Genomic DNA, 54,992 nt, shown 5'->3' on the forward strand with positions numbered 1-54,992 from the left:
GTTTTGCTGTGTGCTTCCTCCGCTCCACCCGCCGTTTTCTCTGTCGTTTCCGCGGTTGCCGCTTACCCGCCACGCATTGTGGTCGTGCGCTAAGCCACACCGACTTTTTACCTCCGGCTTATGTTGATTTATTGCGTTCAGGCGTGGACCGCCGCGCGCGCCGGAGCCTGTAATTTTCACGACAGGTGAAATTGATATGCGATTCCCTTCTCTCTGGGCCAATGCCGGCCTGGCTACGCTGTTCGTCCTGCTCTGGAGCAGCGGCGCGATCTTCTCCCGTTGGGGGTTGGAGCACGCCTCCGCCTTCGCTTTTCTGTTCTTCCGCTGCGCCATCGCGCTGGCGGTGCTGTTGGCCATCGGCCTGTGGCGGCGCCAGTGCCTGCCCGCCGCCGGCACCCGTCGGCGCGTCGCGTTGATCGGCGTGCTGATGATCGGCAGCTATCAGATCTGCTATCTGCTGGCGTTGGAACAGGGCATTACGCCCGGCGTGCTGGCCACGTTGCTCGGCGTACAGCCGATCCTCACCCAGTTCATCACCGAGCGGCGCTGCGCCGGGCTGCGCGCATTCGGGCTGGCGCTGGCGATGGCCGGGCTGACGCTGGTGGTGTACCAAAGCCTGATGGTGGCTCATTTCTCGCCGAGCGGCATGCTGTTCGCCTTTATCGCATTGGGGAGCATGACCGCCGGCACCCTGCTGCAAAAGGGCATGACGCAGCCGCCGCTGGCGGTCTTGCCGCTGCAGTATGCCATCGGGCTGTTGATGTGTACGCTGGCGCTGCCGTTTGAGCCGCTGCGGGTCGACTGGCGGCCTGAGTTCGTGCTGCCGCTGCTGTGGATGGCGGTGGTGATCTCAGTGCTGGCGACCTTCTTGTTGTATCGCCTGATCCAGCGCGGCAATCTGGTGCAGGTCACCAGCCTGTTCTACCTGATCCCGGCGGTGACCGCCCTGCTGGATTACCTGCTGCTCGGCCACGCGCTGGCGGCGCTGAGCCTGCTGGGCATGGCGGGCATCGTGCTCGGCGTGATGCTGGTTTTCCGCCGCGTATAAAGCAAAAGCCCCCGCGCCGTTCCACCGGCGCGGGGGCAACAACAGCCGTTAACTCAGAACAACCAGGAACCGTACCCCCACAGCAGCACCGTCACCCCAAGCAGCAGCTCGAGCAACAGGATACCGATAGCGAAGGTCGAGCTGGAGAAGATGAACCCTTCCTTACTGTCAATATTCAGGAAGTGCGGGATCCCCAGATTCAGCAGATAGCCCGAATAGCACAGGCCGATAATGCCGACAAACAGACACAGCCAGACGACCGGATAGAGCGCCACAATCCCGCTGAGGAACATAGGGGTCGCCACGTAGCCGGCGAACACCATGCAGCGGTGCAGGCTTGGGCGCGATTCATAGCGCCGCGCCATCCAGTGAATGACTTTCCCCATGGCCGCTACGCCTGCCAGCATCAGCAGGTAGAACGCCACGGCGGTATAAAACGCGGTAAACATGTCGAGCCTGATGGCATGTCCCTCGCCGGAGAGCCAGCCCAACTGGGTGGTGCCGATAAAGGCGCAGACCACCGGGATGGCTGCCAAGAGCAACACGTGATGGGTGTATAGGTGCGAGACGCTTTCATTCTCGCTTTTTATCTGTTCGAACTCGGCGCTGGGATGCGCCAGAAGTCCCCAAACATGACTGACCATGAGACACCTCCTATCTCGCCGTAGGCCGCGATCGGCGAACGAATTTCACACCTCCGACGGACTGCTACCCGTGCGAGGATTGCGGCCACGGGGCTCTCTCCCCTGTACTAATTATAGTCTTTTGGCGAAAAAACGTGCGGAAAGCGAAAGGCGCGGCGCTTTGTCTTATACTCCCCCCATTAAACCCAGGCTGCGAGGAAGGTCATGTCATCCGCTATCACCACCCGCCAGGCGGGGATCGTCGACGTCGACGCCGGGCGCAACGTCACCGTAATCGAGCCCTGCAATCTGTACGGCTGCCGGCTCGGCGACGATGTCTTCGTCGGCCCGTTCGTGGAGATCCAGCGCCACGTCAGCATCGGCGCGCGCAGTAAAATTCAATCGCACAGCTTTATCTGCGAATACGTCACCCTCGGCGAAGCGTGCTTTATCGGCCACGGCGTCACCTTCGCCAACGATCTGTTCAAAGATGGCGCGCCCAACGCCGATCCGGCCAGCTGGGGGCGCACCTGCATCGGCGATCGAGTGTCCATCGGCTCCGGCGCCACGATCCTGGCGGTGAAGATCTGCAGCGACGCGGTGATCGGCGCCGGGGCGGTGGTGACCCGTGACATCACCCGCAAGGGGATTTATGCCGGCAACCCGGCGCGCCTGCTGCGGGAGCTGCCGTAATGACCCCGGCCATCCGCATCGCGGCCATTGAGGCGCTGCCCGATGATTATCTGACGCGCGGCGATTTCAGCTTCACCATCGCCTGTTACGCTCTGCCGCAGTTTGACAGCCCGGTCGACAGCTGGCCAACCCGCCCGGTGGCGCCGTTTCGCAAGCGGTATCCGCTGGCGCCGTTCGCCAACGAAGACAGCGTGACCTTCCTGGCGTATCGCCAGAATGACGCCGTTGGCCATATTACGCTGAGCAAAAACTGGAACGGTTACACCCTGATCGACGAGATCGCCGTCAGCGCTCACGCGCGTCGTCAGGGTATCGCCGGGGCGCTGCTGGACTGCGCCAAACAGTGGGCGCGGCAACAGGAAACCTCAGGTATGATGCTCGAAACGCAGAACAACAATCTGGCGGCCTGCCGCTGCTACCAGCATTACGGGTTTATTCTCGGCGGCATCGATCGTTTGCTGTACCGCGCCGAGCCGGAGATCGCCGATCACGAAATCGCGCTGTTCTGGTATTTGCCGTTCAATAGCGAAATCGGTTACTGATTTATCGAACGTCATTGAGGCTATGTTTACTTTTTAACCCCTACCATCGGATGAGAACTGTTATCACTTACTCTGATAAGCCAGCGACACCCAGGGAGGGCCGTATGAACCAGAACAAGGCTGTTTTACTGATGTTAGCTATCGCCATGAGCGGATGCGCCGAGCGCCCCGCCGCCGTCGTCCCCGCAACGCCGCCGACCGGCGTCACCGTTTCGCCGCCGGGCGTGCAGCCGGAGATGGACGCCAGCACCCGCAGCAAGCTGCGTGAGATCCTCGCGCTGCGCGCCGGTTGGCCCGCCGCGCAGCCGCATGGCCGCAGCGTCGATTTGATTTCGCGCGAATTCCTCGGCACGCCCTACCTCGCCAACCGCCTGATCGGTGCGCAGAACACGCCCGAGCGGCTGGTGATCGACTTCCGCGGGCTGGATTGCTTCACCTACATCGATTATGTGGAAGCGCTCAGCACCGCCCGCAGCGAGGCCGAGTTCGTTCAGCGTCTGGTGGACATTCGCTACGTCGACGGCAAAATCGCCTTCCCGCAGCGCAAACACTTCTTCACCGACTGGGCGCAGCGGCCGCACAAGGTGGCCGAAGACATCACCGCGCAGCTCAGCCCGCACGCCGTCACCCTCGTGAAAACCCTCAATCAAAAGGCGGACGGCGGCAGCTACCTGCCCGGTTTGCCCAACGTACAACGCAGCGTGACCTATATCCCCAGCGACAGCGTCGACGACAAGGTGCTGGCCCAACTGCGCACCGGCGATTACATCGGCATTTACACCAACCTCGCCGGGCTGGACGTGACCCATACCGGCATCTTCGTGATGACCGACAACGGCCCGGTGCTGCGCAACGCCTCATCGCGCAAGGCCAACATGCGGGTGGTCGATTCGCCCTTTATGGATTACGTGATGGCCACGCCGGGCATCGTGGTGCTGCGTTCACTCAGCCGATAATCCCCCATCGCATAACGGCTATAAGCTATAGCCGTTTATGCTGAGCGAGCGTTTGACTTCATCGGCGGTTCAGGCTTAGCTGTAAGAACAAAAAACAACTGATTTTATTGTTCTTTTCAGGGAGACTTCGATGACCTTACGCTGGCGTATCACCCCTCTGGCGGCGGCCTTCGCCGCCGTATTGGCGCTGCAGGGCTGCGATCAAAAAACCGACCAAAACCATATCAAAGTCGGCGTCATCAACGGCGCGGAACAGGACGTGGCGGAAATCGCCAGACAGGTGGCGAAAGAGAAATATGGGCTGGAGGTCGAGCTGGTCGGTTTCAGCGGCTCGCTGCTGCCGAACGACGCCACCGACAAGGGCGAACTGGACGCCAATGTGTTCCAGCACCGCCCGTTCCTCGAACAGCAAAACAAAGATCACGGCTATAAGCTGGTGGCGGTCGGCAATACCTTCGTCTTCCCGATGGCCGGCTACTCCAAAAAGATAAAATCGCTGAAAGAGCTGCCGGACGGCGCGGTGATCGCCATCCCACTCGATCCGACCAACCTGGGGCGCGCCCTGCTGCTGCTGGAAAAAACCGGGCTGATTAGCCTGAAGCCTGGCAAAGGGTTGCTGCCTACCGCCCTGGACATCAGCGCCAACCCGCATCGTTATCAGATCATGGAGCTAGAAGGCGCGCAGTTGCCGCACGTGCTGGACGATCCGAAAGTCACCGTCGCCGTCATCAGCACCACCTACATCAACCAGACCGGCCTGTCGCCGACCAAAGACGGCATCTTCATCGAGGATAAAGACTCGCCGTACACCAACATCATCGTCACCCGCGAAGACAACAAGGACGCGCCAAACGTGCAGAACTTCATCAAGGCCTATGAGTCGGACGAAGTGGCCAAGGCCGCCGAGAAAATCTTCAACGGCGGCGCGGTGAAAGGCTGGTAATCACAGGCAAAGAGCCCCTTCCCGCTCATCATCGGGTTTTCTTATCTCACCATAAGAAAACCCGATTTACCCCGGCGGCGAGCGGCGCGCATAATGGCGTTTATCCGCTGATTTCCAAGGTAAACAGGCATTATCATGACGCTCTCCGCTCCCGTACTTAGCCTCCTTGACGCCACACCGGACGATATGTCCGCCGTGCTGCGCATTTACACCCACCACGTGCTGTACGGCGCGGCCTCGTTTGAAGAACAGCCGCCGACGCTGACGGAAATGCAGTTGCGCCTGAGCAAAGTGCGGGAAGCCGGGCTGCCCTGGCTGGTGGCGAAAAGCGAAGGCCGTATTGTCGGCTACTGCTATGCCACGCCGTATCGCCCCCGGCCGGCCTATCGCTTTACCGTGGAAGACTCGGTATATATCGCCGAAGGGCAACAGGGCAAAGGCGTCGGAAAGGCGCTGCTGAGCGCGCTGATCGCCCGCTGCGAGCAAGGTCCCTGGCGCCAGATGCTGGCGATCGTCGGCGATTCCGCCGCCAACCGCGGCTCGCTGGCACTGCACCAGTCACTCGGCTTCACCAGCGCAGGGACGTTAAAAGCGGTAGGGTTCAAGCTGGGGGAATGGCGCGACACGCAGATTATGCAGCGCGCGCTGGGCGCGGGCGACAATCGGCATCCTTGAAGGCATGGCGACGCACGATAGGGAGTTAGCGTCTATAGTGAAGAGTGATTTCATTGAGTTAGCGCCAACCGCGCGCCACCTGTAACCGGTAAGGGAGAATCAAATGAAAATTATTCTGTGGATAGTCGCCATCATCTTTATCGTGGGTTTGTTGACGATTACCGGCGTTCTCAAACTGATCTTTTAATTCATCTCATACGTCCCGCCCCTTCCGGGGCGAGACTTTTCATCATGCCTTGAAACGCGCGCGTACCGCGCCCAGCGCCGACACCGCCGCCAGCACCACGCCGCCGGCCACCAGCCCGAACGCCACGTTCAGCAGGGCCGGAACCACACCCTGCAAAAGATGGCCAAACGTCGGCACCACGGTGGTGTACGAGGCCCAGTCTTCGAACAGGTGATGCACCGGCGGCAAACCGTGGGTCAGAATACCGCCGCCGACCATAAACATGGCGACAGTGCCGACGATCGACAGCGTTTTCATCAGATAAGGCGCGGCGCGCACGATGCCGCTGCCGATGGCGCGCGCCAACGCGCTGCCTTTGCGGCTCAGATACAGCCCCAGATCGTCCAGCCTGACGATGCCGGCGACAATGCCGTACACGCCGAGCGTCATCACGACGGCGATGCCGCACAAGACGATCACCTGCTGGCTGAAGGTGGCGCCGGCGACCGTGCCCAGCGTGATGGCGATAATCTCGGCGGAGAGCACGAAATCGGTGCGTATCGCCCCTTTCACCTTGCGCTTCTCATAGGCCGCGGCGTCCTCATTGGCGCCGGGCCCGTCCGATTTTTCCTCCTGCGCCGCCTTGCCGTGGCTCAGGCTGTGAAACACCTTTTCGAACCCTTCGTAACACAGGTAGGCGCCGCCCACCATCAGCAGCGGCGTAATCGCCCAGGGCGCGAAGGCGCTGATCAGCAGCGCCAGCGGCACCAGGATCGCCTTGTTGATCAGCGAGCCTTTGGCGACGCTCCACACCACCGGCAGTTCGCGATCGGCTTTAACGCCGGTGACCTGCTGCGCGTTAAGCGCCAAATCGTCCCCCAGCACCCCGGCGGTTTTTTTCGCCGCCATCTTGCTCATTAAAGAGACGTCGTCCAGCAACGAGGCGATGTCGTCGATGAGGGTAAGTAAACTACTTCCTGCCAAAATGATTCATCCTTTTCATATTCACGGGCCATTCTATGTTTAGCATAGCGGTAAAGCGTCATAAAAGGATATGGGAGGATCTCGGAAAATGCCGGGCGGGCGTTAAGCCCCCTCGCCCGCCAGCCCCTCATCGGATTCGGTAGCAGCCGCACGCGAGATATGTTGAAGGACAAAACGATGGGCCGCAAAGACGCACGATAAATGCGTACTGCCCTCAAGCAAGCCAAAGGCGGTTTGGGCGTTGCCATGCTGTTCGACGAAGCGCTGCAAGGATTGCGCGCTGAACAACTCGTCCTGCGCTGCCGCCAGCAGCAAGGTCGGCAATCGCAACGCCGCCAGTTGCTTGGCCGGGGCGCGAGGCGTCAACGCGTTAGCCATATTGACGCTGTATTGGCAGACAAAATCGGGGGCGGCGGCCAGCACCGCCGGGGGAAAATTCAGGCTGACCGCCCGGGCTTGCCCAAACCACCGCCCGCCGCTGAGCGCATTGGCGACAAACGGCCATTGACGCACCTGCGCAAAACGGGCCATCGCCGCCAGATCGCGGGCCATCCCGGAAAATGGCCCCAGCTCGGGCGCCAGCAGGATCAGGCTGTCCGCCTGCTGCTCGCCAGGATAGCGGGTCAAGTAGTTGAGCAACATCCCGGCGCCGCTGGAATGGCCCAGCAGGTGCCTGCGCGCCAACGGGAAACGGCGGCGCATTTCCGCCAGGATGACATCGACATCGCGCCAAATACGCTCAGGCCGCTCAACCGTCCCCCTCTCTCCCGCGGAATCGCCGTGCCCGCGGATGTCCACCAGGCACACCGCGAGCGTTGGCACGGCGGCCAACTGGCGCGCAAGAACGTCATACCCGGCGGCGCTGTTAACCCCGCCGCCGTGATAAACCACGATCACGTCTTCGCTCTCGGCAGTGTGCCGATACAGACGATAGCTCAATCCCTCAACGCGACCGGACAGCATGTCCGCATGCCCACCCGGCCACTCGCCGTAAGACTTCGCTTGCTCAACATAGCGGTCAAAATCAATCAAAGCGCACCTTTCCATGATGTTGTCGGTACTTCCTACGGCAAAATTCCCCGCCCTCACGATGATAAGCATATGAAATAACAGCAGGAACTACCATGTCTTTTACACGCTGAGCCCTTAGTATCAGGGCAGATCCCCCGCCGGCACATTGAGCTGCCAGGAGAGGCCGAAACGATCGTTGAGCCAACCGAAACGGGCGCTGAAGCCGTAGTCATCGAGCGGCATCAGCACCTTGCCGCCCTCCGCCAGCCGGTGGAACGCCCGCTCCAACGCTTCTTCGTTAGGCAGATTGATGAACAGCGACACCGCCGGGGTAAAGCTGAAGTCATGGCTGATCGGGCTATCGGTAAACACCAGGTTCTGTCGATCGAAATCGATGGCAGCATGCTTGATCAACCGCCGGCCGTCCGGCGTCGGGTCGTAATGCTGCACCTGCATGAGCCGAAAACGCTCGAACACCTGGCTGTAGAGATCGATCGCCTGCTGCGCCTCTCCCTGGAACATGACAAAGGTCGAAACCTGACTCATAACATCCCCTCCGGCAAACGTTGTGGTATTAATGGAGGATAGCGGATTACCGTTGAAGCGGCGGAAAGGAGCAACCATGAGCATCATTCATCGCCTGGCGCAGCCGGACGATCTCAACGGCCTGTTAGCCTTGTATCGCGAGCTGCGCCCGCAGGACGCGCCGCTGCGCGCCGACGACGCGCGCCGCACCCTGCAACGCCTGCTGGACGATCCGGCGATCCGCCTGGTGGTGGCGGCGGACGAGGAACAGCCGATCGCCACCTGCATGCTGGCGCTGATCCCGGGGCTGGCGCATCAGGCGCAACCGTTCGGCGTCATCGAACACGTGGTGACGGCGGAGCCCTACCGCGGCCACGGCGTAGCGCTCGCCATGATCGAATACGCGCTGCAGCTGGCCTGGCGTAAAGGCTGTTACAAGGTGATGCTGCTGTCGGGGCAGCAACGCACCGGCGCGCACCAGCTTTATCTCAAAGCGGGTTTCGACGGCGATCGCGAGCGGGGATTTGTCATCAGACGGCCCGAAGGCCGATAGCGGCCTGCAGCAAACGGGCAGGCCGCCAGGCGGGTTATTCGCTGTCGTTTTTCGCCAGACGGGCGTCTTTTTGGCGGCGATAGTCACGGGCGGCGGCCGGGATCGGCGTCACCTTGCCGGTTTCAATCCAGCTGCGCAGCCGGTTGGCGTCGGCGAAGTGGGTGTATTTGCCGAAGGCGTCCAGCACCACCAGCGACACCGAGCGGTTACCGATCACGGTGCGCATCGCCAGGCAGTGGCCCGCCTGGTTGGTGAAGCCGGTCTTGGTCAGCTGAATGTTCCACTTCGGGTTGTACACCAGATGGTTGGTGTTGCGGAACGGCAGTGTGTAGTTCGGATCCTTGAAGCTGGCCATGCGCTCGGTGGTGGTGCTGAGCTGGCCGATCAACGGGTATTGCTTGGTGGCGATCAGCAGCTTGGTCAGATCGCGCGCCGTCGATACGTTATGAATAGAGAGCCCGGTCGGTTCCACGTAATGGGTGTTGGTCATGCCAAGCGCCCTGGCCTTGGCGTTCATCGCTTTGATGAAGGCGTTGTAGCCCCCCGGATAGTGGTGCGCCAGGCTAGCGGCCGCGCGGTTTTCCGACGACATCAGCGCCAGCAGCAGCATATCCTTGCGGCTGATTTCGCTGTTCAGCCGCACCCGCGAATACACCCCTTTCATCTCCGGCGTCTGGCGGATGTCCACCGCCAGCATCTCATCGAGCGGCAGGTGCGCGTCCAACGTGACCATGGCGGTCATCAGCTTGGTGATCGAGGCGATCGGCACCACTTCATCCGGGTTGCGCGCATACATCACCTTATGGGTTTGCATATCGACGACCATCGCGCTGCCGGAGGCCAGCTCAGGCTGGGTGGCGTGCACGGCGGCGGCGTTGTCGCTGGCCAGCGCGCGCGGCGCAAAGCCTGCGCCCGCCTGCAAAGCGAGCAGGGTCAGAACCAAAACACGTATTTTCACAGGCATTACTCTGAAATGGGGGCTTGAACTCAGCGAATTATATGTGAGGGTTCAGCGCTTGGCACTGGGATTGTATGGCGGATTTGTGACAAATTCTGTCGGCCGAAAAACGACGCAGCCCGCGGGCGCTCTGGGATGAACGCCCGCGTAGAAAAAGTTACAGCGCCGGCTGCCAGGCCGACTGCGGCAGCAGGTACAGCCCCGGCGTTTGCCGCGCTCCCGCGCCGACGATATGGCCGATGCCGGCCGCCATCACCGCCAGCGTGACGTCGAAGGCGTTGAGGCTGTCGCCGTAGCCGGCGGTCAGGTTGAACATCGACCCGTTGGCCAGCAAATAGACCGTCTTTTCATTCAGTTGGTAAGCATTCACATAAGGCATCGGCTCGTGGTGCGGCACGCCCTTGAGGAAGCCGACGTCGATCTCTTCCGCCACGTGGCCGACGTTGAGGATAAACACGCCGTCCTGCGCCTGTTGCAGATGCTGCGCCGAAAGCACGTTTTTCGCGCCGGTCGCGGTGGCGATCACGTCCGCCTGCGCGACCCCGCTCGCCAGATCCACCACCTGCCAGCCGTCATAACGCGCCTGCAGCGCGCGCGCCGGATCGATTTCCGCCACCATCACCTGGCCGCCGTAGGCTCTGGCCGCGGCCGCCGTCCCCTGCCCGACCAGGCCGTAACCGATCACCAGCACGCGCTTTTCATGCAGCGTCAAGTGGGTGGTCTGGAAGAAAGTGTGCCAGGCGGTCAGCCCAACCATATGCCGATTGTGCAGCCCCTCTTTCACCGGCAGATCGTCCCAGTTGAAGATCGGGTAGCGCGGCGCCACGCCGTTCAACCGGTTGATGCCCGAGCCGGTGGCCTCCAGCCCGGCGACGATCTGCGGGCCGTTCGGCGATTGGTGCAAACGGGTGGTCAAATCCGCTCCCATTTCGCACAAATGAGTCGGCCGCCAGGCCAGCGCGCGGTCGAAGGATTCCGACCATTCGCCGGCGCTCATGTCACGCCAGGCATAGGCCTGCGCGCCTCGCCGCTCCAGCCAGCTCACCACATCGTCCTGCACCGTAGTGGGATTGCAGGTGGTCAGGAAGATCGCCGCGCCCTTGTCCAGCAGGCCGGCCACCAGCGGCGCCATTTTCAGATCCAGGTGCATGTTGCACGCCAGCCGCACCCCGTGCAGGTCCGGCAACGCCGCCACCGCGGCTCGGGTGCGCGGCATATGACGCGTCGCCCAGCTCAATTCGCTCTCAAAATCCTGATACATCCGTTGCTCCTCTGGTGTGCCCCGCCGCCAGGCGTGGCAAAAAATTATCCCGCGCGGCCAAGCCGGCGGATCGCCTGCGGCGACAGGCCAAAGACGCGGATAAACGCCCGCCTCATGCGCTCCGGATCGCTGAATCCCACCGAACGGGCGATCGCCTCCAGCGGCTCGGCGCTCTCTTCAATACGTACCCTGGCCGCCTCCACCCGCAGCTGTTCGATCACCTTGGCCGGCGTCTGCCCGGTTTCGGCGCGGAACAGCCGGCCGAACTGACGCTCGCTCAGGCAGGCGGCGTCGGCCAGATCCGCCACCGACAGCGGCAGGTGCAAATGTTCGCGCGCGTACGACAGCGCGGCGCGCATGCGATCCGACGACGGGTTCAACGCCAGCAACAGCGAATACTGCGACTGCCCGCCGGGACGACGGTGATAGACCACCAACTGCCGCGCCACGGCCGCCGCCAGGGCGGCGCCCAGATCGTCCTCGATCAGCGCCAACGCCAGATCGATGCCGGCGCTGATGCCGGCCGACGTCCAGATATCGCCATCGCGAATGAAAATGCGGTTGCTGTCGACGCGAATGCGCGGATAACTCTGCTGCAGCCGCGCCGCATGATACCAGTGGGTGGTGGCGCGTTTGCCGTCCAGCAGTCCGCAGGCCGCCAGAATAAACGCCCCGGTGCACACGCTGGCGATACGCCGCGCTCGTCGGCTTTGGTTGGCCAGGAACGCCGCCAGCGCCGGTGACTGCGCCGCCATCACGTTGCCGCTGCCGCCGGCCACCACCAACGTATCGAAACGCTCGTCGCCGCACGGTTGCGTGGCGATTTCCACCCCGGCCGAGCTGGCGACCATGCCGCCCTGCGGCGAGATCGCCACGCAGCGGTAGGCCGGCGGATCGGTAAACTGACTGACGTTATCGAACGCCGCCAGCGGGCCGGCAAAGTCCAGCAGGTTGAAACCGGGAAAAACCACAAAACCGATCGTTTTCATGATGGCGCTTTTTGAGGGTTATCTATCATATCAGCCAAACACAGGGCGGCTATTATGGCCCAGGTCTAACGATAAAAATGAGGCGAATGTCATGTCTGAACCACTCGTGATTGTATTTCCCATCTATCAAGGCGTCACCCAACTCGACTTCACTGGCCCCTTGCAGTTCCTGCGTCGCATGCCGGGCGCGGAAATCATCGTCGCCTCGGTAGACGGCGCGGATGTCGAGTCGGAAGGCTTGCACTTCACCCAGTTGCGCCCGCTGCCGGAGATCCCGCGCTGCGACGTGCTGTGCGTGCCGGGCGGCAGCGGCTGCGCCCAGGCGCTGCAGGATAAAGCGTTCATGCAGCAAATCCGGCGGCTGGGGGCCGATGCCCGTTACCTGACCTCGGTATGCACCGGTTCGCTGATCCTGGCCGCCGCCGGTCTGCTGGCGGGCAAACGCGCCGCCTGCCACTGGTCGATGCGCGACAGCCTGAAGCTGTTCGGCGCCATACCCAGCGCTGCTCGCGTAGAACGCGACGGCAATGTGATCAGCGGCGGCGGCGTCACCGCCGGCATCGACTTTGCGCTGGCGCTGATCGCCGAACTGCACGGCGAAGACACCGCCCAAATGATCCAGCTTTATCTGGAATACGCCCCGGCGCCGCCGTTCGAGGGCGGCACGCCGGAACTGGCCCCGCCGCACATTTACGCCAGGGTACAGACGCAGATGGCGGAAAGCCTGGCGCGGCGCAGAGCGTTGGTGGCCCAAATCGCCCAAGGCTAGCGATCGGGCGTATACTTGCCCTTATGCGTCAGCCACATAAGGAGCAAGGAATGACCGATTTGGCCCACTACATTACGGACTACGGTTACTGGGCGTTGTTTATCGGCTGCCTGGCGGAAGGGGAAACCATCACGCTGCTGGGCGGCATCGCCGCCCATGAAGGCTTGCTGCACTGGCCGTGGGTGATCGCGGTGGTGGCGCTGGGCGGCATGATGGGAGACCAGTTGCTGTACTTCGCCGGCCGCCGGTTCGAAGGCCGCGTCATCTCGCGGCTCAAGGGGCAGGAAAAGCGCATCGCGCGCGCCAGAAGGCTGATCGCCCGCCACCCGATGCTGTTCGTTATCGGGGTGCGTTTCATGTACGGTTTCCGCATCATCGGCCCGGTGCTGATCGGCGCCAGCCGCCTGCCGCCGTCGCGCTTCGTGCCGCTCAATATCCTCGGCGCCATTCTCTGGGCGACGATCTTCGTCATGCTCGGCTATTTTGGCGGCCAGGCGATCGAACGCTTCGTTACCGGCTTCGACAAAAAGCTCTCCGGCCTGCTGTTTGTCGCGCTGGCGATCGCCGCCATCCTGCTGGTGCGTTTCTGGTGGCGTAAACGCCACCCGGAGTAAGCGAACGCAGCGGGCGTCAGCTTTCCTGCGGCGCCGCGCGCATCAGCTCGACCAGCTCGCGCGCCGCCTTGTCCAGCGGGCGGTTCTTCAGCCAGATCAAATGCATCGGCAAGCGCAGCTCGTTCTTGGTGTTTTTGAATTTCAGCCGCACCAGCCTCCCCTGCGCCAGCAGCGGCTCGGCCAGCGACAGCGGGAAGTTGCCCCAGCCCAGGCCCGCCTCCACCATGTTCAGCGCCATCGGCAGGCTGTCGGTGCGCCAATACGCCTCCGCCACCTGCGGGCGCAGATCGCCGATCGGCAGATCGCGGCTGGCCACCATGATCTGCCGCACGTTGACCAGATCCTCGAGAAACAGCTCGCCCGCCGCGCCGTCCAGCGCCGGGTGCTGCGGCGACAGCATCGCCACCAGCGACTCCGCGCCGACGAAGTGGAACTGTTCTGCGCTGTTGATGTTCAGCCCGCCAAACGCCAGACAAACGCCGACGCGCTCCTGATGCAGCATATGCAGCACGTCGTCCTGCGGCGCGCTGAGCACTTCGATGTTCAGCAGCGGATAACGCTGCGACAGCGTTTTCACCGCCGCCAGCAGGCCGGCGCCGTTGATATCCGACGCCACGCCGATCGAGAGCCGGCTCTCCAGCCCCTGAGACAGTTCGATGGCGTGCACCTGCAGTTGCTTGAGCTGCCCGGCGATCAGGCGGGCGTGCGGCGCCAGAGCCAGCGCCAGCGCGGTCGGCGTCGGTTCGCGGTGAGAACGGTCGAACAAGGCAAAACCGAGCTCCGCCTCCATGTTGGCGATAGCCATGCTGACGGCGGACGGCACGCGCCGCAGCGCGCGGGCGGCCGCGGAAAACGAGCCGCGATCGAGCACCGCCAAAAACAGTTCGATATTGTCGCTGGAGAAATTCATTGTTTAACTTGTCAATAAAACTGACAGCTCCTGACTTTTTCTATCAATGTGATTGACGTTATCTTAGCCGCCGTCGCCACAGAGGCAACTAAAAACAGATCGGGAGAAAACGATGCAAGGCGTCAAACGCAAACTGGTGTATGTCACCGCTTATGAAATCATCGGCATGGCGATCTCGGCGCTGGGGCTGGCGCTGCTGTCAGGCCATGCGCCAAGCAGTACCGGGCCGCTGGCGGTGGTGATCACCACCATTGCGGTCAGCTGGAACTTTATTTACAACTATTTATTCGAGTGGTGGGAAAGCCGCCAGGCGTCGCGCACCCGCACGCTCAAACGCCGCATTTTGCACGCCGTCGGCTTTCAGCTGACGCTGGTGGTGTATCTGATCCCGCTGATCGCCTGGTGGATGGGCATCACGCTGTGGCAGGCGCTGCTGCTGGATATGGCGTTGATCGTCATCATTCCTTGCTACACCTTCCTGTTTAACTGGGCGTTCGACAAGCTGTTCGGCCTGCCCGCATCGGCCCTGCCGGCCGGTGAATCGGCCTAAGACTCGCTACGCACCCACCGACCCGCTGCTGATCCCATTTTCTGCGCGGGTCGCCATTTCCTTCCCCCTTAATTCTCACCGCGAAATATAAGAACAACACCCTGTAATTTGCACGGTAATTATTATTTTGTGATTTTAATCACTTTTTATTCTTCGATATTTCCGTCTTGATAAAACATCACATCTTTTTGAATAATATATCCTTTTATATTTGGATTAAAAAATAAACACAATTGTTCACGTTTTATGCGCAGTATTTTTTGCCACCATTACGGAGAAAAGGTAGCATGCTTCGCCGTTATTTTAATGATGGCTGTATACACAATAAACAGCGGAATGATGCCACGACCTCATTCTCATGACGATTGGTCATAGCAATCGTTTGCTCTCGTTAAGAGCAGGGTTAACATAGACAGGTAAACAGGACGGATAATGCACTCACAAAAAAAGTCGGCGGATGACAAACACGCCGCCAGAAGACGCTGGCTAGACTCTCATGAATCCGGTTATCACAAAAGCATGGGCAACCGGCAAATCCAAATGATCGCCATCGGCGGCTCCATCGGTACCGGCTTGTTCCTCGGTACCGGCGGCCGTCTCGAGTTGGCCGGGCCGGCGCTGGCGCTGGTCTACCTGGTGTGCGGGATCTTCTCTTTCTTCATCCTCCGCGCGCTGGGCGAACTGGTGCTGCATCGCCCTTCCAGCGGCAGCTTCGTTTCTTACGCCCGCGAATTCCTCGGTGAGAAAGCCTCTTACGTCGCCGGCTGGATGTATTTCCTCAACTGGGCGATGACCGGCATCGTCGACATCACTGCCGTGGCGCTGTACATGCACTACTGGGGCACCTTCGCCGACGTGCCGCAGTGGCTGTTTGCCCTCGGCGCGCTCGGCATCGTCGCCACCATGAACATGATCGGCGTGAAGTGGTTCGCCGAAATGGAGTTCTGGTTCGCGCTGATCAAGGTCGTCGCCATCGCGCTGTTCCTGATTGTCGGCGTCGTCTTCCTCGGCACCGGCACCCCGGTCGCCGGCCACACCACCGGCATGCACCTGATCACCGAAAACGGCGGCATGTTCCCGCACGGCCTGCTGCCGGCGCTGGTGCTGGTGCAAGGGGTGATCTTCGCCTTCGCCGGCATCGAGCTTATCGGCACCGCCGCCGGCGAGTGTAAAGATCCGGCTAAAATGATGCCCAAAGCGATCAACAGCGTGATCTGGCGCATCGGTCTGTTCTACGTCGGCTCCGTGGTGCTGCTGGTGCTGCTGCTGCCGTGGAACGCCTATCAGGCCGGCCAAAGCCCGTTTGTCACCTTCTTCAGCAAGCTGGGCGTGCCTTACATCGGCACCATCATGAACATCGTGGTGTTGACCGCCGCGCTGTCCAGCCTCAACTCCGGCCTCTATTCCACCGGCCGCATCCTGCGTTCGCTGGCGATGGGCGGCTCCGCGCCGAAGCTGATGGCTAAAATGAGCAGCCAGCAGGTGCCTTACGCCGGCATCCTGGTTACCTGCGGCATCTACGTGATCGGCGTGGTGCTCAACTACCTGGTGCCGTCGCGGGTATTCGAGATCGTGCTGAACATCGCCTCACTGGGCATCATCGCCTCCTGGGCGTTTATCATCGTTTGCCAGATGCGCCTGCGCAAAGCCGTGCGCGAAGGCCGTGCGCAGCCGGTATCGTTCAGAATGCCGGGCGCGCCGTTCACCTCCTGGCTGACGCTGGCGTTCCTGCTGATCGTGGTGGTGATGATGGCGTTCGACTACCCGAACGGCACCTGGACCATCGCCACCATTCCGGTGCTGGCGGTGCTGCTGACGCTGGGCTGGTTCGGCCTGCGCAAGCGCGCGCAGGAAGTGAAGCTGGAGCAGCAGGCTCACGAAGAGCAGAACCCGCGCTGAATCGACAAACCGCCCTCCGGGGCGGTTTTTTTATCCGCTATAACCGGCCGTAAAAGGTCATTCTGGCGCTTTCCGACAGCATGACATCCGGCTGCGCATTGTAGGCCAGCACCACCAGCATGCGCGTGGTGTCGCCTTCGGTCGGCGTCACCCGGTGCATGGCGTTGCGCCCGCGAAACAGCACCAGATCCCCCTCCTCGATCGCCAACTGTTTGACCGCCCGCTCACCGTCCAGCACCTGCGTGACCCCGGCATAGTTCATCTCGCCGCGATCGGCGTCGCGCAGGTTCTCAACGTATTCGAAACGGCCGCCCGCCTGCGGTTTCTGGATCAGCAGCGTGATGGCAAACGAGGAGTTGTCAAAATGCCAGCCCAGCTCCTGACCGGCGTGGGCGTAATGCAGGTTGATCGACGACAGCCGATCGGCGTAGGGATACAGCTGCGCCTCATCCAACACCGCGCAGAGAAACTCGCGAAACGCCGGGGCGTCGTACAGCGCGCGCAGCGGCGACTGCAGCGGAATATCCTCGTCGGTAATGCAGCCCTTGGACGACGACACCAGCCGGTTGCGCGCGTGATCGGCCGGCAGCGCGTCGTCCTGCGGGCGCAGATACACGTTGTGTTGGCTGGTGGCATAAAACGCCGCATGGTGCTGTTCGGCGCCCTCCAACCTTACCGTTGCCAGCGCGGCGGCGCGCAGAAATCCCGGCAGCACCAGCGCACCGGCACGCGCCAGCGTTTGCTGGCAACGGGCGCGGAACGCGGCGTCGTCGATGGGATGGGCGGACAGATCGATAATATCGGCAAGTGACGGCATGACGTTCCCCTCGTGTGCGAAAGCCGGATGCCTCTCACTGTAGCGAATGCCGCATTGCCGCCATAACAAAAATACGTTATGGATAAGCTAACGAATTCTTAGCGATAAGCCCTTCTCATGCACTCACCGTCCCGTGCGCGCTTGCCCAAGCTGAGCGCCATTCTGGCGTTCGAAACCGCCGCTCGCACCGGCAGCCTGGCTCGCGCGGCGGATGCGCTGGCGCTGACCGCCGCCGCCGTCAGCCAGCAGATCCGCCAGCTCGAACAACATCTGGGCATCACGCTGTTCATTCGCGCCAAAAGCGGCGTCACGCTGACCGAGCAGGGCGCGGACTACCTGGCCTACGTGCAGGAGGCGTTTGAAACGCTGCGCGTGGCGCAGCAGCACGTGGAACGCCAGCGCGGCAAGCAGACGCTAACGGTGTTCACCCTGCCGGCATTGGCCTCCAAATGGCTGAACCCGGCGCTGGGCGACTGGCTGGCGCAGTGCCCCGACGGCGATCTGCGGCTGCACGCGACCCATGCGGCGGTCGATTTCGCCCATTCGGCGGCGGATTTCGCCCTGTGCTTCGGCGATCAGGATTACCCGCTGCTGGAAAAGGCGCGGCTGTTTCAGGATCGGGTGCAGCCGGTATGCAGCCCGGCGCTGCGCGATCGCGGCGACTGGACGCAGCTGCCGCTGATCCACGTCGACTGGGGCAAGGAGAGCCAGTTTTTGCCGGGCTGGCACGAGTGGTTCACCGCCGCCGATCGGTCGCCGCCGCCGCGGCGCGGGCTGACCTATAACCTGACCTCGCTGGCCATCGACGCCGCCGTGCAAGGGCACGGGGTGCTGCTCGGCCAGCGGCGGCTGATCGCCCGTGAACTGGCGGAGGGCCAACTGGTCACGCTGGCCGAACCGGCGCTGCCGCTCAGCAAACCCTACTACGTGGTTTACCCGCCGCGCACGCTGGAAAAACCCGGCGCAGCGGCGTTTCTCCGTTGGCTGCAGGCGCTGGCTCAGCGCGCGGTATAACCGCCGTCGATGCTGTAAAACGCGCCGGTGGTGAAACTGCTGTCGTCCGAAAGCAGGAAAGCCACCGTTTTCGCCACCTCTTCCCGCGTCGCCATCCTCCCCATCGGGTGCGAAGCGGCCATCTGCGCCCGCTCCGACGCCGGCAGTTCCCCCATCGCCGGCGTATCCACATAGCCCGGCCCGACGGCATTGACGCGCACGCCGCGCGTGGCGAATTCCAGCGCCGCCGAGCGCGTCAGGCCCAGCACGCCATGCTTGGCGGCGGTATAAGGTGCGATCCCGGCAATGCCCACCACGCCGTTGGCGGAAGAGAGGTTCACCACCGCCCCGCCGCCGCCGGCGACGATCGCCGGCAGGCCATACTTCATACCGAAAAACGTGCCGCTCAGGCAAGTGGCGATCACCTCATGCCAATCGTCGACCGCGTACCGATCGATATCCACCTCGTGCGGGCCGGTGATCCCGGCGTTGTTGACCAGCAGATGCAGCGCGCCGCAGCGCCGCACGGTCTCTTCAATACCCTGCTGTACCGACTGCGCATCGCGCACGTCCATCCGCAACGTCATCACCCGCCGGCCGTCGGGATCGAGCCGTGCGGCGGCGGCGGTGAGAGGCGCTGCGTGGCGGCCGGTCATCACCACCGTGGCTCCGCGCCGAAACAGCTCGGCGGCGATCGCTTCGCCAATGCCGGTGGACGCGCCGGTCACCAGCGCCACCCGATGTTTGAAATCTTGCATAGCCGTTCTCCTGCAACGTTGAACTCAGGGGAACAGGCTAGCGCCGGCAAGTGACAGTTTGCGGCAGCAGTGATGCCCAATACGGCGAGAAATAAAAGGAGTAATGCTTATCAATATTTTATCTATACGATGGAAGTAAATTGTATAACCATTTTATTTTCATCATTAAATGTATAAGGCGCACCCACTCTGACGCCAAAACTCATTATAACTTTTTATATATTAGTTAGATTAAACCCCTATTTCCCCGCTGTCACAAAACTGTCATAGATAAATGCATCTTAACTTTTCGGAGCATTTATCATGGCAAAGACTCGCATTATCGCTACCATCGGCCCCGCCTCTCGCCACATCAACACGTTGGCAGCGCTGGAAAAAGCCGGCATGTCCGTCGCCCGATTGAACGGTTCGCACAACACGCTCGACTGGCATGCGGAAACCATCGCCCTGCTGCGTAAAACGTTGCCGGATACGCCGGTGCTGTTGGACATTCCCGGTAGAAAAATCCGCACATTGCAACTGAAACACGAACCCTCATTCACTAAAGGGCAAACGCTGATCCTCACGACCGATACCTCGCATAACGGGGAGGAAAAAGTCCCGGTGGGGTACGGCCGGTTGCATGAACGGCTGACGGTGGGCGATAAGGTTTTCGCCGATGATGGCACCCTCTCGTTCCAGGTCGTTAACATCGTCGATCGGGACATCCACCTGCAGGCCGACATGGACGGCCAACTGAAAAGCCGCAAAGGCATCAATGTGCCTGGCATCGATCTCGGGCAGGCGCTGATAACGGAGAAAGATCGCGACATGATCGCCTTCGCCAAAGCACATCAAGTGGACTACATCGGCATAAGCTTCGTCGAAAGCGCGGCACACATCAACGCGATCAGAACGCTGATCGGAGGCGATACGCCCCGCATCGTGGCGAAAGTGGAAAACAGCGGCGGCATAGAGCATCTGGAGGAAGTCATCGCCGCCGCCGACGTTATCATGATCGATCGCGGCGATCTGGCGGTAGAAACCTCGATCGACCGCGTTTCTCTCTACCAAAAACAGATCCTCCTAGCCGCCTCCCATGCGGGCAAACCCACCATTGTAGCGACGGAATTGCTGCACAGCATGATAGAGAACCCGCTGCCAACCAAAGCGGAGGTCAGCGACATCACCAACGCGGTGCTGGATGGCGCCGCGGCGGTGATGCTCTCCGGTGAAACCGCCGTAGGCCGCTATCCTCTGGAGGCCGTTGCCCGTATCGCCAGCGTAGCCCATCAGGCGGAACAGCATTTAGCGCATGCGCCCCACTCATCCCCCCCTGCGCAGGTTGACGATATTCGACAGGCTGTCGGCGCCCTTATCCGCGCCTTGCCGATCTCCCGGGTGGTGGTGTTTTCTCGCACAGGTTACAGCGTGCGCATCGCCGCCATGGCCAACATCGGCATCCCGATCGTCGCATTCGGCAACGATGCGGCGACGGTGCGCAGCTGGAATATGCTGCCAGGCATCACCGGCCTGACATTGCCTCGGATCGATCTGACACAGCCGGAAACCGAACGTTTGGCTCTGAATGTCCTGTCAGACAATGGATTGATAAATCGGCACGATGTTTTGCTGCTGGTCAGCGCCCAGCAAGACAATCAGCATATCAGCGGGAATATCTTGCGCACGCTCAGCGCCGATGCCTACCTGCAATCTGACGCGGCGCGGGAACCTCACCGGAAAGAAGAGGTGGCCTGATGGATAATCATACGTTGTTCTATCTGGTGATTGCGCTATTTGCCGTGATCCAATCGGTTTTCGGCATGGGCATCTTGGTGTTCGGTACACCGACGCTATTAATGCTGGGCGTTGATTTCTCCTCCGTACTTGGGCTGCTGCTGCCGTCGTCGGTGCTGATCTCTCTGACGCAGACGCTTGGCGCCCGCCGCATTGCTTTTCCCGCTCGCGAAAAGGTCAATATGCTGATTTGCGCCATTTTCGTCATTCTGGCGCTGAGCCTGGTCTTGCATTCGACGGTGAAAGTGAATGTCGATCTGCTGGTGGGCGCCATCCTGCTGTTTTCCGCCTTGATGCGCTTTCGTCTGTCACTGCAAGAAACATTGAAACGTTATCTCGGCAAACATCAGCGCGCTTATGTCGCAGTCATGGGTCTGATACATGGCGTCACCAACATGGGTGGCGCCTTGCTGGCACTCTACGCTGCCGCCAGCCATCGCGAGAAACTGGAGATAAGAACCACCGTCTCCCGTTACTACCTGATGTTCGGTTTAATTCAATTGGCCACGCTGGCCAGCATTAAATGGCAAGCCCTGAGCCTCGACGGTTTCACCGCGGCACCGCTGGCTCTACTGGTGTATCTGGTCGTCGGCAATCTGCTGTTCAAGAGAGCCAGCGCTCCCGTTTATGAAAAAATGGTGACCGGCTTTATTGCCTTCTATGGCGTGGTCGTTCTCACTAAAGGCTATTTATAGGCTCCCCATGACGACGACTCTCTTTTCTCTGATCCCGGTGATATTTTTAATCGCCATGGGATTCACACTACGGCACAAGAACCTGATCGATCGGGCTTTCTGGCTGCCCTGCGAAAAGCTGAATTACTTTTATCTCTTCCCGGCGCTGATGTTTATCCAGGTCGGCAAAGCCGACCTCAGCCAGTTTCCGGTGCGGCCGATTGCCCTGTCTGTACTGGGCGCTGTCCTGATTGGCGCCTTGTCGTTGTACCTCTGGCGAATCTGGCTAAAACAGCCCGGGCCGGTTTTTTCTTCGGTCATACAGGGCGCTCTGCGCCCCAATACCTACATCGGGGTTGCCGCAGCGGCGGCGACTTTCGGCCACACCGGCCTGACGGTGACCTCCATCAGCATCGCCGTCGCCATCCCGCTGTTGAACGTGGCCTCGATTGTCATACTGATGCATTACGGTCAGGGTACCCGCCCCGGCGGCAAACAGATCGCCAAAGCGTTGGGGAAAAACCCAGTGATCCTTTCGGTCTTGGCCGGTCTGGCCTTCAACGCCAGCGGCTGGTCGCTTGGCGCGGCGCTGGAGAACATTCTCACCATTCTCGGCGGCGCCTCTCTACCATTGGGGTTGCTGGCGGTCGGCGCAGGGCTGGATATACAGGCGGCGCGTACGGCGCAGGGCCCCGTACTACAATCGTCCTTCGTCAAGTTACTGCTGGTACCGCTGTTGACGCTGGGAATCGGCATCACCCTGGGCATCTCCGGCCCGGTGCTGGCGACTATCGTCCTGTTTAACGCCTTACCCTGTACACCTTCCGCCTACATCATGGCGAGACTGCTGGGCGGCGATCATCGCTTGTCGGCCGGTATCATCACGATCCAAACGTTGCTGGCGGCGGTCACCATTCCTGTTATTTTGCTGCTGACCCAGTTTTCAGCTCATCCAGCTTAAGATGGGCCTCATACTTCCGCCACAACGCGTCGAACCAGCCGTCGTCTCCATGACGATCGTTGATGCGCTCGACCGCTTCCGCACACTGTCGGCGGGCCAAGGCCAACAGGCCGGCCTCGCCCGCCGATAAAACAGCCAATAAGCGCGCCATTTCCACCAGATAGTGACGGGCAAAGGAGATATCGTAATCGGTAATGTTCTTGCTGTTGTCAATCAAGTCGCACAGTTTGATGGTCTGCGCTTCCGCACAGGCCTGCGCGCTGTGCCGCAGATTGGCATTTTTACGGTGCAGACGCTCACCGCCGTAGCTGCGAGGCTGCACGTCGGTCAACATTTCCACATAACGCTCGACCGTCGGACCGAATTCTCGCCGGATATCCGCCAGGGTCACCGCCGTATCTTCTACCGTATCATGCAGCCAGGCAGCGGCGACCATTTCTGGCGTCGGCTTAGCCCGCTGCAGCAAATCCACCACCGCTGCAGGATGCACGATATACGGCTCCCCGGTGAACTTGCGTCGCTGATTGCAGGCATGATGAGCGTCATTGGCAAATCGCTGCGCTTTCAAGGTTAAATCCATACTTTCTCCTTATCCATATCGATTCAGTGTAACGGCAGCCATGCTGACATCTGAGTCGATTTGGTTATGAGTTATGCCGACAACGCAGCACGTAATGCGCTCACAAACGCCGCAAAGCCCGCTATTTTATGCCTACTTTTTCTCATGCGAGACACCCTGTGGATACCCAACGCTACCTGCAGCATATCGGCTTTGCCGGCGCCGCCCGCCCTGATCTCCCCACGTTGCAACAGCTGCACCATCGCCACATGCTGAGTATGACCCTTTAATTTAAAAAATCGATAAACATCGCCCAGGAGCGCATGATTTATCAGACGGTTAGAATCGAAAGAATTTGGAGTTAGTGAAATTTGCCGAACTTTTTCGATTATCTTCGTCCCATGGATGCCCCATGAAAACACCAGCTACCAACTACCACCAGCGGATAGCGCTTATCAGGCTCGAAAGCCCGAACAAAAAGAATACCGTCCATATCAAGAGGAATTTCCAATCGGCTAATTTTTCGCCCATCTGTCGTAACTCCCGTATTAGTTTGCTAAAATCAATCACAGGTTCTCCCTTGCCTTTCCCAAGGTGCAGAAACAAGAAAGCCCCGAACTGTTGGTCGCAGTCGGGGCTTTCGCTTTTTGGATGTAAAAAAACCAGCTCACGGCTGGCGGTCATTTTGTTGTAGGTTACTCCGGCTTATCCGGCCACTCTGGATTATCAACATCAACCCGGCTCAGCAGCACGCTGTAACGCTCCCAGGCTTCTAGGGTGGCCTTTTCTTCGTCCGTGGCCATGTCGAGTTTTACAGCCAGCTCCAGCGGTTTCATCGTTGCATAAGCACTATTCAGTAATCGCTTTTGTTCCATGGTATTGAGCTGTTTGCTGTCGGGCGGTACCAGCTCACCATTGATAACCTTCCAGTAAGATTTGCCTATCAAATCGGCCGGTGCATCTTCCCTGGATAATTCGTATACCGTAAACCCTTGCGGGAACAACAACGCCCCTTGGTCACTGGCGCATACTACATCACCGTTGTCATCGGCAAGAACGTACACATTTTTTCCTGTGCGCTCATTATCCCAGGAGATAGAGTACCAATCGGTGCCGCTTTCATTTTTTAGGTAATTGATACCCTCAATCCCCAGGAGGTGGTCAAGAATCTCACCCTCTGTTGGCATATATGCCGTAAATTTCCCCAATAATTTCATATCATCACCCCGCATTAACCCAGTTGCCGCCAATATTGACCATCACATACGCATACACCACCCGGTTGATGCGGTCGTCTCCTACTGTTTCGGCGGCAATACTCACCGCCCCTTGCGGAATGAGATTTTCATATTGGTCGCTCCAGCCCTCCGCACCGCTCCAGAATGCCACGCGTGGACCAACTTGCACTCCTCGGATAAAATTGTTCATCTGCGCCATGATTGCATCCCACAGCCAACCGCCCCCTGGCGTCCAGCGCGTCCCCCAGATGTTGCCGTCAGTGGCCATCTTGGCATTGCCAACTTGCACATGGTCGTTTGCATACAGGATTTCAGCATTTACCGTTCCATTTACCCCCAGCGTGGCCTTGTTGTCCGATGTGTGGTCTATGCTGATAAGCCAGGTACCGCCTTCAGCATCAACATCCAACTCCAATACCGTCTGTCTGTCGGCGCTGCCCCATTTTCTCCAGGCCAGTGCGTCATGCGCCGTTCCCTCTACTGATCATGACTTTTACAGCACCGCTCGAGAAATGACTCAATGGAATGAAGAGAATCGCGAAGCGCTTTCTCGATCTCCCGAAGCAGATTTAGATCTTCCTGAATTACAGTGGTCAGACCTTCCGGGCGAGATATTTTCACTGTCTCCACGTAAGTGATTTTTTGGGAGATGTTGCTAAGTGCGTCGCGCAAACCGCCTGCAATTGTACGCAAATGCGTCCTCGTGGAACCAAGCGTTCCTCCTGAGCTAATTTCGCGCGCAGCTTTCGCCATATATTCTAACCATTCCCCTGCCTGAAAATCGTTCAGGCTGGCTACATTGATGCTGGTTTTATCACTCATAGCGTCTCCAGGTAGCAAAAAGCCCACGCATATGCATGGGCCTGGATAAATCTCTATATGGTTTATATTATCATCACTGAGGATGTAGTCGATCCAAACTCATAAACACCTCGTCCAAACAATTTGATGCTGCATTGCTTTCTATATTGAACCTTGCCTTGCGACAGAAAGCTGCAAAATGCATTATTCCATTAAACTTTCGATTCAATTTTAACATTTGACTGATAATTTCTTGAAGCTCGATAGCCGAAGGGGCACATTGTTCAACTAACGTTATCATTTCGACATCAGTGCATTCATGTATTATGCTGCCCTTTTGCATTTCAATCGAAATGCCAACCATGTCCCATGGTAACTTAATTGATACGGTTTCGTGAAACGCACTGCAGGCCAAAAATTTCATTCTGACAGTTGCATCAGTCCTCTTTTGGTATTGAATAACCCTTTCCAGCATATTAATCCGCCTAAGATAAACGACCCGGGCAAAGGTTACAATCTGAAAAATAATTGAAAAAACAATCAACAAAGGAATTATGTTATTCATGCGACCTCATCTCCATTTGATGTCTGTAAGGCTTCCATTCGCATGTTTTGCGATTGCTGCTGAGCAATGGCCCTCTTTAACTCAAACTCAAGTGCGTCACTTACTCGCTCGTTGTCTAGCACTTTCATCTTTGATGCAAAACGCAGTAGCAAGAAAATGATTGGTGTGGCACATATCAGCAAATACCCTGTTGCTGCCACTATCGGACTTTCGTAGTAGAAAGCCAGATTCGCATTGAAGAATGCCTTGGCAACCTCACCCCATGCTGTTTTCATGTGTTTTCATCCATATCACCTCTAACCTCATATCCATTTGGAGAGTTTATTTACGGGAGATTCTGCACTACAAGGTAAATAAGAAACAAATTATTTAATGACAACCGTCGCCAGTAGATCACTACCGCTGTAAATCACCACCAGCGGCTGAAATCCCCCCCACACATACTATCTTCGAGGTCGCCTGCCCCTGCCTCATCATCTCCCGGCGAACGTCCGGGTGATTGAAGTCGGTAGCCACCATGCCGTTCTCATCGATAGTGAATTTCCCGGTGTTCTCATTAAGAAGGCGAATGAGCCGTTTTTCTGGGTCTTCAAACATTGGCACCTCCAAAATGCAAAAGCCCCGGCGGTTAGCCAGGGCTTGCTCACTAATCAGACCGCCTATGCCTGTTGAAGGTGATTTTTATCACCTTTACCGAATAGCCGTCGCTATCCTCATTCTCAGCTTCAACATTACGGATTAGCGGGCTATCTTCTTCAATGTGAGTGGCAATGTCCCGTAGCCACTCAGCAAACTGCCGTTTATCTTCCATACCACCCTCTGACTGCATTTTGTAGTCAGAGGACTATATCAACGCGAGGGTTAAATAAGCGAAGTCACTTTGTGACATGCATCGCGAAACTTAAAAAGAAAAAGCCCGCACAGTGGCGGGCTAAGTCTTGTGCGTTGCTGGCACTCTTATCACAATACAGCAGTTTTTTCGGGCCGAGGTAGCATTATTTTATAGCCAGAGCTAAAGGGGTATCGAAAACCGAGAAGCTGCAAGCGCCATCGGTAACGCCCAATCGTCCCGCAAGTTGTGCCATCGCCTTTTGCATCCATAAAACATCGCGCCGAAGCTGTCTAAAGCTTTTAGCGTCAACGCAATTGCGTCCATCGATATTTTTTACTGTGGCAGGCTGGCCCGGCTCATAATTGACCAGCCACCGACCGTGCGCAGGAATGGTGACGGTAATTTGATGCTCGCCGATGCGAGTGCTGTAGAGCTGCGCTTCCATGCGGTTGAATTCCGCAATGTAGGCCTCCTTGAATGCAGCGGCCTTTCTACCGGTAAAGCCCATGACGAGGAAGATGAAACCGTCTTTGGTGATTTCGTACATGGGTAATTTTCTACCGGTACTGTCGGTGTATTCACTCGCCGCAAAATTGCGGTCAGTGAATTCAGGCGAGCAATCGAGGCTACGCAGCTTTTTTAGCACATCGTCGTGGCGCTTATTGAAATATTCGGCGATAGCCTGCGAAGTGGTTACAGCCTTGCCGTTTTGGATGAATACATTCGGATTGGTGGTGCGCGTTAATGCTGAAATGGTCATAGGATTACCTCTGTTTGAAGAAATAATCACCACCGTCCGGTGCAAATCGATGGGTGGTGAGACGTACAGGGTTTGCACTACCGGAACAGAGAACCGGCCAGCCTTTCGGCTGCCCTGCACGCCCCACCATTGTTTGGGTGTGGCTGTGCTTTACGCATAAAAAAACCGCTTGGCGCGGTTATGCGCTCTGTTATCCGGGGTGCAAATCCCGACAGCCAATGAGTGGCTGCACGGTGAATATAGCCCCGGATAACTGCTGAGTCAAATTTTCAAACAACACTTTTTCAAGCACTTTTAAAGGTGCTAATATCAATCCAACCTAAAAGGAGGGCATATGACCTATCAAATTCTAACCACCACCGCAGCTAGCATTACCGACCTGAAAAAAAACCCGATGGGAACAGTGGCTGACGGTGAGGGAGAAGCCGTCGCAATCCTGAACCGTAACGAACCCGCTTTCTACTGCGTCCCACCAGCGTTATACGCCTACTATCAAGAGCTGGCCGAAGATGCCGCATTGAATCACATTGCTGACGAACGCCTGAAAGATGCTGAGTTCGTGGATGTGAATATCAATGACCTATAAACTCAAGTTTGATAGCCGAGCACTCAAAGAATGGCGGAAACTCGGTGATCCAATACGTGAACAGCTTAAGAAAAAGTTAGCCGAGCGCCTGGATAATCCACACGTGCCTGCAGCTAGACTATCCGGTCGCACCAATCGCTACAAAATCAAACTCCGATCATCAGGCTACCGCCTTGTGTATGAGGTCAACGACAACGAAATCACCCTACTCGTGATCGCCATTGGCAAGCGGGATGGCGATAAAGTCTATGAGCTCGCTGACAAACGCTAGCCGATCAGCTTGCGCATGACCGCAACACACTTCACCGTGGTCATGCGCAATGATTTTTAGTCTCGCCAGATTTTCATAGTTTTCGCATCGATTTTAAGCGGCCTAAATCGCCCTCTGCGCCACTCTATTTTTAACGCCACTCACGGCATGGGTTTTCTGTTTTATCTCTTCTGTGTTCGTCTGGTACACGATTTGAACGTATGCATCCATATCCAACGGCACACCAAGCACGCACAAGACGCCATCAATGAAACTTTCCGCGATTTGGAGCTGTCGGCGAATTTCTCGCTCATTGCACTTCAGGTTGCGAGCTATGGCCGATTTCGATTGTCCGTAAACGTACGGGGCATGGATGCCGGAATGCAGCACTGAGCAGATAGAGATGCTCAACCGGAAATTGGCGACAACTGCCCCACTAGTGCCCCAAGCATCTGACGAAAAGCATGAAAAACACTTTAAATCAATAGGTTAATACGAATCATGCGCCACATGCTGAGCGTACCGTTCGAGAACCTGAGCATTATTTATCATCAGGGCATTCAGTTGGCGCCCGAAGCGCTGTTCAGCAAGGTGGTGGAGCGTAACCGCGGCGGTTTCTGTTATGAGCTGAACACGCTGTTCGCCCTGCTGCTGCGGGAGATCGGTTTCAAGGTGAGCTTCATCTCCGGCGAGATCCGCGCGCGCGACGGCCATTTCGGCCCGCCCTACGACCATCTGGCGCTGCGGGTGGATCTGGCGGAGCAGGCCTGGCTGGTGGACGTCGGTTTCGGCGATTCCTTCCTGACGCCGCTGAAGATCGTCGCCGCCGAGCCGCAACCGCAGGCCAGCGGCACCTTCCACCTGGAGCAGGAAGGCGAGTATTACCTGCTGGAGCGCCGCAACGGCGACCAACGCTCGCATGCCAAAACGCTGTATCGCTTTACCGTTCAGCCGCGCGAGTTACACGAGTTCGACGAGATGTGCCGGTTCCACAGCACCTCGCCGCAGTCGCATTTCACCCAACGCCTGGTGTGTTCACGGCCGACGGAACACGGCCGGGTGACCCTCAGCGACATGAAGCTGATCGTGACCGAAGATCACCAGCGCCACGAAACGACGCTGCATTCGGAAGAGGAACGCCGCGCCGCGCTGTGGCAGCATTTCGCCATCGATTTGGATCGTTGACGGCGCCGGCGGCGTAATACTGGTCAGTTAGCGTTTTTCTGAACGTATTTGTGCAGTTTTCGGTCGATAAAGATGAGATGCGCCATGAGGCTCATACGCTTCGACCGAGCCAGGGGCCGAAGGCGCGGCCCCTCCAATTGCCGTTCATTGTAGTAACAGAGAAATTCTGGGCATTTACGGCAATTCATCCTGCACGCCACGTACAGAGACTGGATAAAAAAATGCCAGTCAGGCTTAAGTGACCAGCATTACGCACAACGGTATCCTTTTATTACGATTCTGTTACATCGATTGCATAACCGCGCTTGGCTGATTGCCAGCACCGCGGCGGCAGGCATCATAGGGTCATGATTCGGCAACAGAGTGCGAAAATGATCCGTGTGATACTGGTGGATGACCATGTGGTGGTGCGCTCCGGCTTTGCGCAATTGCTCAGCCTCGAAGACGATCTCAACGTGGTGGGGCAATACAGCAGCGCGGCGGCAGCCTGGCCGGCATTGCTGCGCGACGACGTCAGCGTCGCGGTGATGGACATCGCCATGCCGGATGAAAACGGCCTGAGCCTGTTGAAACGCCTGCGGGCGCAGAAGCCGCAGTTCCGCGCGATCATCCTCAGTATCTATGACTCCCCGACCTTCGTGCAGAGCGCGCTGGATGCCGGCGCCAGCGGCTATCTGACCAAACGCTGCGGGCCGGAAGAACTGGTGCAGGCGGTGCGCTCCGTCGATATGGGCGGCCATTACCTGTGCGCCGACGCGCTGCGGGCGCTGCGCGGCGGCGTGCAGCCGGCCACGGCGCTGGAAGCGTTGACCCCGCGCGAGCGCGAGATCTTCGATCTGCTGGTCAAAGGCGACAGCGTAAAGGAGATCGCGTTCAAGCTCGATCTCAGCCATAAAACGGTGCACGTGCATCGCGCCAACGTCCTGGGCAAGCTGCAGTGCAACAGCACCATCGAGCTGGTGCATTTCGCCCTCGACCATCAGCTGCTGGCGGGGCATTGATGTCACCCCGCTTCCGGCCCTGGGTTATCTCGCTGTTTATCCTGTTGGCCTGGGGCAGCGGCTGGCTGATGCTGTGGACGCTCGGTTTCTACCTGACCCACAACGGCAATCAGGCGGCGCTGTTTCTGCCTCACGGCGTCTATCTCGCGCTGCTGATCCTGCTGGCGCGCCGCTATTGGCCCGCCCTGATGATACCGCCGGTACTGCTGCTGTTCTGGCTGCACGGCGAACGCCTGCTGAGCGGCTACAGCCTGCTGGCCGCGCCGTTCATCACCCTGCTCCCGGCCGCGCTCGCGCAGCGGTTCTGGCGCCGTTTTCCGCTCTACTGGCAGCGGCTGACGCTGCTGCTGGCCGCCGTGACCGCCGCCTCGTTGCTCAATACCGCCCTGCTTGCGCCTTTCGCGCACAGCCCGGCGATGCTGCTCGGCCTGGCGTCGTTTACCGGCGGCGTCTTGCTGACCCCGTTCGTCTACCTGATCTTTGAATTTCTGCGCCAGCAGCACCGTTACCACCTGCTGGGGCTGGACACCACCAACCCGCCGCTGCGCGCCTCCTTAATCATCTGGTGCAGCCTGTTTTTCGTTATCGGCATCGGCACCCAGATGGTGCTGTCGCCGGAAATCGAACGCCTGCTGCTGATCGTGGTGTTTCTGCCGAACGTGGTGATGGCGTGGAAGTTCGGTTGGCAGGGCGGCGTGCTGTCCGGCCTGCTCGGCAGCATGATGATCACCCTCGCCCGGCAGGTCGGCGTGGGGTTCGGCAATCTGGTCGAGCTGGAAATCTTTCTGGCGACGCAGGCGCTGCTCGGCATCGGTCTGGGCATCGCCATCAGCCGCCAACAACATCTGGCGCAAAACCTGCACCATTATCGCCGACGGCTGGAAGAAGAACTGGCGGCGCGGCGGGCGCTGACCGAAAAACTGATCCACACCGAAGAAGACACGCGGAAAAACCTGGCGCGCGAGTTGCACGATGAAATCGGCCAGAACATCACCGCGATTCAAATTCAGTCGCAGCTGGTCAAGCGGGCGCGCGATCCGGCGCAAACCCAAGCCGCCGCGAACCAGATAGCCGATCTCGCCCGGCGCATTCATCACTCCACGCGCCAGCTGCTGCGCCAGCTTCGCCCGCCCGCACTGGACGAGCTGGCGTTCAAAGACGCGCTTCACCACCTGCTGAATGAATTCGCCTTCAGCGAACGAGGCATCCGTTGCCGTTTCGACTACCGACTCATCGACACGCCCGCCGGCGAGACGGTGCGCTTCACCCTCTACCGGCTGCTGCAAGAGCTGCTCAACAACGTGTGCAAACACGCCGAAGCCAGCGAAGTCGCCATCGTCTTGCATCAACAGGGTGAGCTTTTGCACCTCGAGGTGCGGGACAACGGCATCGGCATCCGTGCGGACAAGGTGCCCGGCTTCGGCATTCAGGGGATGCGCGAACGGGTCAGCGCGCTCGGCGGCGAACTGACGCTGGAAACGCAGCGCGGCACCCGAGTAATTGTTAACCTGCCCACAAATTTGCAACAAACCGCCGACTAACTAGGAAAAAGTCTTAGCCACTCCGGACTTTCTCTCATCCCCTTTCCCTTTCACCTTCTTATAGTCAGCACCAGGGAGGCGGCTATGCAAGCACGCTCGGCATCTGAAATCGATCATCGTTACCGCGCGCTGCGCCCGCGACTGCTGCTGTATATGGTCATCGGGTACGCCGCCTTTTACCTGACGCGCAAAAGCGTGAATTACGTGCTGCCGGCGCTGCAAACGGATTTGGGGCTGGATAAAGGGGACATCGGCCTGCTCGGCTCGCTGTTTTATCTGAGCTACGGCCTGTCGAAATTCGCCGCCGGGTTGTGGCACGACGGCCATGGGCAGCGCGGGTTTATGGGGATCGGCCTGTTCGCCACCGGAGTGCTGAACGTGGCGTTCGCCTTCGGCGAATCGCTGACGCTGCTGCTGGCGGTCTGGGCGCTGAACGGCTTCTTTCAGGGCTGGGGCTGGCCGCCCTGCGCGCGGCTGCTGACCCACTGGTATTCGCGCAACGAGCGCGGCTTCTGGTGGGGCTGCTGGAATATGTCGATCAACCTCGGCGGCGCGATCGTGCCGCTGATCAGCGCCTTCGCCGCCCAGCGCTGGGGCTGGCAGGCGGCGATGTTGATCCCGGGGGCCGTCAGCATGGTGCTGGGCCTCTGGCTGACGCGGCGGCTGACAGGCACGCCGCAGGAAGAAGGCCTGCCGTCGGTCGGCCGGTGGCGCCACGATCCGCTGGAGCTGCGCCAGGAACAGCAAAGCCCGCCGATGGGGCTGTGGCGGATGCTGCGCACCACGATGCTGAAGAACCCGATGATCTGGTTGCTCGGCGTCTCTTACGTGCTGGTCTACCTGATCCGCATCGCGTTGAACGACTGGGGCAACCTGTGGCTGACGGAAAGTCACGGCGTCAACCTGCTCAGCGCCAACGCGACGGTGATGCTGTTCGAGATAGGCGGCCTGCTCGGCGCGCTGTTCGCCGGCTGGGGCTCGGATGTGCTGTTCGGCGGGCAGCGCGCACCGATGATTTTGCTGTTCACGCTTGGGCTGATGGTGTCCGTCGCCGCGCTGTGGCTGGCGCCGGTGCATCACTACGCGCTGCTGGCGGGCTGTTTCTTTGCGGTGGGCTTCTTTGTCTTCGGCCCACAGATGCTGATTGGCCTCGCCGCCGTGGAATGCGGGCACAAAGGCGCCGCGGGCTCCATCACCGGCTTTCTCGGCCTGTTCGCCTATCTGGGGGCGGCGCTGGCGGGCTGGCCGCTGTCGCGGGTCATCGAAGGCTATGGCTGGTCAGGCATGTTCAGTTTGCTGTCGATCGCCGCCGTTCTTATGGGTTTATTGCTGATGCCGCTGCTGATGGCGAGCGTTACCACCTCTACCGAGAGAAGGATAAAACAATGAAAAAAACGTGGGTCACTACCCTGATAGCGTCCGGCATCGCGCTGGCGACGCTGAGCGGCGCCGCGCACGCCAAGGGCCGCCTGGTGGTTTACTGCAGCGCCACCAATGAAATGTGCGAAGCGGAAACCAAAGCCTTCGGCGAGAAATATGACGTGAAAACCTCGTTCATCCGCAACGGTTCCGGCAGCACGCTGGCAAAAGTGGACGCCGAGAAAAAGAACCCGCAGGCAGACGTCTGGTATGGCGGCACGCTCGATCCGCAATCCCAGGCCGGTGAAATGGGGCTGCTGCAGCCGTACAAATCGCCGAACCTCGAACAGGTGATGACGCAATTCCGCGATCCGGCCAAGCTGAAAGGCAACTACTCCTCGGCGGTCTACGTCGGCATTCTCGGCTTTGGCGTCAATACCCAGAGCCTGAAAGAGAAAAACCTGCCGGTGCCCAAGTGCTGGAAAGACCTGACCAAGCCGGAATACAAGGGCGAGATTCAAATCGCCGATCCGCAAAGTTCCGGCACCGCCTACACCGCGCTGGCGACCTTCGCCCAGCTGTGGGGAGACGATCAGGCGTTCGATTACCTCAAGCAGCTGAACGCCAACGTTTCGCAGTACACCAAGTCCGGCATTGCCCCGGCGCGCAACGCCGCCCGCGGTGAAACGGCGATCGGCATCGGTTTCCTGCATGACTACTCGCTCGAAAAGGAACAGGGCGCGCCGCTTGAGCTGATCTCGCCGTGTGAAGGCACCGGCTACGAAATCGGCGGCGTCAGCATCCTCAAAGGCGCGCGCAACCTCGACAACGCCAAGCTGTTCGTGGATTGGGTGTTGTCGAAAGAGGCGCAGGAGCTGGCGTGGAAGAAAGGCAAGTCCTATCAGATCCTGACCAATACCACCGCCGACACCTCGCCGAACTCGCTGAAGCTCGACGACCTGAAGCTGATCAACTACGACATGGACAAGTACGGCTCGACCGAGGTCCGCAAGGCGCTGATCAACAAATGGGTCAGCGAAGTCAAGATGGGTAAATAAGCCCACATTCTGCGCCTGTTGCCGGGTAAGCCTCACGCCTTACCCGGCCTGAACATCCGGGAAACTTATGTCACATACACATGCACTCCATCTCGTGAAAAAACGAGATGCGATATTCCTTTGGGTTTTGCTTGGCTGGCTGGCGTTCGCCCTGCTGCCGAGCTGGAGCCTGGATTACGGCCTGCTGGAGTCCACCGGCGATGAAATCCTCGCGGCCTACGGCTGGTCACACCGCAATATCAGCTGGCTTTGGTGCCTGTTGCCGAGTCTGCTGCTGCTTCGCCCCTACGCCGCGGCGGGCGGTGAACGGCGGCGGCGGCACGCGTTCGACGCCGGCTGGGCGCTGCTGTGCATGGCCTTTATCGTCGTCAGCGCCACGGTGGCGGGACGCGGCTTAGGCTACGCCACCCTGGTGCAATTGATCGCGCTGGGCGCCATCATGACGCTGGCGCTGACCCGCCTCGAATGGCTGGGCGGCGACCGTTTCGTTATCGGCGCGCTGGTCACCATCGTGGCGCTGATCGGCGTCTTCATCGTCTGGCCGAGCATCGCGATTTTCATTCCGATGTTTACCGACCAGACGGGCGCGTTCGCGCCGCTGGCCTTTATGAACGTGCTGTCGCAGGCGCATATCGTTCAGGTGATCCTCAACTCCATCGCCCTGTCGATCGCGGTCGGCGCCGGCTGCACCTTCTTCGGCCTGGTGCTGGCGATTTACACCACCCGCATCGCCAAACGCAGCGCCATTATCGGCCGCATCTTCTCCATCCTGCCCATCGTCACGCCGCCGTTCGTCGTCGGCCTGGGCGTCACGCTGATGATGGGGCGCTCCGGCTACGTCACCGAGTGGATGGTGACCTGGTTCGGCCTGACCAACACCAACTGGCTGTATGGTTTTACCGGCATCTGGCTGGCGCAGGTGCTGGCGTTCACGCCGATGGCGTTCATGATCCTCGACGGCGCGATCAAGACCATTCATCCTTCGCTGGAAGAGGCCTCCTACACCCTGCGCGCCAGCCGTTGGCAAACCTTTAACGGCGTGTTCGTGCCGCTGCTGAAACCGGCGCTGGCCAACGCGTTTCTGATCGTGGTGGTGCAATCGCTGGCCGACTTCAGCAACCCGCTGGTGCTCGGCGGCAACTTCGACGTGCTGGCGACGCAAATCTATTTCTACATCACCGGCTCGCAGCTCGACTATCAGGCCGCCAGCACCCTCGGCGCCTTCCTGCTGCTGTTCTCGCTGCTGGTGTTCTGCATCCAGTACCTGTGGATCGGCAAGCGTTCCTACGTCACCGTGTCCGGCAAATCCTACCGCGGCGACGTGCAGCCGCTGCCGGTCACGCTGGTGTGGAGCGTGATCGCGCTGCTGGCGGTGTGGATCGCCTTTAACGCCCTGCTCTACGGCAGCATTTTCTACGGCAGCTTCACCGTCAACTGGGGGGTGGATTACACGCTGACGCTGGATAACTTCATCAAGCTGTTCGGCCAGGGCATGAGCGACGGCGCGTGGCCTTCGCTGCTCGACACGCTGCTGTACGCCGGGATCGCCGCGCCGATCACCGCCGCGTTCGGTCTGCTGATCGCCTGGATCGTGGTGCGCCAGCAGTTCAAGGGCAAAAAGACCATCGAGTTCACCACCATGCTGTGCTTTGCGGTGCCGGGCACCGTGGCGGGCGTCTCTTACATTCTCGCCTTCAACAGCGCGCCGGTGTACCTCACCGGGACAGCCGCCATCGTGATTATCTCGATGGTGATGCGCAACGTGCCGGTGGGCATTCGCGCCGGGATCGCCGGGCTGGGCCAGATAGACAAATCGCTGGACGAAGCCTCGCTCAGCCTGCGCGCCGGCTCGCTGCGCACCATCACGCACATTCTGCTGCCGCTGCTGCGCCCGGCGATCCTGTCGGCACTGATCTACAGCTTCGTGCGCGCCATCACCACCGTCAGCGCCATCGTCTTCCTGGTCACTCCCGATACCCGCGTGGCCACCGCCTACATCCTCAACCGCGTGGAAGACGGCGAATACGGCGTGGCGATCGCCTACGGTTCAATTCTGATCGTGGTGATGCTGGCGATTATTTTCCTCTTTGACTGGCTGATCGGTGAGGCACGCATCTCCCGTTCAAAAGCCAAAAACCAGGCGTAATGGAGCCCATGATGAGCCAGAAAAATTTCGTTGAACTGCGTAATGTCTCCAAACGGTTCGGCAGCAACACGGTAATCGATAACATCACGCTCACCATCCCACGGGGGCAAATGGTGACGCTGCTCGGCCCTTCCGGCTGCGGCAAGACCACCATTTTGCGCCTGGTCGCCGGGCTGGAGAAACCGAGCGACGGGCAGATATTCATTGATGGTGAAGACGTCACCCATCGTTCTATCCAGCAGCGTGATATCTGCATGGTATTCCAGTCTTATGCCCTGTTCCCGCACATGTCGCTGGGGGAGAACGTCGGCTATGGCCTGAAGATGCTCGGCATTCCGCGCGCCGAAGTGAAAGCGCGCGTGCAGGAAGCGCTGGCGATGGTGGATCTGGCGGGGTTCGACGATCGCTATGTCGATCAGATCTCCGGCGGCCAACAGCAGCGCGTGGCGCTGGCGCGCGCGCTGATCCTCAAGCCGAAAGTGCTGCTGTTCGACGAGCCGTTGAGCAATCTCGACGCCAACCTGCGCCGCAGCATGCGCGAAAAGATCCGCGAGCTGCAAAAGCAGTTTGATATCACGTCGCTGTACGTCACCCACGATCAGAGCGAGGCCTTTGCGGTCTCAGACACCGTGCTGGTGATGAACAAAGGGCATATCATGCAGATGGGTTCGCCGCAGGATCTCTATCGGCAGCCCGCTTCGCGCTTTATGGCGAGCTTTATGGGGGACGCCAACCTGTTCCCGGCCAGTTTCAGCGCGGAACATGTCGATATCAGCGGCTATCGCCTGCCGCGCCCCGCGCACTTTGTCGCCCAGGGCGCCGGCACGGTGGGCGTGCGCCCGGAGGCGATCACGCTGAGCGAGCATGGCGATGAAAGCCAGCGCTGCGTGATCGAACATGTCGCCTACATGGGGCCGCAGTATGAGGTGACGGTGGCATGGCACGGACAGCAGATTTTGCTGCAGGTTAACGCCACCCGCCTGCAGCCGAACGTCGGCGAGCAGTATTATCTGGAAATTCATCCCTACGGCATGTTTATGCTGGCGGATGCGGCATAATAAGCATCACTCTTAAGCGTTAGAATAACGGCCATCCCGAACGGGATGGCCGAAAATAATCGCCAAAAACACCGTATTTATCTATTTTTACAATTCCACCCAAGTCCTTGTTCAGCCGAAAAATAAACATAACCACACCCACTAAAAAATAACCACCCAGTTCACTCAGGGTGATATTTTTATTTAAATAGGGTAAGCTTAATCCCGCAATCGAAATTATTTAACGGCCAACTCAAGGAGAAATTCATGAGCAACAATGCAAACGCACAGGCGCAGCTGGATAATTTACGCAACGTCGCTTCCCAGCTGAAGGAAATGCGCCACTATGCGCAGGCGAATACCGAGACGCTCTCCGCACACTGGCTGGCCTTCGATCAGGGGGAATGCAAAAATAAGGCATTCGCCGAAGCCATTAACGACCTGTTGAATAAACAGGGCGCCTGTCTGGAAGGACTGGAAAAAACCATTCAGGATATCGAGATAGAATTGAACCGTCTCGACAAAGCCGCCTGATAATACCATTTTAAATAAACCCGCCGCGCGCGGGTTTATTTTTAGCTGCGGCAGATGACGCGCGCAATATCCCCAGACGTCGTCAGCGCGCGTATTTCGCTGAACAGTTCGGTGGCTTCGTCATATTCTTTACGCAAATAACCCAGCCACTGTTTGATGCGCGCCACGTGATACAGACCGGTGTCGCCCTGCTTTTCCAGATGGACATATTTTTGCAGCAGCTCAACCACCTGCGGCCAGGGCATGCGCGGCTCGTTATACTTCACCACCCGGCTCAGGTTCGGCACGTTGAGCGCGCCGCGCCCCAGCATGACGGCGTCGCAGCCGGTCGCCTGCAGGCAATCCTGCGCGCTCTGGTGATCCCAGATCTCGCCGTTGGCGATCACCGGGATGCTCAGCCGCTGACGGATCTCGCCGATCGCCGCCCAATTGATGCGATCCGCCTTGTAGCCGTCCTCTTTGGTGCGGCCGTGCACCGTCAGCTCGCTGGCGCCGGCCTGCTGCACCGCATCGGCGATTTCAAAGCTGCGGCTGGAGGAATCCCAGCCCAGACGCACCTTCACCGTGACCGGCAGATGGGCCGGCACCGCCGCGCGCATCGCCTTGGCGCCCTGGTAGATCAATTCCGGATCTTTGAGCAGCGTCGCCCCGCCGCCGCTGCCGTTCACCAGCTTGGACGGGCAGCCGCAGTTGAGATCAACGCCGTAAGAGCCCAGCTCCACCGCACGCGCGGCGTTCTCCGCCAGCCATTGCGGGTACTGCCCCAGCAGCTGTACCCGCACCAGCGTGCCCGATGGCGTGCGGCTGGCGTGACGCAGCTCCGGGCACAGCCGGTAGAACGACTTGGCCGGCAGCAGTTGATCGACCACGCGCAAAAATTCGGTGATGCACAGATCGTAGTCGTTCACTTCGGTGAGCAACTCACGCACCAAAGAGTCGAGAACGCCCTCCATCGGAGCCAATAATACGCGCATGACCAATCCCAGCTAAAAAAAGACCCGCAATGATACGGGTGAATGCCCGCGCCAGACAAGCCTCTGCGGGCATTAAAAATGCCGTCAGCCCAGCCGGCGGATCGGTTGGCCGGCGAGGAACGCCGCAATGTCCTCGACCGCCTCGGTGAAGTAGGCGCGGTAATTGTCGTCCGCCACATAACCCACATGCGGCGTCGCCAGCACGTTGGGCAGCTGGCGAAACACGTCGTCGGCCGGCAGCGGCTCCGTCTCGAACACGTCCAGCCCGGCGCCGGCGATCTTCCGCTGTTGCAGGATGTCCACCAACGCCGCCCGATCGACGATGCCCGCGCGCGAGGTGTTGATCAGGTAAGCGGTGGGCTTCATCGCCGCCAATTCATCACGCCCCACCAACCCGCGGCTGCGGTCGCTCAGCACCAGGTGAATGGAGACAAAATCGCTCTGCTCAAACAGCGCCCGTTTGGATGACGCCAGCTCAGCGCCCTCCTGCGCCGCCCGTTCCGCCGTCAGGTTCTGGCTCCAGGCCAGCACCCGCATGCCGAACGCCTGCGCCACCCGGGCCATCTGGCCGCCGATCTTGCCTAACCCCAGCAGCCCCAGCGTTTTCCCCTGCAGCGTGACGCCTAAGCCCAGCTGCCACGGGCCATTGTTTTGCAGCCCGACGCTTTCCGGTACGATATGCTTCGCCAGCCCGAGCAGCAGCGCCCAGGTCAACTCCATCGGCGCCGCCGACCCGCTGCGGGTGCCGCACACGACTACGCCACGCTCGGCGGCGGCGGCCAAATCGATAGCGGCGTTGCGCATGCCGGAGGTGATCAGCAGCTTCAGCTTCGGCAGCCGCGCCAGCAGCGAGGCGGTCATCGGCGTGCGCTCGCGCATGATGACCAAAATGTCGCACTCCTGCAGATGCACCGCCAGTTCCGCTTCATCGGTAAAGTGCGCGCTGATGGCGGACACCTCCACCCGATCGGCCAGCGCCGACCAGTCCGCCATCTTGAGCGCCACCTGCTGGTAATCATCGAGAATTGCGCACTTCAATTTCATCTCCGTCTCCTGGAATGTAGGGGTAGCCACCGTCCAGCCTAGTACGAAAATGGCGTTCCGCCAGGCAAAAAAAAGCCGCCCGTATCGGCGGCTTACTCTTTGAGCAATCAGGCTTATTCAGCCGGTTTGCGATTGCGCGGGCGGCGCGAAGACGGCGCGCCGGAACGGCGCTGGCCGTCACCCTGCGGGCGAGCGTTGCCGTTACCGTTGCCACGGTTTTCACGCTGGCCGCCGTTGGCGTTACCGCTGCGCTGGCCGCCGCCGTTACCGGAACGCTGGCCACCGCCGTTGCCGCGCGGCGCGCCGCGTCCGCCGCCCTGGCGGCCGTTGATGATCGGCTCGGCCTTGATGGTCGGATCCGGCTCGTAGCCCGGCAGCGCAATGCGCGGAATTTCACGCTTCAGCAGACGCTCGATGTCGCGCAGCAGCTTGTGTTCATCCACGCACACCAGCGAGATAGCTTCACCGGTGCGTTCCGCGCGGCCGGTACGGCCGATACGGTGCACATAGTCTTCCGGCACGTTAGGCAACTCATAGTTCACCACGTGCGGCAGCTGGTCGATATCCAGACCGCGCGCCGCGATATCGGTCGCCACCAGCACGCGGATGCGGCCATCTTTGAAATCGGCCAACGCACGGGTACGGGCGCCCTGGCTCTTGTTGCCGTGGATCGCCGCAGCGGTGATGCCGTCTTTGTTCAACTGTTCCGCCAGGTGGTTGGCGCCGTGCTTGGTGCGGGTAAACACCAGCACCTGTTTCCAGTCGCCTTCGCCGATCATCTGCGACAGCAGTTCCCGCTTACGCTTCTTGTCGACGAAGTGCACGCTCTGCTCGATCTGCTCGGACGCAGTGTTGCGGCGCGCCACTTCCACCGAGGCCGGGTTGTGCAGCAGCTTGTTGGCCAGCGCCTTGATGTCGTCGGAGAAGGTCGCGGAGAACAGCAGGTTCTGGCGCTTGGCCGGCAGCTTGGCCAGCACGCGGCGGATGTCGTGGATAAAGCCCATGTCCAGCATGCGGTCCGCTTCGTCCAACACCAGAATTTCGATTTTGGACAGGTCAACCGCGTTCTGATGTTCCAGATCCAGCAGACGGCCCGGCGTCGCCACCAGGATATCGACGCCGCCGCGCAGCTTCATCATCTGCGGGTTGATGCTCACGCCGCCAAACACCACCAGCGAACGCAGGCGCAGGTGTTTGCTGTAGGCTTCGACGTTTTCGCCGATCTGCGCCGCCAGCTCACGGGTTGGCGTCAGGATCAGCGCGCGCACCGGGCGACGGCCTTTGACCGGATGGTCATGCTTGCTCAGCAGCTGCAACAGCGGCAGGGTAAAACCGGCGGTTTTACCGGTGCCGGTCTGGGCGCTGGCCATCAGGTCACGACCTTCCAGCACGACAGGGATAGCCTGACGCTGGATTGGCGTCGGTTCGCGATAGCCCTGTTCTTCAACAGCGCGCACAATTTCAGCACTTAAGCCGAGGGTTTCAAATGACATAAAGAGAAAAACTCCAGATCCCCCCTAACCTAACGGTGTTCGGTGCAGTTTCCTGGGAGGATGATCAGACGGGGCATTAAGCATGACCACGAGGGATTGGCACAAACTGCAGTGCACCAGGCGCCGATTGTAACAGAAGTCGCGCAATAAAAAGCACTTTTACGCACCTAGAGCACAATCTGCCGTAAATTCAGCATTGTCTGAAGCCGATCACATAACTCATTGTGGTTAGCGGTTGCGTTTTAGACAATCTGGCATAAAGTTAATCATATGATTGATTAACTTCGAGCGTGACCCATGCCAGCTTCCGTCCCTCATCAGGCCGCCGGCCGGGCGCGCGGCGAGCAAACGCGCAGGCAGCTGCTCGCCGCGGCGACCGAACTGTTCGGTGAATTCGGCCTGCAGGGCGCCACCACGCGCGATATCGCCCAGCGCGCCGGCCAGAACATCGCCGCCATTACCTACTACTTCAGCTCCAAAGAGGGGCTGTATCTGGCCGTGGCGCAATCGCTCGCCGATTTCATCCAGCAGGCGTTCGCCCCGTTGGCCGAAGAGGTCGATCGCTTTGGGCAAGAAGCGCCCGAACAACGCTCACCCGACGCGGCGCTACGCTTGCTGCAGCGTGGCCTGCTGGCCTTCAGCGAGCTGATGACCCAGCCGCACACGCTGAACCTGAGCAAAATCATGTCACGCGAACAGCTCGCCCCGACCGAGGCCTACCCGCTGATCCACCGCCAGGTAATCGCGCCGATGCACGAGCGGCTGTGCCGCTTGCTGTCGGCCGCCACCGGCATCGACGAACACGCTCCCCGCCTCGTATTGCATACCCATGCGCTGATCGGCGAGGTGCTGTCGTTCCGCGTGGCGCGCGAAACCATCCGCCGTCAGGCCGGCTGGCAAGAGATTGGTGAAAGTGAAGCGGCGCAAATCGCGGCGGTGCTGAGCGAACATATTGAAATTCTGGTTACTGGGCTGCGCCAACGTCATGGCGCGTAAATTCAGGCAGGGAGTGTTATGAACAAAAAACGCAGTGCCTTGATCGTGTTGTTAATTCTGCTGATCGCGGCCGCCGCTTACGGGGTCTGGCATTACCAACAGCAGCAGGATAAGCCGCTGACGCTGTACGGCAACGTCGATATCCGCACGGTCAACCTCGGCTTTCGCGTCGACGGCCGCCTGGCGTCGCTGACGGTGGATGAAGGCGATGCCGTTCAGCCGGGCCAGCTGCTCGGCAAGCTGGACGACGCCCCCTACCGCAACGCGCTGCAGCAGGCCGAAGCCAACGTCGGCAGCGCGCGCGCCAAACTGTCGCTGCTGCAGGCCGGCTATCGCAGCGAAGAGATAGCCCAGGTGCAGTCAGAAATGGCGCAGCGCCAGTCCGCCTTCACCTATGCCGACAGCTTCCTGAAACGCCAGCAGGGGCTGTGGGCGAAAAACGCCACCTCCGCCGACGCGCTGGAGGATGCACGCACCGCCCGCAATCAGGCGCAGGCCAATCTGCAGGCGGCAAAGGACAAGCTGTCGCAATACCGCAGCGGCAATCGCCCGCAAGAGATTGAACAGGCCAAGGCCGACGTGGCGCAAAGCGAAGCGGCGCTGGCGCAGGCGCAGTTGAACCTGCAAGACGCCACGCTGATCTCCCCTTCCGCCGGCACGGTGCTGACCCGCGCGGTGGAGCCGGGCACCATGCTCGGCGCCGGCGGCACGGTATTCACCCTGTCGCTGACCCGGCCGGTGTGGGTACGTGCCTACGTCAACGAGACCAGCCTGAATCAGGCGGTGCCCGGCACCGAACTGGAGATCTACACCGACGGCCGCCCCGGCAAGCCTTACCACGGCAAGATCGGCTTTGTCTCGCCGACCGCAGAGTTCACGCCGAAAAGCGTTGAAACGCCGGACCTGCGCACCGATCTGGTGTACCGCCTGCGGGTGATCGTCACCGACGCCGACGACGCGCTGCGCCAGGGCATGCCGGTCACCCTGCGCTTCGCCAAACCCTGAGGCCGGCCATGGAACAGGCGCACACCATCGAGCTGGAAGGGCTGGAAAAACGCTTCCCGTCGCTTGAGAAACCGGCGGTCGCCAGCCTGACCACCACCCTGCGCAGCGGCGCGGTGATCGGGCTGGTCGGCCCGGACGGCGCTGGCAAAACCACCCTGCTGCGCATGCTGGCCGGGCTGCTGCAGCCCAGCAGCGGCAAACTGCGGGTCGCCGGGCTGGATCCGATCGGCCAGGATCGTCAACTGCACGCGATCCTCGGCTACATGCCGCAGAAGTTCGGGCTGTATGAGGATCTGACGGTGATGGAGAACCTGACGCTGTACGCCGATCTGCGCGGCGTCACCGGCGATCTGCGGCGTCAGACCTTCGAACGGCTGCTGAAATTCACCGACCTGACCCGCTTCACCGAGCGCCTGGCGGGCAAGCTGTCCGGCGGCATGAAGCAAAAACTGGGACTGGCCTGCACGCTGGTGGGCGCCCCCCAGGTGCTGCTGCTGGATGAACCGGGCGTCGGCGTCGATCCTATCTCGCGCCGCGAACTGTGGCGCATGGTGCACGAGCTGGCCAACGACGGCATGTTGATCCTGTGGAGCACCTCTTATCTCGACGAAGCCGAGCAGTGCCGCGAAGTGCTGCTGCTCAACGAGGGCGAGCTGCTGTTCAGCGGCGCGCCGCAGGAGCTGACTCGCCGTATGGCCGGGCGCACGGTGTTGATCGCCGCGCCACCCGGCAGCCATCGATCGTTGCTGCAGCGGGCGATCTGCCTGCCGGCGGTCACCGACGGCGTGATCCAGGGCAAGTACCTGCGCCTGATCCTGAAGGAAGGCGAAGATCACCGCCAGCTGCTGCAGGCGCTGGATCTGCCGGACGCCGAACTGAACGAAGCGGATCCGCGCTTCGAGGATGCGTTTATCGATCTGCTCGGCGGCGGCCCCAACCATCGCTCGGCGCTGGCGGAGATCATGCCGACCGTCAACGGCGAAAGTGGTGAAACAGTGATCGAAGCGGTGCAGCTAACCAAAAAATTCGGCGATTTCGCCGCCACCGATCACGTCGATTTTCAGGTGCGGCGCGGCGAAATCTTCGGCCTGCTCGGCCCGAACGGCGCCGGCAAGTCCACCACCTTCAAAATGATGTGCGGCCTACTGATCCCCTCCAGCGGCAAGGCGCTGGTGCTGGGGATGGATCTGAAAACCAGTTCCGGCCAGGCGCGCCAACGCCTTGGCTACATGGCGCAAAAATTCTCGCTGTACGGCAACCTGACGGTGGCGCAAAACCTGAAGTTCTTCTCCGGCGTCTACGGCCTGAGCGGCAAGGCGCAGCGCGACAAAATCGACGAGATGTCGCGCGCCTTCAACTTCGCGCCGATCCTCGATCAAACGCCGGACGCGCTGCCGCTCGGCTTCAAGCAGCGCCTGGCGCTGGCCTGCGCGCTGATGCACGAACCGGATATTCTGTTCCTCGACGAACCGACCTCCGGCGTCGATCCGCTGACGCGGCGCGAGTTCTGGCTACACATCAACGGCATGGTCGACAAGGGCGTCACGGTGATGGTGACCACCCACTTTATGGACGAGGCGGAGTACTGCGACCGCATCGGCCTGGTGTATCGCGGCAAGATCATCGCCGCCGGCACGCCGGACGATCTCAAACAACAGGTGGCGCGCGACGACAATCCCAACCCTTCGATGGAGCAGGCGTTTATCGAGCTGGTTCAGGGCTACGACGAGGAGGAATCACGGTGAGCGATAACCGAACCCCAATCGACGAGAGCGGCTTCTCCTGGCGCCGGCTGCGCGCGCTGTGCCTGAAGGAAACGCGGCAGATACTGCGCGATCCCAGCAGCGGCCTGATCGCCTTCGTCATCCCGCTGATGCTGCTTTTCATCTTTGGCTACGGCATCAACCTGGACTCCAGCAAGCTGCATCTGGGCATTCTGATGGAGCAACAGAGCGAAGACGCGCGCGATCTGGCCCACGCCTTCGCCGGTTCGCCCTATATCGAACCGACCATCAGCGACAACCGCCAACAGCTGATCCAGCAGATGCAGGCCGGCACGATCCGCGGCCTGGTGGTGATCCCGGTGGATTTCGACCAGCGCATGGCGCGCCCGCACGACAGCGCCCCTATCCAGGTGATCACCGACGGCAGCGAGCCGAACACCGCCAACTTCGTGCAGGGCTATGCCCAGGGCGTATGGCAAATTTGGCAGCAGCAGCGCGCCGCCGATCGGGGGAACAACGACAAACCGCTTATTGACGTACAGATGCGCTACTGGTTCAACCCGGCGGCCATCAGCCGGCACTACATCATTCCCGGCGCCATCACCATCATCATGACGGTGATCGGCGCCATTCTCACCTCGCTGGTGATCGCCCGCGAATGGGAGCGCGGCACCATGGAGGCTCTGCTGTCCACCCAGGTGACGCGCAGCGAGCTGCTGCTCTCCAAACTGATCCCTTATTACTTCCTCGGCATGATCGCCATGGCGCTGTGCATGGCGGTGGCGGTGTGGGTGCTCGGCGTGCCCTATCGCGGTTCGCTGCCGATCCTGCTGCTGATCAGCAGCCTGTTCCTCGCCAGCACCCTCGGCATGGGCCTGCTGATCTCCACCCTCACCCGCAACCAGTTCAACGCGGCGATGGTGGCGCTGAACGCCGCCTTTCTGCCGTCGATCATGCTGTCCGGCTTCATTTTCCAGATCGACAGCATGCCGGCGATCGTGCGCGCGGTGACCTACATCATTCCGGCGCGTTACTTCGTCAGCACGCTGCAAACGCTGTTCCTGGCGGGCAACGTCGGCCCCGTGCTGGCGATCAATCTGCTGTTCCTGATCGCTTCCGCCGTGGTGTTCATCGGCCTGACGGCCTGGAAAACCCAGCGTCGGCTGGATTAAGGAGAAAGAGCGATGTTTCACCGTCTGTTGACGCTCATCATCAAGGAAATGCAGGCGCTGCTGCGCGATCCGCAAACCCGCGCCATCCTGATCATGCCGGTGATCCTGCAGGTGCTGCTGTTCCCGTTCGCCGCGACGCTGGAGGTGACCAACGCCACCATCGCGGTCTACAGCGAGGACAGCGGCCAGGCTTCGGTGGAGCTGACCCAACGCTTCGCCAAGGCTAAAGCTTTCTCCCATGTGCTGCTGCTGCGCAACCCGCAGGAGATAAAGACCACCATTGATAACCAACGGGCGCTGCTGCTGATCCGCTTCCCGGCACAGTTCTCGCGCGATATCGCCGCCGGCAATACCGCGCCGCTGCAGTTGCTGCTCGACGGGCGCAACTCCAACAGCGCGCAGATCGCCGCCAACTACGTGCAGCAGATCGTGCAGGAATATCAGAACGAGCTGCTCGGCAACCGTGCCAAACCCAACAACAGCGAACTGGTGGTGCGCAACTGGTATAACCCGAATCTGGACTACAAATGGTTCGTGGTGCCATCGCTGATCGCCATGATCACCACCATCGGCGTGCTGATCGTCACCTCGCTGTCGGTGGCGCGCGAACGCGAACAGGGCACGCTGGAACAGCTGCTGGTCTCGCCGCTCACCACCTGGCAGATCTTTATCGGCAAGGCGGTGCCAGCGCTGATCGTCGCCAGTTTCCAGTCCAGCATCGTGCTGTTGATCGGCATCTTCCTGTACCAGATCCCGTTCGCCGGATCGCTGCTGCTGTTCTATGCCACCATGCTGATCTACGGGCTGTCGCTGGTCGGTTTCGGCCTGCTGATCTCGTCGCTGTGCGCCACTCAGCAGCAGGCGTTTATCGGCGTGTTCGTGTTCATGATGCCGGCGATCCTGCTCTCAGGTTACGTCTCGCCGGTGGAGAATATGCCGGTGTGGCTGCAGGATCTGACCTGGGTGAACCCGATACGCCACTTCACCGACATCACCAAGCAGATCTACCTGAAAGACGCCAGCTTCAGCATCATCTGGCGCAGCCTGTGGCCGCTGCTGGTGATCACCGCCACCACCGGCAGCGCCGCCTACGCGCTGTTTCGCCGCAAAATCGCATAAAAAGATTCATAACGCTTTACCGGGAAACGCTGCTTTGATTTTCAAAAAGAAGTAATCGCTATACCGGTATCCCTAGGCCATTCTTTTTATCGCCTTAATTTTATTATTTATTCCTTCCAGAACGCTGGTACTCCGACGATGCGTGGGACTCACGAATATGCCATTGACATAACCTCTCAGCTTATTGGCAAACGGCTGTTTGAAGGGGTTATGCTCGCTATAGCTTGATTTAACAGTCTGTGACGGCTCACGTCTGAGAGAAACTAATCAAGATATTGATCAAATTATCGATGTAAATAAGGTATTTTTATACTGAATAATCTTGAAAGACAAAGCATAAATAATTTATAAAAAACAATAGTGAAAATGATAGAGATCCACGTGAAAAAAGAGATTCTTGCCGTTCCGGGTATGCCTTCATCTCCCTTGTTCAAAAGGACGTATAAAGCCGTTCAAGATATTGATGAAGAACTAACCAAATTGATTCGTAGATGGCGATTCCTCCATGCAGGACCACCTATGAAAGTTACTGCATATGATGGAACAGAAATCTGCTATCAAGGTGTAGCATTTAAAGGTTCTCCCGTTCAGGTTTTTTGGAATGGATTTATCGAACCTTACATTGAAAATTACTCAATAAATGTATTTAAGCAGACCTCAGCGTTGGCAATCGAGTGCCAATATGCAACAGAGGAATCCATTGAAGAAGCTAAAATACTATTGCTGGTGATGGTTCGTAGGCTTTACCATGAAATGGCCGAAACAGATAAAATATTAAGAGGGGATGGATTTTCATTTCCACAAAAGAAAGATGTTAGCGGCCATATTGAAAGTATGTCTCAAAAGATTATAGAACATGCAGAGATTGAGAAGTTAAAAAAGCCACTGGCGAACCAGAATATATTCAATATAGAGACTGTAAATAGCAAATATGCGCAATTTGGCACAAGTAATAACATCAACGTTCAAGAGTTAAGTGACTTCTTCAGAATGATTGCTTCTTCGGGTGATGATGAGATTATTGTTCTCTCGAAAATACTTCTGAGTAGCGCCCACTCAAGAGAATTACTAAGTAAAGAAAAATATGATTTCTTAGTATCTATTTTTAAACAGTAGATTATGCTCATATTTATGAATCAGAAAACCTAATCACAACACAGAAATCTAAAGGAGTAACATGATGGATTTTGATGCTATGGCATACCCTGAAACATTCACAATCTCTGGAACTGAATATAAAGGGCGACGAAATTCAGCTGAAAAAAAAGTGCTAATCCCTTACACTGAAGAGCCCAACATTAGCATTGGCGATAAAATAACTCAAAAACTAGGAAAGGGCGAAATATCTTTAAAAGTACTTGATATGTCATTCTTACCTGGAGGCACACTTAATGTTGGTACCAATCACCCACACATGCTTACATTAAAGGTTGAGAATTTAACTGCCAATGAGCACAAACCCAAGCAATCTAGCCAAAATACATTCAACATAGGAAGCGTATCAGGCTCACAAGTTCAAATCGGTGAACGTAACCATCTTATTTTAAATATCAGCATAACTGAACTTGTTGAAAAAGTATCTCAATCACAGGACCCTCAGGCAAAATCTTTACTTAAGGATTTGCTAAATAATAGCACTGTAGCTAGTCTCGTTGGTGCTGGCGCATCAGCCTTATTAGCTATGCTGTGAAGAAGTGGCCTGGCAAAAACCAGGCCAAAATTATCATCTTTCACTCATCTATTTTGGAGATAGTGGCATTTTTTCTCTATAGGCCCACAGGGGTTCAATCAAGCATCAAACTGCTCTTTGTTTGTTACAATATTTTCATCTGATAGAGAACTACGAGCAAAGTCATGATGGTCTATCCAGAACAGTGATCTTACTCAGCAATAGTTGTCACACGACTAAATGAGTAAGCTCTAAATCAGACGCGACTCACATGACAAAACCCGTATCAAGCAGTAAGAAAAGCACGCTCCTCGAGTCATTTGAGTACTTTACCCCTGGCTTTTTCATAAGAATCTTCCGGCGTTTTCTCTGTTTTACATGGCTTACTACTCAGTCCCAGCGGATCCAACCACATCAGCGGGTTCGCCGCATACAGATAAAGGTTCAGCCCGCCGTGCACCCCTACAGGATCCTGTGTGGTAATACGTCCCACCTCGGATGGAACAGGTTGTCATTGAGAAATATAACTTTTTCATAATTTATCCACTACATTTACCAGGTGTTCATATCACTGCCATATGCCTCTATCCTTATCCGACCTTCCCCCCTCATGACTTGTCTTTAACACGAAGAGGGGCTCAGTCAGTTTAGTACTATATAGTAGCCGGGTAGGTTTAACCATTCCGGCTTTCAATTTATCATTTCAGATTTAGCTTGATGAAAGATATTACTTCATCTTTGCTCATTTCAAATTCTGGGCCAGCATCAATTCCTTTTAAATAATCTACTACATATGAGAGTTCTTCGTCAGGAATATCATAGTCCAGATAAAATCTATAGGCGTAGTCCGCCACTTTAGATGAACTATAATCATCATCAAGAAGACAGTTCAATCCATTTAAAAAAAGCGTTCTCATCTCATTCATATTAAATCACCATCCTATTCCTGTTGCCTTACCTGAAGGAGTTGCGATTCCTGCATCGATATCAGCTTTAGTTGGTGGATAATGGGGCAGGTTTAACACTTCACCATTTTTCATTTTTGGATGAACTCGATTGACCTCTCCTGCATGATTATAAGTCTCTTCCCAAGATCTTACATTCCCTGTTTTAGGATCCCATTCTGTAACATGGGAGCGTCCTCTTGTTGGTCCCTGAGTTCTAGCTAATGCCTCTTTGTCATAATAGCGAATGCGGCCATCAGGTAGATGTCGAGTATTTACTGCCGTTTTTTGAGCTTTTTCTAAAGCCCTAAACTTTCGGTTCAACTTCGTTGATGGCGAGCAACTTAGCCCATACGGATCCACCCACATCAGCGGGTTCGGCGCATACTGATACAGGTTCAACCCGCCGCGCAGCCCTATCGGATCCTGCGTGGTGAAACGCCCCACCTCGGGTTCGTAGTAGCGGAACAGGTTGTAGTGCAGGCCGCTTTCGTCGTCCTGATATTGCCCGGCGTAGCGCAGCGGCTGCTGATATTGCGCGCCCTGCCGCTTCGCCGCGCCGGCCACCGTCTGGCCCTGCAGCTTGCCGAAGGTGTCGTATTGCCCGGACCAGCACAGGTTGCCCGCCGCGTCGGTCACCTCCAGCGGCGCGCTGTTCAGATCGGTGTGATACCAGTAAATATCCGCCGAGCGGCTGTCGCCCGCCTGCTCCAGCGCCGCCAGCGGGCTCCACGGGCTGGCCGGATCGTAGCTCCAGCTGCGGCGGCTGCCGTCGTCGCGCTGCTCCTGCAGCAACCGGTAGCCCTGCCACAGGAAACGGGTCGTCTGTTCGGTTTTGCCCTTGTAGCGCACCGCTTTGCGGCTGCGGCGGCCCAGCGCATCGTAATGGTACTGCGCCTCGAACTCGCCCTGCGGGCCGCGGCCGTGCGCCTGCACCAGCCGGTTGTCGGCGTCGTAGCGGTAGTGCTGTTCGTACAGGCCGTTACGCCGGCTGATCAGGTTGCCCCAGGCGTCGTAACGGTAAAACAGTTTTTGCCAGTGCGTCAGGCGGTTATCGGCGATCGGCGCCAGCGGCAGGTGCGCGTCGATGTCGCTCTGCGGGCTGCGTTCGCCCAGCAGGTTATCCGCCAGATCGTACACCAGCCGCGCGCCCGGTTTACCCTGATTGGGCTCGCGGTGTTGCAGCAGGCGGCCTTCGGCGTCGTAACCGTAGTGCACTTCGCCGCGCAGCGCGTCGCTCACCCCGGCCAGCTCGCCGCGGCCGGTGTAGCGATAAGCGCGCCACAGCACGCCGTCTTCCGGCCGAGTCAGTTTGTCATGGCCGAAGGCGCTGCTCTGCCAGCTGCGGCGGCCCATGGCGTCGTAACGCCGCTGCTGCTGCAGCGCACCCTGGCTGCGGCCGGTTTCCCGGTGCAGGCGATCGCGAGTGAATTCGCTCACCACCTGCTGGTTGAATTTAATGGCGCTGGCGTGGCCGGAACCGTAATACAACCACTGCAGGCGATCGCCCTGCGGCAGCGTCAGCGCCTGCAGGTTGGCCAGCGCATCCCACTGGTATTGCAGCTCGCCGTTCACGCCCTGTTCGCCGAGCAGCCGCCCGGCGGCGTCATAGCGCATCTGCACGCTGTCCGGCTCGATGCCCAGCGCCGCGCCGCTCGCCGTCGGCAGGCGGTTCAGCTCGCGCAGCCGCCCCATGGCGTCGAAGCGGTAATGCCATTCCGCGCTGGCGTTGCCGCGCCAGACCAGCTGCCCGGCCTCGTCGAAGCGGAAGCGCTGTTCGCGCTGCGTCAGCTCGCCCGCGCTGCCCGGCAAGCCGACCTCGCGGTGCTCCTCCAGCAGCCCGGCCGCGCCGTAGCGATAATAGTGGCGGGTGTCGTCCGGGCGCTCTTCGGTCAGCACGCGGCCCACCGCATCGTAGCTGAAGCGGTAGTCGCCGCCGTTGCCGTTCTCCAGCCGCGTCAGCCAGCCCTGCGGGCTGTAGTGATAGCGCCGGGTGCGGTTGATGCGATCGGTGATGCTGACCGGCAGCCCCAGGGCGTTGTACTGCCAGCGGGTCAGGCTGCCCAGCGCGTCCTGATGTTCGGCCAGCTGGCCGTGCGCATTCCAGCTAAAACGCTCTTCGCCGCCGTCCGGGTGGATCAGGGTATGCAGGCGGCCGCCGTTATCCCACAGGTAGCGCGTCTGATGGCCTTCGGCATCGGTCTGCGTCGTCAGTTGCCCCAGCGCATCGTAGGTATAAGCCGTCACGCTGCCGGAACAGTCGGTGTAGCGCGTCAGCTGGCCGCGGGCGTCCCACTCCAGCTTCACTTCCCCGCCCAGTGCGTCGATCACACTGGCTGGCAGGCTCTCTTCGTCATCCGGATAGCGGTACAGCGTGGCATTGCCCAGCGCATCGACATAGCGCGTCGGGCGCCCCAGCGTGTCCCAATGCTGCGCCTCACTGCTGCCGTCCGGGTACGCGACGGCGAACAGCCGGCCGCTGTTGCGCGAATATTGATAGCGCGTCACGCGGCCGAGCGGGTCGGTCTCCGACAGCAGGCGGCCGTAAGAGTCCCATTCGCTCTGGCGCTGCGCGCCGCCGGGCAACAGCACGCTGCACAGCTCGCCGCGTTGGTAGATAAAACCGTAGCGGCGCTGGTCGAAGTCGGTGTACTGCGCCACGTTGTCGTCGTCATCCAGCCGCCACTCCGCCCGCTTGCCGTCGCCGCGCACCGCGCTGCGGCGCCCGCCGGCGAAGTCATAGCCGAACTCAAGGGATTCTCCGGCGCTGTTGCGATAGGCCGTCACGCGCGGCACGCCGTCGATCTCTTGCCATTGGTATTCGTTCAGCAGCCCGGCGGCGTCCTGGTGGCTGATCATCAGGCCGTCGCGCCAGCCAAAGCGGCGCGTCACCTCACCGGCGCGGTTGCTCACCGTCGTCAGCTGGCCCTGCTCATCGTAACCGTAGCGCGCCAGCGTCCGTTCGCCTTCGGCGGTTTGCAGCGCCACTTCACGCAGGCGGCCCTGCGCATAGCGGCACATCAGGCGCTGCCCTGCGCTGTCCACCAGTTCGCTCAGCAGCCCCTCATCGTCGTAGAACAGCGAGGTGGCGTTGCCGATGGCGTCGGTGATCATGCTCAGCCGGCTCGGCTGCTCGCCCGCTAGCGGCGGGTAGTGGAAAATCTGTTCGCCGACGTCAAACAGCTGCCAACTGCCGTCGTCGTTGTGCATCAGCCAGCATTTTTCGGCTTCGCAGTAGGTTTTGTGGCCGCGCGGCACCATAGGGAAAGCGACGAAGTCGCCGGAAGGCGCACGCCACACCAGGCCGTCTTGATACGGCTGCAGGCTGCTCTCCCAAAACAGGTTCCAGCCGCGGCCCAGTACGCCGTCGCCGGGGTTGCCGCTGCGCCAATAGCGCTGCCAGGCGACCGGCAGGCGCGAAGGCAGCACGAAATCGAGATCGTCTTCGGCGTCGAGGAATTTCTGGCCGCTGACGATATCCACCGGCCGGGCGATAATGCCGACGGCGGCGGTCGCGGTCATCAGGGTGCCGGCGCGGCAGGCGATGCGCGCCAGTTTGTTGATGCCGGGCAGTTTGCCCAGCAGTTTGCCGAGCGCCCCCAGCTTGCCGGCGGCGCCGCCCACACCGCCCACCAGGCCGGCGAACAGCAGCGTCAGGTCAGAGACCTTGTACAGCCAATCCGGCACTTCGGGCTTGATCGGCAAGGTGGTGACAGTGCCGCCGCCGATAAATACGTTGGGCGAACCTTCCATCACCTGCGCGTCGCAGTTGGTTTTGTCCCCCACGCGCGAGGCGGGCTGGCCGTTGATGCTGACCTTGTCGGAGCCCTGCGCCATCTGCATGCTCGGGCCGTCGTCGCTGCAGGCCACCTGGCTGTTGGTGGCGAGCGCGGCGGGTTTGCCGTTGATGAAGACGTTGGGGGAGCCGGTGACGATATTGCCTTTGGGGGTCAGGCTACCGGCACCAGCGTCGGCAATGCCGTCGCGCGCCGCGGTGGCCGCCTCCCCGGTGAGATACCCCACCGCCAGGCTGGCGCCGATAAGCAGCACGCCGACGCCGATACAGGAAGCCGCCAGGCCGGCGACGAACAGCGCACCCGCCGCCAATGCGCCTGCGGCGGCGATCAGGCCGCCGACAAGGGTGCCGGCAATCATGCCGGCCAGGGCATGGGAATGCCCGATGGTATCGCCGACGCGGGCCGCTTCGGTCATCGTAAGTTCCTTTTACGCAAAGAGTTCATCGTTAGGCCGCCCGGTAGCTGCTCAGCACCTGCTGCTGCAGCGCGTCGCGAGAAACATTGATCGAGGGAAAAACGTTCATCACCGGTCAGAAGCACTTTGACGGTGCGATCTAGGTAACCTTCCTGTAGGACCGCACTGCCTTCGATAAAGATATAGCAGGAAGTATTGGGCATCATGCAAAATCCTTTTGCTTAACGAAAGCTTAAGCATCACAAAATCGCATAAAAAAAGCTCTGCATGTCACATGCAGAGCCTGTTAAGTCCTTTGGATTTCAAGCGACTGCTTGAAAGACGACGGATTTAGCGGCGGTTGCCGAAGATACGCAGCAACATCAGGAACAGGTTGATGAAGTCGAGATACAGCGTCAGCGCACCGACGATGGCGTACTTGCGGAAGCCGTCTTTATCATCGGCGTTCAGCTGCTCACCCATCGCCTTGAGTTTTTGCGTGTCGTACGCGGTCAGACCGACGAACACCACCACCCCAATGTAGGTAATCGCCCACATCAG

Annotated in this window: 56 protein-coding genes and 5 pseudogenes (1 of these 61 running past the window's edge); 33 read left to right on the top strand and 28 right to left on the bottom strand. The window is 59.3% G+C overall.

Features of this window, described 5'->3' with window-relative positions; genetic code table 11:
- Window positions 1-196 precede the first annotated feature (196 nt).
- Complete coding sequence (locus ACMGGK_RS16880; RefSeq protein WP_115435722.1) at window positions 197-1,048, top strand: DMT family transporter; 852 nt, start codon at window positions 197-199, stop codon at window positions 1,046-1,048.
- Between the two features lie 53 nt (window positions 1,049-1,101).
- Here ACMGGK_RS16880 and ACMGGK_RS16885 read toward each other — a convergent pair whose 3' ends face one another.
- Window positions 1,102-1,692, bottom strand: a complete 591-nt coding sequence (locus ACMGGK_RS16885; protein ID WP_025301967.1) for a Yip1 family protein — start codon at window positions 1,690-1,692, stop codon at window positions 1,102-1,104.
- A gap of 204 nt (window positions 1,693-1,896) precedes the next feature.
- Between ACMGGK_RS16885 and ACMGGK_RS16890 the strand changes: the two genes are divergently transcribed.
- The 5 genes from ACMGGK_RS16890 to ACMGGK_RS16910 all read left to right on the top strand — a co-directional run bounded on the left by ACMGGK_RS16890 (window position 1,897) and on the right by ACMGGK_RS16910 (window position 5,480).
- Complete coding sequence (locus tag ACMGGK_RS16890; protein ID WP_049299467.1) at window positions 1,897-2,364, top strand: acyltransferase; 468 nt, start codon at window positions 1,897-1,899, stop codon at window positions 2,362-2,364.
- Window positions 2,364-2,906 (top strand): GNAT family N-acetyltransferase, encoded by a 543-nt coding sequence (locus tag ACMGGK_RS16895; protein ID WP_033641018.1) that lies wholly within the window; start codon window positions 2,364-2,366, stop codon window positions 2,904-2,906. Before ACMGGK_RS16890 ends, ACMGGK_RS16895 begins: the two co-directional genes overlap by 1 nt.
- A 104-nt stretch (window positions 2,907-3,010) precedes the next feature.
- The gene (locus tag ACMGGK_RS16900; protein WP_151254842.1) at window positions 3,011-3,862 is read left to right on the top strand and encodes a DUF1460 domain-containing protein; all 852 of its coding nucleotides are present in this window, start codon (window positions 3,011-3,013) and stop codon (window positions 3,860-3,862) included.
- A 130-nt stretch (window positions 3,863-3,992) separates the two neighbouring features.
- Complete coding sequence (locus ACMGGK_RS16905) at window positions 3,993-4,805, top strand: MetQ/NlpA family lipoprotein (protein ID WP_079449537.1); 813 nt, start codon at window positions 3,993-3,995, stop codon at window positions 4,803-4,805.
- Between the two features lie 135 nt (window positions 4,806-4,940).
- The gene (locus ACMGGK_RS16910; RefSeq protein WP_048232997.1) at window positions 4,941-5,480 is read left to right on the top strand and encodes a GNAT family N-acetyltransferase; all 540 of its coding nucleotides are present in this window, start codon (window positions 4,941-4,943) and stop codon (window positions 5,478-5,480) included.
- 229 nt (window positions 5,481-5,709) lie between these two features.
- Here ACMGGK_RS16910 and ACMGGK_RS16915 read toward each other — a convergent pair whose 3' ends face one another.
- From ACMGGK_RS16915 to ACMGGK_RS16925, 3 genes are all read right to left on the bottom strand, one after another.
- Window positions 5,710-6,630 carry a DUF808 domain-containing protein gene (locus ACMGGK_RS16915; protein ID WP_028127651.1) on the bottom strand — a complete coding sequence of 307 codons (921 nt, stop codon included), beginning with the start codon at window positions 6,628-6,630 and terminating at the stop codon, window positions 5,710-5,712.
- A 102-nt stretch (window positions 6,631-6,732) separates the two neighbouring features.
- Window positions 6,733-7,662: an alpha/beta fold hydrolase gene (locus ACMGGK_RS16920; protein WP_420277049.1), complete on the bottom strand. Its 930-nt coding sequence runs from the start codon at window positions 7,660-7,662 to the stop codon at window positions 6,733-6,735.
- Window positions 7,663-7,782: 120 nt separating this feature from the next.
- Complete coding sequence (locus ACMGGK_RS16925) at window positions 7,783-8,187, bottom strand: VOC family protein (RefSeq protein ID WP_016928646.1); 405 nt, start codon at window positions 8,185-8,187, stop codon at window positions 7,783-7,785.
- A gap of 76 nt (window positions 8,188-8,263) precedes the next feature.
- Between ACMGGK_RS16925 and ACMGGK_RS16930 the strand changes: the two genes are divergently transcribed.
- A complete protein-coding gene (locus ACMGGK_RS16930) occupies window positions 8,264-8,719 on the top strand; it encodes a GNAT family N-acetyltransferase (protein WP_016928647.1) in 456 nt (151 codons plus the stop codon).
- A gap of 34 nt (window positions 8,720-8,753) precedes the next feature.
- Here the strand turns inward: ACMGGK_RS16930 and pbpG are convergent, their stop codons facing one another.
- The 3 genes from pbpG to ACMGGK_RS16945 form a co-directional block, all read right to left on the bottom strand.
- Window positions 8,754-9,683: a D-alanyl-D-alanine endopeptidase gene (gene pbpG / locus ACMGGK_RS16935; RefSeq protein ID WP_028127653.1), complete on the bottom strand. Its 930-nt coding sequence runs from the start codon at window positions 9,681-9,683 to the stop codon at window positions 8,754-8,756.
- A gap of 151 nt (window positions 9,684-9,834) precedes the next feature.
- Entirely contained in the window at window positions 9,835-10,938 is a 1,104-nt protein-coding gene (locus tag ACMGGK_RS16940) for an adenosylhomocysteinase (RefSeq protein WP_197783378.1), read from the bottom strand.
- Window positions 10,939-10,982: 44 nt separating this feature from the next.
- The gene (locus tag ACMGGK_RS16945) at window positions 10,983-11,927 is read right to left on the bottom strand and encodes a GlxA family transcriptional regulator (protein ID WP_420277050.1); all 945 of its coding nucleotides are present in this window, start codon (window positions 11,925-11,927) and stop codon (window positions 10,983-10,985) included.
- A 91-nt stretch (window positions 11,928-12,018) separates the two neighbouring features.
- On the opposite strand from ACMGGK_RS16945, the gene ACMGGK_RS16950 reads away from it, so the two are divergent.
- Together ACMGGK_RS16950 and ACMGGK_RS16955 are read left to right on the top strand one after the other, a co-directional pair.
- On the top strand, window positions 12,019-12,696 hold the full coding sequence (locus ACMGGK_RS16950; protein ID WP_197758163.1) for a DJ-1/PfpI family protein: 678 nt from the start codon (window positions 12,019-12,021) through the stop codon (window positions 12,694-12,696).
- A 50-nt stretch (window positions 12,697-12,746) separates the two neighbouring features.
- The gene (locus tag ACMGGK_RS16955; RefSeq protein ID WP_025301947.1) at window positions 12,747-13,310 is read left to right on the top strand and encodes a DedA family protein; all 564 of its coding nucleotides are present in this window, start codon (window positions 12,747-12,749) and stop codon (window positions 13,308-13,310) included.
- A gap of 16 nt (window positions 13,311-13,326) precedes the next feature.
- On the opposite strand, the gene ACMGGK_RS16960 is transcribed toward ACMGGK_RS16955, so the two are convergent.
- Window positions 13,327-14,220 carry a LysR family transcriptional regulator gene (locus ACMGGK_RS16960; RefSeq protein ID WP_016928653.1) on the bottom strand — a complete coding sequence of 298 codons (894 nt, stop codon included), beginning with the start codon at window positions 14,218-14,220 and terminating at the stop codon, window positions 13,327-13,329.
- 112 nt (window positions 14,221-14,332) lie between these two features.
- Here ACMGGK_RS16960 and ACMGGK_RS16965 point away from each other — a divergent pair, with 112 nt between their 5' ends.
- The gene (locus tag ACMGGK_RS16965; protein WP_016928654.1) at window positions 14,333-14,770 is read left to right on the top strand and encodes a PACE efflux transporter; all 438 of its coding nucleotides are present in this window, start codon (window positions 14,333-14,335) and stop codon (window positions 14,768-14,770) included.
- Window positions 14,771-15,202: 432 nt separating this feature from the next.
- Entirely contained in the window at window positions 15,203-16,669 is a 1,467-nt protein-coding gene (gene ansP, locus ACMGGK_RS16970; protein ID WP_028127655.1) for an L-asparagine permease, read from the top strand.
- 37 nt (window positions 16,670-16,706) lie between these two features.
- On the opposite strand, the gene ACMGGK_RS16975 is transcribed toward ansP, so the two are convergent.
- Window positions 16,707-17,486 carry a 2OG-Fe(II) oxygenase gene (locus ACMGGK_RS16975; RefSeq protein WP_049299458.1) on the bottom strand — a complete coding sequence of 260 codons (780 nt, stop codon included), beginning with the start codon at window positions 17,484-17,486 and terminating at the stop codon, window positions 16,707-16,709.
- Window positions 17,487-17,603: 117 nt separating this feature from the next.
- Between ACMGGK_RS16975 and ACMGGK_RS16980 the strand changes: the two genes are divergently transcribed.
- Window positions 17,604-18,500 carry a LysR substrate-binding domain-containing protein gene (locus ACMGGK_RS16980; protein ID WP_049299457.1) on the top strand — a complete coding sequence of 299 codons (897 nt, stop codon included), beginning with the start codon at window positions 17,604-17,606 and terminating at the stop codon, window positions 18,498-18,500.
- Here ACMGGK_RS16980 and ACMGGK_RS16985 read toward each other — a convergent pair.
- Window positions 18,485-19,237 carry an SDR family NAD(P)-dependent oxidoreductase gene (locus tag ACMGGK_RS16985; protein WP_420277051.1) on the bottom strand — a complete coding sequence of 251 codons (753 nt, stop codon included), beginning with the start codon at window positions 19,235-19,237 and terminating at the stop codon, window positions 18,485-18,487. The genes ACMGGK_RS16980 and ACMGGK_RS16985 overlap by 16 nt on opposite strands.
- 303 nt (window positions 19,238-19,540) lie before the next feature.
- Between ACMGGK_RS16985 and pyk the strand changes: the two genes are divergently transcribed.
- Genes pyk through ACMGGK_RS17000 form a run of 3 tightly spaced genes read left to right on the top strand, consistent with a single transcriptional unit; the run spans window position 19,541 to window position 22,648 of the window.
- Window positions 19,541-20,974, top strand: a complete 1,434-nt coding sequence (gene pyk, locus ACMGGK_RS16990; protein WP_016928659.1) for a pyruvate kinase — start codon at window positions 19,541-19,543, stop codon at window positions 20,972-20,974.
- Window positions 20,975-20,988: 14 nt separating this feature from the next.
- A complete protein-coding gene (locus ACMGGK_RS16995) occupies window positions 20,989-21,708 on the top strand; it encodes a TSUP family transporter (RefSeq protein ID WP_239511168.1) in 720 nt (239 codons plus the stop codon).
- Between the two features lie 7 nt (window positions 21,709-21,715).
- Window positions 21,716-22,648: an AEC family transporter gene (locus ACMGGK_RS17000; protein WP_033641030.1), complete on the top strand. Its 933-nt coding sequence runs from the start codon at window positions 21,716-21,718 to the stop codon at window positions 22,646-22,648.
- Here the strand turns inward: ACMGGK_RS17000 and ACMGGK_RS17005 are convergent.
- Window positions 22,608-23,228 (bottom strand): HD domain-containing protein, encoded by a 621-nt coding sequence (locus tag ACMGGK_RS17005; protein ID WP_420277052.1) that lies wholly within the window; start codon window positions 23,226-23,228, stop codon window positions 22,608-22,610. The two genes, ACMGGK_RS17000 and ACMGGK_RS17005, sit on opposite strands and share 41 nt — an antisense overlap.
- A 158-nt stretch (window positions 23,229-23,386) precedes the next feature.
- On the opposite strand from ACMGGK_RS17005, the pseudogene ACMGGK_RS17010 reads away from it, so the two are divergent.
- Window positions 23,387-23,488 (top strand): annotated as a pseudogene (locus ACMGGK_RS17010) (arylamine N-acetyltransferase); the annotation flags it as partial.
- 414 nt (window positions 23,489-23,902) lie between these two features.
- Here ACMGGK_RS17010 and ACMGGK_RS17015 read toward each other — a convergent pair.
- The 8 genes from ACMGGK_RS17015 to ACMGGK_RS17050 form a co-directional block, all read right to left on the bottom strand.
- Window positions 23,903-24,424: a tail fiber assembly protein gene (locus ACMGGK_RS17015; RefSeq protein WP_420277053.1), complete on the bottom strand. Its 522-nt coding sequence runs from the start codon at window positions 24,422-24,424 to the stop codon at window positions 23,903-23,905.
- A gap of 4 nt (window positions 24,425-24,428) precedes the next feature.
- Window positions 24,429-24,854: a hypothetical protein gene (locus tag ACMGGK_RS17020; protein ID WP_420277054.1), complete on the bottom strand. Its 426-nt coding sequence runs from the start codon at window positions 24,852-24,854 to the stop codon at window positions 24,429-24,431.
- A gap of 68 nt (window positions 24,855-24,922) precedes the next feature.
- The gene (locus tag ACMGGK_RS17025; protein ID WP_420277055.1) at window positions 24,923-25,267 is read right to left on the bottom strand and encodes a hypothetical protein; all 345 of its coding nucleotides are present in this window, start codon (window positions 25,265-25,267) and stop codon (window positions 24,923-24,925) included.
- Between the two features lie 73 nt (window positions 25,268-25,340).
- Window positions 25,341-25,811, bottom strand: coding sequence for a hypothetical protein (locus ACMGGK_RS17030; protein ID WP_420277056.1), 471 nt, complete (start codon window positions 25,809-25,811; stop codon window positions 25,341-25,343).
- Window positions 25,808-26,086 (bottom strand): hypothetical protein, encoded by a 279-nt coding sequence (locus tag ACMGGK_RS17035; protein ID WP_420277057.1) that lies wholly within the window; start codon window positions 26,084-26,086, stop codon window positions 25,808-25,810. Before ACMGGK_RS17035 ends, ACMGGK_RS17030 begins: the two co-directional genes overlap by 4 nt.
- A gap of 121 nt (window positions 26,087-26,207) precedes the next feature.
- Entirely contained in the window at window positions 26,208-26,408 is a 201-nt protein-coding gene (locus tag ACMGGK_RS17040; protein WP_420277058.1) for a hypothetical protein, read from the bottom strand.
- 398 nt (window positions 26,409-26,806) lie between these two features.
- Window positions 26,807-27,403 carry a Rha family transcriptional regulator gene (locus ACMGGK_RS17045; protein WP_420277059.1) on the bottom strand — a complete coding sequence of 199 codons (597 nt, stop codon included), beginning with the start codon at window positions 27,401-27,403 and terminating at the stop codon, window positions 26,807-26,809.
- 4 nt (window positions 27,404-27,407) lie between these two features.
- Window positions 27,408-27,533: an ash family protein gene (locus tag ACMGGK_RS17050; protein ID WP_420277060.1), complete on the bottom strand. Its 126-nt coding sequence runs from the start codon at window positions 27,531-27,533 to the stop codon at window positions 27,408-27,410.
- A gap of 204 nt (window positions 27,534-27,737) precedes the next feature.
- On the opposite strand from ACMGGK_RS17050, the gene ACMGGK_RS17055 reads away from it, so the two are divergent.
- Together ACMGGK_RS17055 and ACMGGK_RS17060 are read left to right on the top strand one after the other, a co-directional pair.
- Window positions 27,738-27,989, top strand: coding sequence for a type II toxin-antitoxin system Phd/YefM family antitoxin (locus ACMGGK_RS17055; protein ID WP_239043695.1), 252 nt, complete (start codon window positions 27,738-27,740; stop codon window positions 27,987-27,989).
- Window positions 27,979-28,260: a type II toxin-antitoxin system RelE family toxin gene (locus tag ACMGGK_RS17060; RefSeq protein ID WP_239043696.1), complete on the top strand. Its 282-nt coding sequence runs from the start codon at window positions 27,979-27,981 to the stop codon at window positions 28,258-28,260. Before ACMGGK_RS17055 ends, ACMGGK_RS17060 begins: the two co-directional genes overlap by 11 nt.
- A gap of 207 nt (window positions 28,261-28,467) precedes the next feature.
- On the opposite strand, the pseudogene ACMGGK_RS17065 reads toward ACMGGK_RS17060, so the two are convergent.
- Window positions 28,468-28,650, bottom strand: a pseudogene (locus ACMGGK_RS17065) (antiterminator Q family protein); the annotation flags it as partial.
- A gap of 93 nt (window positions 28,651-28,743) precedes the next feature.
- Here ACMGGK_RS17065 and ACMGGK_RS17070 point away from each other — a divergent pair.
- The 8 genes and pseudogenes from ACMGGK_RS17070 to ACMGGK_RS17105 form a co-directional block, all read left to right on the top strand.
- Window positions 28,744-29,424, top strand: a pseudogene (locus ACMGGK_RS17070) (arylamine N-acetyltransferase family protein); the annotation flags it as partial.
- A 371-nt stretch (window positions 29,425-29,795) separates the two neighbouring features.
- A complete protein-coding gene (locus ACMGGK_RS17075; RefSeq protein ID WP_420277061.1) occupies window positions 29,796-30,425 on the top strand; it encodes a response regulator in 630 nt (209 codons plus the stop codon).
- A complete protein-coding gene (locus ACMGGK_RS17080) occupies window positions 30,425-31,966 on the top strand; it encodes an MASE1 domain-containing sensor histidine kinase (RefSeq protein ID WP_016928665.1) in 1,542 nt (513 codons plus the stop codon). The genes ACMGGK_RS17075 and ACMGGK_RS17080 overlap by 1 nt, the downstream gene beginning before the upstream one ends.
- A gap of 60 nt (window positions 31,967-32,026) precedes the next feature.
- On the top strand, window positions 32,027-33,355 hold the full coding sequence (gene uhpC / locus ACMGGK_RS17085) for an MFS transporter family glucose-6-phosphate receptor UhpC (RefSeq protein WP_259300468.1): 1,329 nt from the start codon (window positions 32,027-32,029) through the stop codon (window positions 33,353-33,355).
- Window positions 33,352-34,383 (top strand): ABC transporter substrate-binding protein, encoded by a 1,032-nt coding sequence (locus ACMGGK_RS17090; protein WP_420277062.1) that lies wholly within the window; start codon window positions 33,352-33,354, stop codon window positions 34,381-34,383. The genes uhpC and ACMGGK_RS17090 overlap by 4 nt, the downstream gene beginning before the upstream one ends.
- A gap of 67 nt (window positions 34,384-34,450) precedes the next feature.
- Window positions 34,451-36,529 carry an ABC transporter permease gene (locus tag ACMGGK_RS17095; RefSeq protein WP_049299454.1) on the top strand — a complete coding sequence of 693 codons (2,079 nt, stop codon included), beginning with the start codon at window positions 34,451-34,453 and terminating at the stop codon, window positions 36,527-36,529.
- Between the two features lie 11 nt (window positions 36,530-36,540).
- On the top strand, window positions 36,541-37,587 hold the full coding sequence (gene fbpC, locus ACMGGK_RS17100; protein ID WP_060444173.1) for a ferric ABC transporter ATP-binding protein: 1,047 nt from the start codon (window positions 36,541-36,543) through the stop codon (window positions 37,585-37,587).
- Window positions 37,588-37,833: 246 nt separating this feature from the next.
- Window positions 37,834-38,100: a hypothetical protein gene (locus ACMGGK_RS17105; RefSeq protein WP_004939738.1), complete on the top strand. Its 267-nt coding sequence runs from the start codon at window positions 37,834-37,836 to the stop codon at window positions 38,098-38,100.
- A gap of 41 nt (window positions 38,101-38,141) precedes the next feature.
- Here the strand turns inward: ACMGGK_RS17105 and dusC are convergent, their stop codons facing one another.
- From dusC to rhlE, 3 genes are all read right to left on the bottom strand, one after another.
- A complete protein-coding gene (gene dusC / locus ACMGGK_RS17110) occupies window positions 38,142-39,074 on the bottom strand; it encodes a tRNA dihydrouridine(16) synthase DusC (RefSeq protein WP_028127658.1) in 933 nt (310 codons plus the stop codon).
- Window positions 39,075-39,158: 84 nt separating this feature from the next.
- Window positions 39,159-40,118 carry a D-2-hydroxyacid dehydrogenase family protein gene (locus ACMGGK_RS17115; RefSeq protein WP_420277063.1) on the bottom strand — a complete coding sequence of 320 codons (960 nt, stop codon included), beginning with the start codon at window positions 40,116-40,118 and terminating at the stop codon, window positions 39,159-39,161.
- A gap of 113 nt (window positions 40,119-40,231) precedes the next feature.
- The gene (rhlE, locus tag ACMGGK_RS17120; RefSeq protein ID WP_079449548.1) at window positions 40,232-41,611 is read right to left on the bottom strand and encodes an ATP-dependent RNA helicase RhlE; all 1,380 of its coding nucleotides are present in this window, start codon (window positions 41,609-41,611) and stop codon (window positions 40,232-40,234) included.
- Window positions 41,612-41,908: 297 nt separating this feature from the next.
- Between rhlE and cecR the strand changes: the two genes are divergently transcribed.
- From cecR to ACMGGK_RS17145, 5 genes are read left to right on the top strand one after another with little or no spacing between them, the layout of a single operon-like run.
- The gene (gene cecR / locus ACMGGK_RS17125; protein WP_176063553.1) at window positions 41,909-42,607 is read left to right on the top strand and encodes a transcriptional regulator CecR; all 699 of its coding nucleotides are present in this window, start codon (window positions 41,909-41,911) and stop codon (window positions 42,605-42,607) included.
- Window positions 42,608-42,625: 18 nt separating this feature from the next.
- Window positions 42,626-43,612 (top strand): secretion protein HlyD, encoded by a 987-nt coding sequence (gene hlyD, locus ACMGGK_RS17130; protein WP_016928674.1) that lies wholly within the window; start codon window positions 42,626-42,628, stop codon window positions 43,610-43,612.
- 8 nt (window positions 43,613-43,620) lie between these two features.
- On the top strand, window positions 43,621-45,357 hold the full coding sequence (locus ACMGGK_RS17135) for an ATP-binding cassette domain-containing protein (RefSeq protein WP_420277064.1): 1,737 nt from the start codon (window positions 43,621-43,623) through the stop codon (window positions 45,355-45,357).
- Window positions 45,354-46,508, top strand: coding sequence for an ABC transporter permease (locus ACMGGK_RS17140; protein WP_420277065.1), 1,155 nt, complete (start codon window positions 45,354-45,356; stop codon window positions 46,506-46,508). Before ACMGGK_RS17135 ends, ACMGGK_RS17140 begins: the two co-directional genes overlap by 4 nt.
- Window positions 46,509-46,520: 12 nt before the next feature.
- A complete protein-coding gene (locus tag ACMGGK_RS17145) occupies window positions 46,521-47,627 on the top strand; it encodes an ABC transporter permease (protein WP_033641042.1) in 1,107 nt (368 codons plus the stop codon).
- 6 nt (window positions 47,628-47,633) lie between these two features.
- Here the strand turns inward: ACMGGK_RS17145 and ACMGGK_RS17150 are convergent.
- Window positions 47,634-47,834 (bottom strand): annotated as a pseudogene (locus ACMGGK_RS17150) (transposase); the annotation flags it as partial.
- A 174-nt stretch (window positions 47,835-48,008) separates the two neighbouring features.
- On the opposite strand from ACMGGK_RS17150, the gene ACMGGK_RS17155 reads away from it, so the two are divergent.
- Window positions 48,009-48,743: a hypothetical protein gene (locus ACMGGK_RS17155; RefSeq protein ID WP_273889594.1), complete on the top strand. Its 735-nt coding sequence runs from the start codon at window positions 48,009-48,011 to the stop codon at window positions 48,741-48,743.
- Between the two features lie 64 nt (window positions 48,744-48,807).
- Window positions 48,808-49,317 (top strand): hypothetical protein, encoded by a 510-nt coding sequence (locus tag ACMGGK_RS17160; protein WP_420277464.1) that lies wholly within the window; start codon window positions 48,808-48,810, stop codon window positions 49,315-49,317.
- Window positions 49,318-49,681: 364 nt separating this feature from the next.
- Here the strand turns inward: ACMGGK_RS17160 and ACMGGK_RS17165 are convergent.
- From ACMGGK_RS17165 to ACMGGK_RS17180, 4 genes and pseudogenes are all read right to left on the bottom strand, one after another.
- Window positions 49,682-49,792, bottom strand: a pseudogene (locus ACMGGK_RS17165) (RHS repeat-associated core domain-containing protein); the annotation flags it as partial.
- A 202-nt stretch (window positions 49,793-49,994) separates the two neighbouring features.
- Window positions 49,995-50,222: a hypothetical protein gene (locus tag ACMGGK_RS17170; protein WP_049239966.1), complete on the bottom strand. Its 228-nt coding sequence runs from the start codon at window positions 50,220-50,222 to the stop codon at window positions 49,995-49,997.
- 6 nt (window positions 50,223-50,228) lie between these two features.
- Window positions 50,229-54,452 (bottom strand): RHS repeat-associated core domain-containing protein, encoded by a 4,224-nt coding sequence (locus tag ACMGGK_RS17175; protein ID WP_420277066.1) that lies wholly within the window; start codon window positions 54,450-54,452, stop codon window positions 50,229-50,231.
- Between the two features lie 330 nt (window positions 54,453-54,782).
- On the bottom strand, window positions 54,783-54,992 hold the 3' portion of the coding sequence (locus ACMGGK_RS17180) for a Bax inhibitor-1 family protein (protein ID WP_004939761.1). It continues 501 nt past the right edge of the window; only the last 210 of its 711 coding nucleotides appear in the window; the start codon falls outside the window, past its right edge — the gene reads right to left on this strand; it ends in the stop codon at window positions 54,783-54,785.

Origin of the sequence: Serratia sp. BNK-33-b, assembly GCF_048684565.1 — a bacterium.
Classification (GTDB): domain Bacteria; phylum Pseudomonadota; class Gammaproteobacteria; order Enterobacterales; family Enterobacteriaceae; genus Serratia; species Serratia marcescens.

Excerpts from the sequence above, each read along its gene's own strand:
- ACMGGK_RS16880 (WP_115435722.1), top strand. The coding sequence starts at position 197 with ATGCGATTCCCTTCTCTCTGGGCCAATGCCGGCCTGGCTACGCTGTTC.
- ACMGGK_RS16885 (WP_025301967.1), bottom strand. The coding sequence starts at position 1,692 with ATGGTCAGTCATGTTTGGGGACTTCTGGCGCATCCCAGCGCCGAGTTC.
- ACMGGK_RS16890 (WP_049299467.1), top strand. The coding sequence starts at position 1,897 with ATGTCATCCGCTATCACCACCCGCCAGGCGGGGATCGTCGACGTCGAC.
- ACMGGK_RS16895 (WP_033641018.1), top strand. The coding sequence starts at position 2,364 with ATGACCCCGGCCATCCGCATCGCGGCCATTGAGGCGCTGCCCGATGAT.
- ACMGGK_RS16900 (WP_151254842.1), top strand. The coding sequence starts at position 3,011 with ATGAACCAGAACAAGGCTGTTTTACTGATGTTAGCTATCGCCATGAGC.
- ACMGGK_RS16905 (WP_079449537.1), top strand. The coding sequence starts at position 3,993 with ATGACCTTACGCTGGCGTATCACCCCTCTGGCGGCGGCCTTCGCCGCC.
- ACMGGK_RS16910 (WP_048232997.1), top strand. The coding sequence starts at position 4,941 with ATGACGCTCTCCGCTCCCGTACTTAGCCTCCTTGACGCCACACCGGAC.
- ACMGGK_RS16925 (WP_016928646.1), bottom strand. The coding sequence starts at position 8,187 with ATGAGTCAGGTTTCGACCTTTGTCATGTTCCAGGGAGAGGCGCAGCAG.
- ACMGGK_RS16930 (WP_016928647.1), top strand. The coding sequence starts at position 8,264 with ATGAGCATCATTCATCGCCTGGCGCAGCCGGACGATCTCAACGGCCTG.
- pbpG (WP_028127653.1), bottom strand. The coding sequence starts at position 9,683 with ATGCCTGTGAAAATACGTGTTTTGGTTCTGACCCTGCTCGCTTTGCAG.
- ACMGGK_RS16940 (WP_197783378.1), bottom strand. The coding sequence starts at position 10,938 with ATGTATCAGGATTTTGAGAGCGAATTGAGCTGGGCGACGCGTCATATG.
- ACMGGK_RS16945 (WP_420277050.1), bottom strand. The coding sequence starts at position 11,927 with ATGAAAACGATCGGTTTTGTGGTTTTTCCCGGTTTCAACCTGCTGGAC.
- ACMGGK_RS16950 (WP_197758163.1), top strand. The coding sequence starts at position 12,019 with ATGTCTGAACCACTCGTGATTGTATTTCCCATCTATCAAGGCGTCACC.
- ACMGGK_RS16955 (WP_025301947.1), top strand. The coding sequence starts at position 12,747 with ATGACCGATTTGGCCCACTACATTACGGACTACGGTTACTGGGCGTTG.
- ACMGGK_RS16960 (WP_016928653.1), bottom strand. The coding sequence starts at position 14,220 with ATGAATTTCTCCAGCGACAATATCGAACTGTTTTTGGCGGTGCTCGAT.
- ACMGGK_RS16965 (WP_016928654.1), top strand. The coding sequence starts at position 14,333 with ATGCAAGGCGTCAAACGCAAACTGGTGTATGTCACCGCTTATGAAATC.
- ansP (WP_028127655.1), top strand. The coding sequence starts at position 15,203 with ATGCACTCACAAAAAAAGTCGGCGGATGACAAACACGCCGCCAGAAGA.
- ACMGGK_RS16975 (WP_049299458.1), bottom strand. The coding sequence starts at position 17,486 with ATGCCGTCACTTGCCGATATTATCGATCTGTCCGCCCATCCCATCGAC.
- ACMGGK_RS16980 (WP_049299457.1), top strand. The coding sequence starts at position 17,604 with ATGCACTCACCGTCCCGTGCGCGCTTGCCCAAGCTGAGCGCCATTCTG.
- ACMGGK_RS16985 (WP_420277051.1), bottom strand. The coding sequence starts at position 19,237 with ATGCAAGATTTCAAACATCGGGTGGCGCTGGTGACCGGCGCGTCCACC.
- pyk (WP_016928659.1), top strand. The coding sequence starts at position 19,541 with ATGGCAAAGACTCGCATTATCGCTACCATCGGCCCCGCCTCTCGCCAC.
- ACMGGK_RS17000 (WP_033641030.1), top strand. The coding sequence starts at position 21,716 with ATGACGACGACTCTCTTTTCTCTGATCCCGGTGATATTTTTAATCGCC.
- ACMGGK_RS17005 (WP_420277052.1), bottom strand. The coding sequence starts at position 23,228 with ATGGATTTAACCTTGAAAGCGCAGCGATTTGCCAATGACGCTCATCAT.
- ACMGGK_RS17015 (WP_420277053.1), bottom strand. The coding sequence starts at position 24,424 with ATGAAATTATTGGGGAAATTTACGGCATATATGCCAACAGAGGGTGAG.
- ACMGGK_RS17025 (WP_420277055.1), bottom strand. The coding sequence starts at position 25,267 with ATGAGTGATAAAACCAGCATCAATGTAGCCAGCCTGAACGATTTTCAG.
- ACMGGK_RS17030 (WP_420277056.1), bottom strand. The coding sequence starts at position 25,811 with ATGAATAACATAATTCCTTTGTTGATTGTTTTTTCAATTATTTTTCAG.
- ACMGGK_RS17035 (WP_420277057.1), bottom strand. The coding sequence starts at position 26,086 with ATGAAAACAGCATGGGGTGAGGTTGCCAAGGCATTCTTCAATGCGAAT.
- ACMGGK_RS17040 (WP_420277058.1), bottom strand. The coding sequence starts at position 26,408 with ATGTTTGAAGACCCAGAAAAACGGCTCATTCGCCTTCTTAATGAGAAC.
- ACMGGK_RS17045 (WP_420277059.1), bottom strand. The coding sequence starts at position 27,403 with ATGACCATTTCAGCATTAACGCGCACCACCAATCCGAATGTATTCATC.
- ACMGGK_RS17050 (WP_420277060.1), bottom strand. The coding sequence starts at position 27,533 with ATGGTGGGGCGTGCAGGGCAGCCGAAAGGCTGGCCGGTTCTCTGTTCC.
- ACMGGK_RS17055 (WP_239043695.1), top strand. The coding sequence starts at position 27,738 with ATGACCTATCAAATTCTAACCACCACCGCAGCTAGCATTACCGACCTG.
- ACMGGK_RS17060 (WP_239043696.1), top strand. The coding sequence starts at position 27,979 with ATGACCTATAAACTCAAGTTTGATAGCCGAGCACTCAAAGAATGGCGG.
- ACMGGK_RS17075 (WP_420277061.1), top strand. The coding sequence starts at position 29,796 with ATGATCCGTGTGATACTGGTGGATGACCATGTGGTGGTGCGCTCCGGC.
- ACMGGK_RS17080 (WP_016928665.1), top strand. The coding sequence starts at position 30,425 with ATGTCACCCCGCTTCCGGCCCTGGGTTATCTCGCTGTTTATCCTGTTG.
- ACMGGK_RS17090 (WP_420277062.1), top strand. The coding sequence starts at position 33,352 with ATGAAAAAAACGTGGGTCACTACCCTGATAGCGTCCGGCATCGCGCTG.
- ACMGGK_RS17095 (WP_049299454.1), top strand. The coding sequence starts at position 34,451 with ATGTCACATACACATGCACTCCATCTCGTGAAAAAACGAGATGCGATA.
- fbpC (WP_060444173.1), top strand. The coding sequence starts at position 36,541 with ATGAGCCAGAAAAATTTCGTTGAACTGCGTAATGTCTCCAAACGGTTC.
- ACMGGK_RS17105 (WP_004939738.1), top strand. The coding sequence starts at position 37,834 with ATGAGCAACAATGCAAACGCACAGGCGCAGCTGGATAATTTACGCAAC.
- dusC (WP_028127658.1), bottom strand. The coding sequence starts at position 39,074 with ATGCGCGTATTATTGGCTCCGATGGAGGGCGTTCTCGACTCTTTGGTG.
- ACMGGK_RS17115 (WP_420277063.1), bottom strand. The coding sequence starts at position 40,118 with ATGAAATTGAAGTGCGCAATTCTCGATGATTACCAGCAGGTGGCGCTC.
- rhlE (WP_079449548.1), bottom strand. The coding sequence starts at position 41,611 with ATGTCATTTGAAACCCTCGGCTTAAGTGCTGAAATTGTGCGCGCTGTT.
- cecR (WP_176063553.1), top strand. The coding sequence starts at position 41,909 with ATGCCAGCTTCCGTCCCTCATCAGGCCGCCGGCCGGGCGCGCGGCGAG.
- hlyD (WP_016928674.1), top strand. The coding sequence starts at position 42,626 with ATGAACAAAAAACGCAGTGCCTTGATCGTGTTGTTAATTCTGCTGATC.
- ACMGGK_RS17135 (WP_420277064.1), top strand. The coding sequence starts at position 43,621 with ATGGAACAGGCGCACACCATCGAGCTGGAAGGGCTGGAAAAACGCTTC.
- ACMGGK_RS17145 (WP_033641042.1), top strand. The coding sequence starts at position 46,521 with ATGTTTCACCGTCTGTTGACGCTCATCATCAAGGAAATGCAGGCGCTG.
- ACMGGK_RS17160 (WP_420277464.1), top strand. The coding sequence starts at position 48,808 with ATGGATTTTGATGCTATGGCATACCCTGAAACATTCACAATCTCTGGA.
- ACMGGK_RS17170 (WP_049239966.1), bottom strand. The coding sequence starts at position 50,222 with ATGAATGAGATGAGAACGCTTTTTTTAAATGGATTGAACTGTCTTCTT.
- ACMGGK_RS17175 (WP_420277066.1), bottom strand. The coding sequence starts at position 54,452 with ATGACCGAAGCGGCCCGCGTCGGCGATACCATCGGGCATTCCCATGCC.